This window comes from Rufibacter sp. JT3400010 (assembly GCF_054956755.1).
In genome coordinates this window covers 1-57,671 of the sequence record NZ_JBUDXA010000027.1, presented here as the reverse complement: position 1 = coordinate 57,671, position 57,671 = coordinate 1, and the positions used below count along the sequence as shown (strand labels likewise).

Here is a 57,671-nt window from a genome sequence, read left to right as displayed (position 1 = left end):
CACGTGTTGGGCTATGGCCTTCCGGCCGAGGAACTGTCTGTGTTAGGCACTTTGCGTCTGGTCCCGCATTTTTCAGAATTACCTGCGGGCGTCCTAACCGCTTCCTGGCCGCAGGATGTCACGCTGGGCGAAGAGATGCACGTGCAAGGCAGATTTCAGGGCAGTGCAGCGCAGAATGTAAAAGTCTATTTGCAGGCAGCGGGTTCGCCCCGAGACTCCGTGGAAATCAAAGAAGGCACACAGGCGTTTTCTCTCAAATTCACCCCTAAAACGGCGGGGCAGTTCGCGTACTCCCTGCGCTGGAAAGATGCGAACGATTCTGTGCACCAGGAAGAACTTCCGGTCACCGTCAAAGCGCCGCGCCCCTTGAACGTGTTGCTGCTATCCTCGGCGCCTTCGTTTGAAAGCAAATTCCTGAAGAACGTTCTGGCGGAACAGGGACATCGCGTAGCCGTCCGAAACCAGGTAAGCAAAGGCATCTTCGCCACCGAATGGGTCAATCAACCTTCCCTGAACCTGAACCGGCTCACGCCTGCTTTGCTGCAAAAATTTGATGTGGTGCTGCTAGATGACGGAACCTTGCAGACGCTGGGTGGCGCAGAAAAACAAGCGCTGCAACAAGCGGTACGGCAGCAGGGCCTCGGGATTCTGACCTCCCCTTCGCAAAAGGCACCTAAACCCACCAACTTCTTCACAGAAGGCGTTTTCAGAACGATTTCAGAAAAACAGGCCAGAAGCGCCGCTCTCCGGTGGGCAAAGCAAACGGGCACCAACGCCGTGCTTGGGTTGTCTAACGCAGTTTTGCAACCCAAGCAAGACCAACAGGCCTTGATTTGGGAACAGAGCCCGGGCCAAGCACAAGTGGTTCGTTACCGGAAAGGAATGGGACAGGTAGGTGTCAGTTTGGTGCCGGAGACGTTCCCGTTGGCGTTAGAAGGCAAAGAAACGCTGTACCAGCAGTACTGGGCCACCGTTCTAACGGCCTTGGCGAAACCCGAAGAAGAAGCCTTGGCTATTGCTCCCCACCAAAACTCAACGCCTTTTCAGGAATTACAGCCCATCACTTTTTCGGCTACCTCCTCCTCTACTGGGGAGAAAACATTGGCAGATGCCTCAGGTAAGGCTGTTGAAACGTATTCCTATACTTCTTCGCTCTTGCCCTCGCAAGAAGTTTTCACCATCTGGCCGAAAGCAAAAGGCTGGTACGCTTTGCAGGAGAAAGCCGGAGCCAAAGCTGGTTTTTACGTGCATTCAGAAACGGCCTGGTCTACCCAAAGACTTCACCAGCGGCAGCAAGCCTTGCAAAAAGCAGCTCTGGTTTCAGCGGGCACCACCGGTTCAACTACGTTCACCAAGGAAGAAGCCGTGCCTTTGTGGATCTTCGGCTTGGGTTTGTTGTTGTCTTTGGGCTTTCTATGGCTGGAAGAGAAGGTGTAAATCTCTTGTTCTTCAGTACCTCAAATAACTCAAAGCTTCCGTTTTCGTGTGCTCACTTTTGTGACACGCAAGTTGCAAACTTGCGGTATGAAAGCTCCAAGTTGAAAACTTGAAGCATATTAACTCTGGCTCGTTTTCAGAAATCGGCTTGAAAACGGCATCACTTTCCGTTTTACTTGATAATCTTGAACTCCGTGCGGCGGTTGAGCTGGTGTTCTTCTTCTGAGCAGGGCACGCCGTCTTTGCAGCGGTTGAGCAATTTGGTTTCGCCGTAGCCCTTGTCTACTACCCGTTTGGCGTCAATGCCCTGTGAGAGAATGTACTTCACGGCGCTGGCGGCCCGCAACTGGGACAGCATGAGGTTATACTTGTGGCTTTCGCGGCTGTCTGTGTGGGAACTCAGCTCAATCTTAATGGTGGGGTTGTCGCGCAGCATGCCTACTACTTTGTCAAGTTCGGCAATGGCCTCTGGCCGAAGATTGTGCTTGTCTAGGTCATAGTAGAGGTTCTCCAGCACAATGGGTTGGTTGGGCGTGTCGCGGTCCAGTACCATTTCAATCTGCACGGTGTCGGTGACTTTGCGGCAGTCCGGCATCACGTGGAACGTGCGGGTGAGGTAGCCTTTCTTACTGCCCCTAATGGTGTAGGTCTGGTTCGCGTTCACGGCAAACAGAAAACGGCCGTCTTGATCAGTCTCCAATTGAAAGGAACTGGTGGCCTCGCCGTTCACCATAACCTCTAGTTTCACATCGCCCACGGGCACTTGGCGGGCGCGGCCGTTACGGTTGGGTATGCGGGCATAGGTAACACCAGCCAGCTTACAGGGAATCTCGGTGGGTTTGAACCGATAAATATTGTCTGAACCTTTGTCGCCTTCGCGGTTAGAGGACAGGTAGCCGCTTTTGCCGTCTTTTTCGTAAATCAGCCCGAAATCATCGCGCGGCGAGTTGAACGGATAATACAGGTTTTCCACGTTGCGCCAGGTAGCCCGGCTGCCTTCGGCGGAGAAGATGTCCAGTCCGCCCATGCCTATGTGCCCGTCAGAAGAGAAGTAGAGTGTGCCGTCTGCGTGCACCACCGGAAACACCTCTTTGCCGCTGGTATTGACGGTAGGCCCCGCATTGACGGGCATAGACCAACTGCCGTCTTTCTGGCGCTCGCTGAAGTAAATATCAGACTGCCCGTGGCCGCCCGGCATGTCAGACACAAAGTACAAGACCTGCCCGTCGGGCGAAAGGGCCGGATGCCCCACTGAATACTTCTCGCCCTGATTGAACGGAAACGGCTTCACGTCCTGCCATCTTCCTTTGGCAAAGGTGGCGCTGTAAATCTCCAGGCGGTTAATGAATTCATCTTTTTTAGAGTAGCGCTGCCAGTTGTTTTCGGTCATCAATTCTTCGGGTAAAACCCGATTTTTCACCTGCTTGGTACGGGTAAAGAAGACCTCGGTGAAATCTGGCGAGAAAGTGGCAATGGCGTTATGGAACTGCGTGTTAATGGATTTCTCCAGCGGTTTTATTTCGCCCCAGGCGCTGGGTCCTTTGCGTTGCGCGTAATACAATTGCAGGTACGGTGCGCCCGTCCAGCCGTAGACTTTCTGCTCTCCTCCGTTCTGGCTACGTCCTCGGTCAGAGGAAAACACCAGCCCGTCCTGGTAGAAAACAGGACTGAAATCGGCGAAGGAGGAATTGAGCAGGCTGTCGGCTACCACGTCTATTCCCAAAGGACGGGCCATCCAGCTCATGGCCAGATCACAGGCGTTGGCCAAGGTAAGAGCTTCCTGCTTCCGGCTGGGTTCTTTCTCGGCAAACAGTAAGTAGTGCTTTTTGGCAATGGTGTACTCGCCGTTCTGGCGGCAGGCGTTGGCATAATACAACAGATTGATAGTTGCCGACCCCGGAAAGCTCAGCGCCTGCTTGTACCAGAACTCTGCCGCACTGGGCTGATTGATGAGCCGGTAGCAATGGGCAATGCGCTCAGTGAGGTGCAGCGTGGGTTGTTCTTTTTCCAGCTGCTTCTGGTATTCTTCCAGCGCCAGGGCGTAATCAAAATTAGTGTAGTGCTTATCTGCTTTGGATTGGTTCGCCTGGCCCTGGGCCACCGAAGGAGTCACCCAATGGGTAATGCAAAGCAGTAATACGAGGTAAAAAATCTTCACAATTCCAGTTCTTGCACCAATTGGTAAATAGCGTAGCCCGCTTTCAGCTTGTTTTCAGGAAAACAGCCCTTATGCAGGCGTATACATCATATCAAAAAATCAAAAGTACCTCGGCGTGAGCATACGGCCATATTTCTTTTGCAGGAAATTATACCCTAAGGAAATTTCATGGCTGGAATAGCTGCGCAGCTGGTTCAACGAGAAATCATACGAGTACCCAATCCGCATGAGCGGCGAAGGGTGGAGTTCCAGCAAAATAGCCAGCGCATTGCCCAGACGGGTAGCCGTGGCGAACTCGCGGTTATTGAAGATGTTCAGCGTGGTCCTGAAGGAAGTGCCCAGCCAGATTTGCTCGTGAAACAGCAAAAACGTGTTCAAATCCAGCGCAGCCGGACCGTTGAAATCTTCTTTGAGCAAGATGCTGGGCCTGAACTTCACCTTCCGGCTTAAATCAAAGACCCCGCCCGAGGTCAGGAACAAATGCGGTTTGGGGTCGGTGGGCAAGCCATCCCGAAAGAAAACCACGTTCCCCACTGACAAGCCCGTGTAAAACCGATTGCTGTAGAGGTAAGCTCCCACCCGCGCGCTGGGTTTCACCGCCCGTTCAATCCCCAGGGGAATAGCCACATCGTCGCGCTCACTTGGGTCTAGTTTGGTGCCGTCCAGGGTTTGCTGGGTAGCGCCTAGAGAAATACCCACCGCCAACTTAGTGCGGGGGTTCAAGCTAATCCGCACTGCGGAATTGAAAGAGATGTCGGTAAACCGTTGCGCGCCCAAGCGGTCATTGGTGATGAGAAACCCGGCGGCCAGTTTGCGGTTCAGGTTTCCGTCAAAGCTCAAGGTCTGGCTCACGGGCGCTCCTTCCAGGCCGGTCCACTGGCTCCTGTGCGAACCGCTGAGGCTGGAAAACCCTTTACTTCCGGCGTACGCCGGATTCAGCAGCAAGCCGTTGAACATGTACTGCGTGAACTGCGGATCTTGCTGCCCAAATCCTACCTTCGGAAGGCCCAGCAACGCCAACAGCACCAACACAGATTTCATCGCGTTCTTCATTCTCCTCATCTCTGTTTAGCGCATGATGGTGACGTAACCCTTTTTCGTTTCTTCCTGGCCTTCGCAGAGACGCACCCGCAGCACGTAATAGTAGGTTCCTTCGGCTAGGCCGCCGCCGTTCCAGTTGTTGCGGTATTTTTTCATGCGGTACACCTCACTACCCCAGCGGTTCAGAATCACTACTTCGTTGTCTGGGTATTCCAGCAGATTGGCCACTACCCACGCATCGTTTTTCCCGTCATTGTTAGGCGAGAAGACGTTGGGCACGTGCAGTTCCGGAGCCAAATATTTAGGCACTATGTCCAGCATAGCCGAGGTGGTGGCACAGGTTCCGTTGTTGGCCTCCACTAACAGTTTAGCAGAACCCGGCAGCGCATTCTCCGGTGCCTGCACCGTTACTTTCTCAGAGCCCTGCCCCGAGGTAATAGTCCAACCCGGTGTATCTGAAACGATGCTCCATTTATAAGAAACGCCACTCATAGCCGGTACCGAGAACTGATTGCCCACGCACGCCGAACTCTCGTCTTTGATAACCGGAGCAACCCCTAAGCCGGGCGCTACCGTCACCGATAAGTTGGCCTCGGCGCTGTTGCCGCAACCGTTCACGGCTTTCACGCTGACTACCCCGGCACCCGCTTGGGTAGAAACTACAATTCTTTCTGTTCCTTGCCCGCTGATGATTTTCCAGCCGGCAGGCACACTCCATTCGTAAGCCGCGCTTTCGGTTTGGGAAACCGTGTACACCCGCTGCTCCCCAGTAGCACAAAACGCAATGGGGCCTGTAATCACGCCGGGTTTCATGTTGCCGCCCACGCTTGGCACCACCGTCAGGCTTTTCTCCAGGCTTGCCCCGCAGTTGTTGAAGGCCTTCACGGAGACCAGACCACCCGTGGCAGACGGAATCACGGTGATGGTATTGGTATTCTGACCAGCCACCAGCGACCAACCCGCCGGCACAGACCAGACGTATTGGGTTGCCCCAGGGCTGTTGATGCTGTAGGTAGCGCTGCCTGTGTTGGCACACACCAAAGTACTTCCCAAAATATCACCCGTAATCACCGGAACTCCGGTGGTGGGCACCACGGCCACAGCGCGGCTTTCACTTTGTCCGCAACCATTCTTCGCCATCACGCTTACTTGCCCGCTCTGGCTTCCGGCGGTTACCGTCAATTTGGTAGTGCCCTGCCCATCTTCAATAACCCAACCAACCGGAATGGTCCATTCATATTCCACAGCTCCGTTTACGGCTTCAATTTCGAAAACCAGCCCTTTTTGACCCGCACAAGGCGTAAGCGCAGCCGCCATTACCTGAATAGGATTCGGGCGGAGAGGCGCTACGGCTTGCACCTGCACTTGAAGCGAACTAGTGCTTGACGTAATACCACAACCGTTCACGCCCTGCACACTTATCTGGCCGTCTGAGGTTCCTGGCACTACGGTAATCATGTGGGTTCCTTGCCCGGCTACAATGTTCCAGCCAGCGGGAATTGTCCAGGTATAGGTGTTTACCTGGGCATCATTGGGCACCTGATAGGTAAGGCGCGAAGTAGTACACGTAGCCGACTGCCCGGTAATTGGTCCCAGCGCGAACGGTGCCTTGCTGGAGACACTTACCGCCAAATTAGCCGTGGCACTGCCGCCGCACGCATCTGAAATAGCCACCGAAATACTGCCTGCGCCTGCACCGGCTTTTACCTGAATAGACGTGGTGTTCTGCCCATTTATTATCTGCCAGCCAGCCGGAACCGACCAGGTGTACTGGGTAGCTCCCAGAACTGCCTCTACAGAATACGTAATGGGTTCATCGTTTACGCAAGCGGCTTTCGCGCCTGTGATTATCGCCTGAAAACCGGAAAGTGGCCTGGAAACGGAAATGTTGGTAGAGTCGGCGCGGGTTCCGCAGTAGTTGGTCGCGGTTACTTTCAAATATCCGCCCGTGGCACCGGGTCTTACGCTGATAGAACCCGTGCCCTGCCCGGAAAGAATTTCCCAACCCGCCGGCACCGACCAGGTATAACTGTTCACGCCTTCGGCTTCTACCACCGAGTAGGTTTTCGGCGCAGCCGAGGCACAGAAGGCTTTCTCTCCCGAGATGGCTCCAACTGCAGGCGGAAGGGAAGTAGACACTTTTACAATAAGAGCCGAAGCAGGACTGGTTCCACAAGCATTGCCAGCCGTTACCTGTATTTGTCCGGCTGAAGGCCCTACGCGCACGACCAGCGAAGTGGTGCCTTGGCCCCGGATTATGGTCCAGCCAGTAGGAACCGTCCAGTTGTAAGTAGCCGCTCCCTCCACTTGGTTCACGGTATAGGTTACCTCGCCTGCCGTGGCGCAAAGGCCAGTTTGCCCTGAGATAAGGCCGGGCGTAACAGGAAGAGCCGGAGAAGCCGTGACCGCCAATGAACGGGTTACGCTCTGCCCACAGCCGTTTCTGGCCCACACCTGAATAACGCCGTTGCCCGTTCCGGCTTTCACTTGGATTTCCCGTGTGCCCTGTCCGCTCATGATTTCCCAACCGGCGGGCACTTGCCATTGGAAAGATGCCGCCGCATTGGTAGAGGTGATGCTGTAGGTTAATTGGCTTGCGTTGGAGCAACCCGCTACGTCGCCCTGGATGGTAGCCGCTAAAACTGGCACCCCGGTGGCCGGGGTTACGGCCAGGCTGGTGGAAGCACTTTGCCCGCAATTATTGCTGGCAGTTACAATCACTTGCCCGGCGGTAGTTCCTGCTTTTACCACAATAGTAGCCGTGCCCTGTCCCGAAATCAGACTCCAACCCTCGGGCAAAGCCCAGGTATAGGTGAGACCCGCGACTGGGTCAGGCACCGAATACGTTTGCTCTCCGTTGCTGCAAGGAACGGCCTCTCCGGTAATAGCTGCCGGAGCCACCGGAGCCGTGGCAACTGGCACTACCTCCAGCGTTCTCACCAGGCTGTTTCCGCAGCCGTTGCTGCCCATCACTGAAATGCTTCCGGAAGTGGTTCCGGCTTTTACCTTGATGAAGGACGTGCCTTGCCCCGAGACAATAATCCAGCCTTGCGGCACTGCCCAGGTATAACCAGATACGTTTGCGTCTGCCGTTACTGCATACACGTGTTCGCCGCCGCTGTTGCAAGGGTTCGTATTTCCTATGATAGCACTAGGAAGCTCGGGGGCCCCGGCACTGACGTTTACTTTCAGGACAATCGGCGCACTGTCTCCGCAGCCATTAGACGCCATTACTTTTACCTCGCCGCTGGCACCTACTTTCACCTTGATGCTACGGGAACCTTGCCCTGAAACAATCTGCCAACCCGCAGGGACGCTCCAGGTATAAGTGCCCACGTTTTCAATCTCATCTACGGAATAGGTGTGCTCAGCAGTAGACCTACACACGGCTACATCACCGGAGATATTTCCTACTTTGGGAGCCTCGGTAGAAATGGAAACGGGTAAGGCGGTCACCGGGCTATCCCCGCAGCCATTCTGTGCTTTGACAGTTACCTGCCCTTTGCTGGCTCCGGCTCTTACCACTATTCTGGCGGTACCCTGGCCGCTGATAATGCTCCAATCTACCGGAACGGTCCAGGTGTAACTAGTGGCATTCTGAACGGCGGCTACCTGGTAAATAACATTGTTGGTGTTGGCGCAGACTTGGGATTGGCCCGAGATGGGTTCCGGCTTTGCGGGAGCGGCGGGGGAGACAGTTACCTGCACGTTGCTGCTGGCGCTTTTGCCGCAGGCATTCTCAGCGGTTACTTTTATTTCTCCACCCAGGGTTCCCGGAAGCACCGTCACAGCCGACGTGCCCTGCCCGCGTACCACCGTCCAACCGTTGGGAAGTACCCAGGCGTAAGAGATAGCACTGGCAATGGGGGCAATGGCGTAGGTGATTTCTTTCTGCCCAATACACACTTCCAGAGGACCCGTGATGGCGGAAGGGGTGGGAGGCGCAAACGAAACCGTGCTCACTTCCAGCACCGATTCCGGCCCGTCGCCGCAGGCGTTCACGGCCCGCACCGAGATGGTCCCCTGCGCTTCGGCACCACCGGTAGAAACGGTAATCTCATTGGTATCCTGCCCCGAGGTAATGACCCAGCCGGCGGGCAGGCTCCAACTGTACTTGCGGGTGCCCGGCAGCCGCTCTATCTGGTAGACGTTGCCGGGGGTATTGACGCACACAGAGGTTTTTCCGGTTATCTCACCGGGTTTAGATGGCGTGGCGCAGATGGATTTCTCAGACGTGTTGTTTTTGATGTTGGGGTCGGTACCGTCGCCGGTAACGGTAACCACGGTGGTGGAGAACTCGGTTTTGAGAATGCTCGCCTGCACTACCATGGTGGCCGTGGTACCGCTGGGAAGCTTTTTGATAATCCATTCTCTTCTGATGGGGTCAAAATCTGAGCCCATGGAAGTAGTAGCCCCCAGGAACTGAATACCGGAAGGCGTTTCAAAATTGAGGACTACGTTGGTTTCTTCGCTAGGGCCCCAGTTTTGAAGGGTAATGGTGTACGTGACTAAAAGCCCCACGCGGTACGGACCATCCGTCACCACGTGTTTTACCTCCAGGTCAGAGATATGGTCAGATCCTAATTCGGTCACCGTGGTTCCAGCCAGCGAAACACTTCCTGCTTTGGTGAGCAGTTTCCCTTCTACGGCAGCGGCTTTGCCCGCGGCAATATTGCCCGTTGCCACTACGGTTCCTTTGAAAGAACTCTGGGCACCTACGGTTACGTTACCCGCTACTTGCCAGAATACATTTTTCGCCCTGGCTCCCTGCTGAAGCTCTACATTCACCGATGGATCTATGGTCAGGCTTCCTTCCACCTGAAACACAAAAATCCCGTTCGGGAATTTATTGCCCAGCAACTCCAATGACTTCTGAAGATGCACATCGCCTGTTACCCGGTACACACCCGGCAACAGTTTACCGCCCGACAAAGCCGCCCCCGACAACGTGGTAGTAGGCTGCTGGCGCTTCAATTCCGCTGCTACTCGGTCAATTTCTTCTAACGCCTCTCTTGATGCTAAGCCAGACGGAAGCACCTGCCGCTTTACTTTGCTGTTGCCCTTGTTCTCATAACCTGCACCGCCCGCCACCGAAACTTGCTGCAAGGTCTTAAAAGCTGGAGCTATTTGTGCAAAAGCTCCGGCTTGAAATAAAAGAAAGAACAAGAGTAGTAGTAATCTTATTTTCATGCACCCTCCTACAAGTTCTATATAAATACTTTTTGGGGCATTAATCCAATTACTGTTACCCAATATGGTTTATAAGCAAAAGTATACATATATTAGTACTTATTTGACTTTATTCAATTTTATGCATCTATTTTATAAGATAATCCTTGGAGAATCAGAAAGCACAAAGGCTCAATCCTTCCTCTCACAAGATAGCTATAATACAAATCATGTATGATTGGACAAATTTATCAAATAAAAAGTAATATCATACTGCTAAGTGCATAACTATTCCTAAATATCGAGCAAATAATATATTCAGAATCAAGTTGTAACAAAGGAGTTTACCTCTGAGGGAGGCAAGCCCTGCTTGAGGCAATAGGAGGCTAAAAGCGGGGCGGAGAGACGCTAGTTAAAAAGGTAAAAAGAGGATTGAGCCAGTCTTTTGGAGAATCAAATTCTAGCGCAAGTGCATTTTAAGTGAGTTTTCCTGAAAAGAGCCCTAAAAACGAAATCCCAGTTCTGGTCTCTTAGACCAGAACTGGGATTTCGTTTTTAATTGAACTGCACCATTGCCTAATAAGCGGCGGAATGCAGCAAGCAGCGCACACGCGTCGGGAATGCGAGCTAGGAAAACTACCTTTAACTTCCTTTTTACAGGCTGTTTTCAGGAAAACAGCCGAAAAGCGCTACGAACTTTGGTGAAACGCTTTTTCCATGCCTTACCAACCAATGCCGTAATCTTCGCCGTGGTTGCTGGAACCGCCCCAGAAACTGCCATGCTTCCAATCAAAATAAATGGCATTGATGGGGCCGCTGGTGCGATCATCGAAACTCATGATGTAGCCCATTTTCTTCAACTGCTCCCGAACGGCCTCCGGCGTGCTGTCATGCAAGAGAATTTGGCCGGGCTTGGGCTGACGGTCATCGGTTTTGGTGCCGCCCAAGGAAAGCCAGAGCTGGTTCGTGTTGAAGTTGGCCGCCTCGGCGGCCTGCTGTACGTTCATCCCGAAATCGGCTACGTTCAGGAAGAACTGCAACAGGTTCTGCTCCTGTGTATCGCCGCCTTGTACCGCGAAGGACAGGAAGGGCTTTCCGTCTTTCAAGGCCATGGAAGGTGTTAAGGTCACTCGGGGTCTTTTACCGGGCTCTACCACGTTAAACGGATTCAGATTCGCATCCAGCACAAAGCTCTGCATGCGTTGGCTCATGCCTACGCCGGTGTTTCCGGCAATGCACGCGGGGTTCCAGCCGCCGCTGGGCGTAATTGACACCACCCAACCCTCTTTATCGGCGGCTTCCATGGTGGTGGTCCCCAACCACAGCCTTTGCTGATAATCTACCATAGAAGAACCGTTCCGGATGTCATGGGTAGGCGCGAAGTTGCGTTTGGTGGTGTCCAGCTCGTAGCCTCTTTCCTTGAGCAGTTTCAGATACGGGTTTTTAGCCCCTTTTGCCTCAAACGGGTAAGGATCGCCTGGTCCAATAGCGGGATTATTCTTGTCAAACTGAATCAGGGAGGCGCGTTGCTTTGCATATTCCTTGCTCAGCAATCCTTTCATGGGTTCCTGCGGCGCGAAGTAATTGTCGCCATAGTAGAAATCACGGTCGGCGAAGGTGAGGTTCATGGTTTGGTACAGAGTATGGATGTACCTCGCACTGTTGTAGCCCATGCTTTTCAAGTCGAAATTCTCCAGCACGTTGAGTGCCTGCAGCAGCACCGGACCTTGGGTCCATTGCGGCAATTTGTAGACCTCTATGCCCCGGTAATTGGTGGTGAGCGGCTCTTCTTCCAGCGGCTTCCACTTTGCTAAATCCTGCATGGTGATGAGTCCGCCTTGCTCCTGACACCCCCGCACAAATTCCTTGGCAATGTCGCCGGTGTAAAAACGGTCATAGGCCGCCATGATGGCTTCTTTCCGGCTCTTGCCTTTTTTGAGGGCTGCTTTTTCAGATTCCACCAGTTTCGTGAGTGTGGCCAGCAAGTCTTTCTGCACGAAGATTTCACCCGCTTCGGGAGCCTCCCTTTTCTCGCCGGGGTGTGTCAGGAAAACTTTCTTGCTGTAGGGCCATTGCTTGAGCCGCGCTTTTTCCCGCTCAAAGCTGTTGGCGGTCTGCGCTTCAATGGGGTACCCGGCGGCCATTTCCATAGCTGGGGCCAGTACTTGCTCCAGACTCAGGGTGCCGTAATTGGCTAGCATGTGCAGCAGTCCGCCCGGCGTGCCTGGTGTGGTGGCAGCTAGGGGGCCATATTCCGGCGGGAAATTGTAGCCTTTACCTTTGAAGAAGGCTGCAGTAGCCCCGGTGGGTGCCACGCCCATGGCATTGATGGCAATTACTTTCTTGGTTTTAGGGTTATAAATCAAGGCCTGGGTTTCGCCTCCCCAACTTAACACATCCCACATGGTACAGGTTGCCGCCAACATGGCACAGGCTGCATCTACCGCGTTTCCGCCTTTCTGGAACGTCATGGCTCCGGCGGTGGCGGCCAGTGGTTTGCCCGTAATCGCCATCCAGTTCTTACCGTGCAAGACCGGCTTTTGGGTTTGCTGGGCGGTGACAGACAAGAGCGTGGAAAGACAGAGGAACAGCGTGAAAAAGTGTTTCATATTGATGGTATTAGATTAGCTCAAATTAGGCAAAACAGCCTAAAAACGTTCAGATTGCGAAAATGAATGTTCATTGAAAGACCTTTCCGCCTCAGAAATTCAGGCCCAAAATCAATCGCGAATTATACCAGAGACAAGTTGATGGCTTTCTTGAAAGCGTTGACAATGGCCTCATTGCTTCTCTTCAGAATGGTTTCGTTCACGAAGAACTTGACTACACCCTGACTATCGGGCATTCGCATTTGAATGCGCTCTTTCTCTTTTAGGTAAGCCGTCAGTTTCTCAAAGTTCATGGAGCCGGTAAACTGAAGATTGAAGACGTTGCTGCCGTTCGGGATTTGGCTGACTTTCACCATGCCCGATTCGTTTAGCTGGCTGAACAACTGGTCTGCTTTCGCCCTGCTTTTCTGTAAAAGGCCCTCAATCTGGGCAATCTTGTCTAAAGCCATGGCGGCATACGGCCAGTTCTGATAGATATTACCGCCGTAAATTTTAATCAAGTGCGGCATTTGGTCAATGACAGCGGCATCTCCGGCCAGCATGGCTCCGCCTTTACTTCCCAGGTATTTGTAGAGCGAAATGTACACGGTGTCAAAATTAGCCGCATACTCTTTGATAGGCACCCCGGAATAAGCCGAGGCCAGATGCAGTCGGGCACCATCCAGGTGGAGCTTTATCTGGTTCTCTTTGCAGTAAGCCGCTATCTTCTTGATTTCTTCCAGGGAGAAAATTTGTCCGTCTGCTCTTCTCACGGGGTTCTCAATGGAAACCGCGCCTAAACCGCTTTGAAACACCTCGCCCTTCTGGTGGTAGGCAATGGACTCTTTCAATTCCTCCAGACTGAACTCGGCTTTGCCGGGCGCCAGCGGAATCAGTCTTTTACTGTGCACCGTTTGGGCGGCATCGGCTTCATCGCGGTAGAGGTGGCTCACTTCCTGCACAAAGATTTTGCTCTTCCCCTGGCTCAGCACCCGCAGCGCCAGGTTGTTGGCCATGGTGCCCGAAGGCATGAAGATAGCTTTCTGTTTTCCGGTCAGTTTGGCAAATTCAGCCTCTAAACGGGTCACCGCCCCTCCTTTGGCGTACGTGTCCTGCGTATCCGGGTACTTCTCGGCAATGATTTGGAGTTCCCGAGCATATTCCAGCGGAGAAGTCATCGCGCCATCGGTCACAAAATTGATGCTTTCTTCTTTGCCCGCGTAACTGGCAAACGCCGGGGTGGACAAGCCCGCAGGCAACAGTAGGGGAAGCGCCGCCAACCCCGAATTCTTTAGAAACTCCCGCCTTCCCTTTATCTTCTTAGCCATACGCAAATCTTCCAAAATGTCAATTCATCCCTAATATAAAGGAGTTGGTTTGATTTCTTGCTTTGTACCCGTACAGGAAAGAAGCAACGGAAGTAAATTCAGGTAAGAAGCTTTCGGCAAGTGCCAGCGGCCATTTGAAAAGCAGAACTCCTTGCTATCTTAGCAGAAGCCATTTTGGTCAGTTCTGGCTTTCTTTTCAACCACCCTGCGCATGAAGTTCAACCTTTACAGAATCATCGGCTTAGCCGTAGTGACGTTTTGCTGCCTACCTACCATCAAAGCGCAAACCATCCAAACCTACATCAGCCAGAATGACAAAAAGCTGCTAGAAGAGTACGTGCAGTTCCTATCCATTCCCAACGTTTCCACAGACACCCTCAACATCCGGAAGAATGCCGCTTTTATTCAGGAGATGATGGAGCGCCGCGGTATCAAAGCCGAACTGCTGACCGGCACCACGCCCAAGGTCACCCCGGCAGTGTATGGCGAAATCAAAACACCCGGCGCCACCAAGACCATCGGGTTTTATGCCCACTATGACGGACAGCCGGTAAACCCCAAACAATGGTACCAGGGCACCGACCCATTCAAACCCGTGCTCATTACGGCTCCTTTAGAAAGTGGCGGCAAGATGATGGGACCTTACAAAAGCGGAGACACGGTCAACCCCGCTTGGCGCCTCTTAGGCCGTGGCTCCGCCGATGACAAAGCCGGGGTGATGGCCATTCTGAATGCCTATGAGGCCTTGGTAAAAACCGGACAGCATTTGGGAGCCAACATCAAATTTCTGTTTGAGGGCGAAGAAGAAGTAGGCTCCATTCACCTGAACGAGATCTTCCAGCAGCACAAAACCAAACTACAGGCCGATTGCTGGATTATCATTGATGCCCCACGGCACGCCTCGGGCAAAAAAACGATTGTATATGGTGTACGCGGCGATGTGAACATGGCGCTTACCGTGTATGGCCCCAAACGCCCGCTGCACAGCGGCAACTACGGCAACTGGGCGCCCAATCCTGCTTTAAAGTTGACGCAGCTACTCGCTTCCATGAAAGACGAGAACGGCAAGGTACTGGTAAAAGGCTTTTACGATGACGTGACGCCGCTCACCGCCACTGAGAAAAAAGCGCTAGCTCAAATCCCCGATCAGGATGCGGTACTGAAGAAAGAACTAGGCGTGCATACCCCGGAGAGCCCTGACCGTTCCCTAGCCGAGGCCATCATGATTCCCACCCTCAACATCAACGGCCTGCACAGCGCCAACGTGGGTCCCATGACCAGCAACATCATTCCCACTAAGGCAGAAGCTGTTTTGGACCTTCGTTTAGTAAAAGGCAATGATTACAGAAAACAGGCAGAAAAAGTAATTGCCCATATCAAGAGCAAAGGCTTTCATGTGCTTACCAAAGAGCCCACCGAGGCAGACCGCAGCAACCACCCCAACTTAATCAAGATAGAGATGGAGCACGGCTACAATGCCCAACGCACACCCATGGATTTACCCATCGCCAAAAGCATCCAGTCGGCGGTACAATCTACTACCAAAGAGCCGTTGGTGTTAATTCCTTCCATGGGCGGCAGCTTGCCTTTGTACCTTTTCGAGGAGATTCTGGGCACCAAGGTCATCACCGTACCCATTGTGAACTATGACAACAACCAGCATGCCGAAAACGAGAACGTCAAGATTCAGTACCTCTGGGAAGGCATTGAAACCATTGCGGCCATTATGCAAGCGCGGCTCTAATTAACGTGGAACCTCTGACTACCAGAATCAATCTTCCTGTTTTACCTGCGTTTTCTGGAAAATACCCTTAAATTGGTAACTCGTCTATTTCCCTTCATTCGTTCATGAAACACCTTTTCAGAAACACTACTTTATACCTATTCATACTCGTTCTTTTCTCCTGTTCTTCCAGCGAAAAGATCAGCTCCTCCAAAGAGGTAGACAAATGGAAAGAACAGGCTGCCCGGGTCACCATCATAAGGGATGATTTTGGCGTACCGCACGTCTACGGAAAGACTGATGCTGATGCCGTTTTCGGGCTTTTGTATGCGCAGTGCGAAGATGATTTCAACCGGGTAGAACGGAACTACCTGTGGGCCACGGGAAGGTTAGCGGAGGTGGAGGGCAAGGAGATGCTCTACAGCGATCTTAGGGCGAAACTCTACATGACGCAGAAAGAAGCCATCCAGAACTATGAGAAAAGTCCCGAGTGGCTTAAGTCGCTTTGCCAAGCCTTCGCCGATGGCATCAACTATTACCTGCACACGCACCCCGAGGTAAAACCCAAACTTCTCACACACTTTGAGCCTTGGATGCCCATGTACTTCACCGAAGGCTCCATTGGCGGCGACATAGAAAGCATCCCGCTCAACAAGATTCAGGCGTTCTACGAGGACAACAAAGCGCAGGGATTAACCGGCTACCATTACCAGCCATCGGCGCAGCCCAACATATTGGCGGAACCCAAAGGCTCCAACGGCTTCACCATCTCGGGCAAACACACCGCCTCGGGCAATGCCATGCTGCTGATTAATCCGCACACGTCTTTCTTCTTTAGGGGCGAAGTACACGCCGTGAGCGAAGAAGGCCTGAACGCGTACGGCGCCGTGACTTGGGGGCAGTTCTTCATTTATCAAGGCTTCAACGAGAAGACCGGCTGGATGCACACCTCGGCATACGTAGACGTGATTGATGAATTTGAGGAAACCATCAGCAAGAAGAACGGCAAACTGGTCTACCAATATGGCAACGAACAGCGGCCGGTGACTACTTCTGAGGTTACCCTGGCTTACAAAGAAGGAAACGAAGTCAAGCAAAAGACCTTCACAACCTACAAAACGCACCACGGCCCCATCACGCACCAGAACGGAAACAAGTGGGTAGCCACCGCTATGATGTGGAAACCGGTAGAGGCGCTGACCCAATCCTATACCCGCACCAAGAAAAGCAACCTGAAGGAGTTCAACGAGATGATGCAGCTGCGGACTAACTCGTCAAATGGAACCGTCTACGCCGATGCCGAGGGCAACATCGCCTACTACCATGGCAACTTCTTCCCCAAACGGGACACCTCTTTTGACTACTCCAAACCCGTAGACGGCAGCAACCCCAAAACCGATTGGCAAGGTCTACACCCGTTGGAAGAAACCATTCGGGTGATCAACCCGCCCAACGGCTGGATTCAGAACTGCAACTCCACACCCTTCACCAGTGCCGGTGAATACAGCCCTAAAAAAGAAGATTACCCCGTGTACATGGCACCCTCTCCGGAGAATTTCCGGGGCATTCACGCGGTGCGCCTGCTCAAGAAAGCGGAGAACCTGACCTTAGACAAGCTCATCAGCCTGGCGTATGACCCGTACCTGCCCAGCTTTGAAGTGCTCATCCCCGGCTTGGTGAAAGCCTATGACAACCAGAAACCGAACGACCCTAAGTTGAAGGAAGCCATGGACGTGATGCGCCGCTGGAATTATGCGGTGTCTAAAGAATCAGTAGCCATGTCTTTGGCGCATTTCTACGCGACTATTTCTACGAGGAACGGCAGCGCGCCCAAAAACCTGAACCTCATTGAGCGCTTCGAGTATTACGCGAACCAATCACCGGAGAAAGAACGCCTGGACCTTTTCCGCCAGACCATCGCACAACTGGAAAAAGACTTCGGCACGTGGAACACGCCCTGGGGCGAGATTAATCGTTTCCAGCGCCTCACCGGCGATATTCAGCAGCCGTTCAATGATGCCAAACCGAGCCTTCCTATTGGTATGGCTTCTGGTAACTGGGGTGCACTGGCATCGTTTGGCGCGAACTCTTACAACACCAAGCGCCTGTACGGCACCTCGGGCAACAGCTTTGTGGCCGTGGTGGAATTTGGTCCTAAAGTAAAGGCGAAAACCATGCTGGCTGGCGGACAAAGCGGCGACCCTACTTCTCCACATTTCGCTGACCAGGCCCAACGCTACGCCGATGTACAGTTCAAAGACGCCGCTTACTACCGCGAAGACGTGGAGAAACGCGCCAAAGCCACGTACCATCCGGGAGAGAAAAGACCATAAATCACCTTTCTTTCCAACCTACACCACCAACTACAAACGAAACGAATGAACAAACTTGCCCAGCGTCTGCTCTGCGGTCTTCTGCCAGCCACTTTCGTCCTTGGCACCTTGCCTGCCTTGGCGCAATCCACAGAAAAGCCAAAGCCTATCTCCGTTGACAAGCGCTACGAAAACGAGATAAAAGCCCTAGCCAAGAACCCGACGGTGAAAGCGGCTTTCAAGACCATCCTGGACCTGGAGCCGCAAACGCACCAAGACCTGATTACGCTCACCGAGATTCCGGCCCCGCCGTTCAAAGAAGAAGTGCGCGGCAGAAAATACGCCGAAATGCTGCGCGCTGCCGGGGCTGACTCTGTGTGGATAGATGAAGTAGGCAACGTACTGGCGCGCCGAAAAGGCAAAAACGGCTCCAAAACCGTAGTCATGGAAGCGCACCTGGACACGGTTTTTCCCGAGGGCACCGATGTGAAGGTCAGACAAAAAGGAGACACTTTATTAGCTCCCGGCGTCGCCGATGATACCCGAGGCCTGGCCATGGTACTGTCCGTTTTGAAGACCTTAGAGAAAACCGGCCTGGAAACGGAAGCCGATGTGTTGTTCATTGGAACGGTAGGCGAAGAAGGCTTGGGCGACCTGCGGGGCGTAAAGCACCTGTTTTCAGAAAAAGGCCCCAAAATCGATTCGTACATCGCCGTAGATGGCACCGGTATTGGAACCGTAACCAACCGAGGCTTGGGCTCACACCGCTACCGCATCACATTCAAAGGCCCCGGCGGGCACTCTTCCGGCGCGTTTGGGCTGGCCAATCCGCACAATGCCTTGGGCCGGGCCATTCACTACTTCGCCCTAGAGGCCGATAAATTCACCAAAGAAGGCATCAAAACCACTTACAACGTGGGCGTGATTGGCGGCGGCACCTCGGTGAACTCCATTCCTTTTGAGTCCTGGATGGAGGTAGACATGCGCTCGGAGAGTCCGGAGCGGGTAGAAGGCATTGACAAGCTCTTACAAGCGGCCGTGCAGCGGGCATTGCAGGAAGAAAACCAGATGAAGCGAATAGGTGCCAACCTAACCGTTGAAGTGAAACTAATTGGGGACCGTCCGGCCGGTGGCGTTGATCCTGGCGTAGCCTTGGTGCAGCGCAGTGTGGCCGCTACCCGATTTCTGGGCACTGAGCCTACGTTGCGAGTGGGTTCTACCAATTCCAACATCCCGTTTTCCAAGAATATACCGGCCGTGACCATCGGCAGTGGCGGTACCGGCGGCGGGGCGCACGCGCTGGAGGAATGGTTTGTGGCCAAAAACACGCATTTAGGCACCCAACGCGCCTTGCTCTTGCTGTTGTCAGAAACTGGCATTGCCAAAGGTAAAAAGACGGCGGCTCAGTAAGACAGTTGCATCGCTGAAGTTTCCCGTGAAAACGAGTTGCGCTTAGGACCTGTTTCTTGAAAAGCAGCTTAAAAACGCTTTATACCAGAAGATCCACACACTCTCTTTTGTCATCTTGGAAAGATCTTGTGAGCGAACTAGAAAGCCCTGTCTTTACGCTTTTACCGTTCGCCCACAAGATCCTTTCAGGATGACACAAAACATAGAATAGCTTACCTTTTCTATTGCCTTCCTCTACCTTCTAAATTTCACCTATGATCAGCAAATTCTACCGTTCCCTTACCCTACTGCTGCTACTCACGGTGGCGGTGTGCCAGGCACAGAAGGTCCCCTCGCCTAAAGAGCACTTCGGCTTCAACATTGGCGATGATTACCAGTTAGCGAACTTCACGCAAACCGAAGCCTATTTCAAGAAACTGGCCGCCTCTGACCGCACCAAACTGGTGGACATCGGACTCACTGAGGAAGGCCGCCACCAGTTCATGCTGATTGTGTCCTCGCCGGAGAACATCCGGAATCTGAGCCGTTTTAAGGAAATCTCCCAAAAACTAGCCCGGGCGGAAAACCTGACAGAGGAACAAGCCCGCGCTCTGGCCGCCGAAGGCAAAGCCGTGGTCTGGATTGACGGCGGCTTGCACGCCACCGAAACCGTGGGCATTCACCAACTCATAGAAACCGCCTGGAACCTGGTAAACCGCCAGGATGCCGAGACGAAGCGCCTGCTGGACCAGACCATCGTGCTCATGACGCACGCCAACCCCGACGGGCAGGAACTGGTGAGCAACTGGTACATGCGCGCTCGCAAAGAAAAAGACCGTTCTCTGAGCAATCTGCCCCGCCTGTACCAGAAATACGTGGGCCACGACAATAACCGGGATTTTTTTATGAACAACATGAAAGAGTCGCAGAACATCAGCCGCCAGTTGTTTGTGGAGTGGATTCCGCAGATTATGTACAACCACCACCAGCGGGGCCCTGCGGGTTCGGTGCTGGCAGGTCCGCCGTACCGCGACCCGTTCAACTACGTGTACGACCCATTGCTGGTGACTAGCATTGATGCCGTAGGCGCCGCCATGAACAACCGCCTCAACGCCGAAGACAAGCCCGGCTACACCCAGCGCGCCGGTTCTTCCTTTTCTACCTGGTGGAACGGCGGTTTGCGCACTACACCCTACTTTCACAACATGGTAGGCCTGCTCACAGAGATCATCGGGAACCCGACCCCGGAAGAAGTACCCCTGGTGCCGCAGCGTCTGTTGCCCAACGGCGCTACGCCTAACCCGGTCACGCCGCAGAAGTGGCACTTCAGGCAGTCCATTGACTATTCCGTCTCGCTCAACTACGCCGTTCTTGACTATGCGGCCCGCCACCGCGATGAGTTGCTGTACAACATCTACCGCATGGGCAAGAACTCCATTGAACGCGGCAGCAAAGACTATTGGGCCCTTTCGCCCAAGCACGTAGAAGCCATTACAGCCGCTAACGCAAAAGAACGCAAATCTGATGATGCTGATAACTCCAACAACGAGACAGCTTCTGGAGGCGGAGGCAGTATTCCGGCCAAACATTTTGAAACAGTATTTAAAGATCCTGCCCTACGTGACCCTAGAGGTTACATCATCTCGGCAGCTCAACCTGATTTCCCAACGGCAGTCACCTTTGTCAATGCATTGATTAAATCAGGCATTCAGGTGCACAGGGCTACCGAAGCATTCACCGTGGCTGGCAAAAACTATCCGGCTGGCTCTTACGTGGTGAAGACTGATCAGGCGTTCCGGCCGCATGTGCTGGACATGTTTGAACCGCAGGAACACCCCAACGATTTCCAGTACCCGGGCGGACCGCCCATCAGGCCGTATGACGCCGCTGGTTGGACCCTGGCGTTCCAGATGGGCGTGCAGTTTGACCGCATTCTGGACAGCTTCAAAGGACCGTTCCAACCTGTACCGTACGGCGAACTACAGGCTCCCAAAGGCAACCTGCAAGCATCAGCAGCTGATGCGGGTTATGTACTGGATGCCCGCTCAAATCATTCGTTCATCGCAGTAAATGACTTGCTCCAGGCCGGGGCCGAGGTGTACCGCATGCCTGCCGCTGGTTCTGATCAAGGCAATTTCTTCGTTCCGGCTACGGACAAATCCAAAGCCCTCGTGCAAAAAGCCGCCGCTGATTACGGCCTTACCATCAAAGGAGTAGGGCAACGTCCGGCCGGTGCCACTACCAAGGTTTCTCCCATGCGCATCGCCCTTTGGGATACCTACGGCGGTTCTATGCCCTCGGGCTGGACGCGCTGGATCATGGAACAATACCATTTCCCTATTCAGTTGGTCTATGCAAAGGACATTGACGCCGGTGATTTGAACAAGAAGTATGATGTGATCTTGTTTGTAACGCGGGCCATTCCACCAGTTGGCTCGCAGGGAAACAATGAACGAGGCGACGAAGGAAGAGGTCCCAAGCCGGAAGACATTCCTGCCGAGTACCGTTCACAATTGGGTTCTATCACCGCAGACAAGTCTATCCCAGCCCTCAAGAAGTTCATGGAAGCCGGTGGCACCGTGGTCACCATTGGTACCAGCACCAATCTGGCCTACCACCTGGGGCTACCTGTTAGCAATGCGTTGGTAGAGATGAATGCCTCTGGGCAGGCAAGACCGCTCGCAGCCACCAAATACTACATTCCGGGCAGCATTTTACGCGTGAAGTACGCCACCAACCAACCCGCCACCTGGGGCATGCCCACCCAAGGCGATGTGTATTTTGACAATAGCCCCGTGTTCAAGCTCACCCCAGATGCTGTGGCTAACGGGGTAGTGAAACCGTTGGCTTGGTTCTCCACTGATAAGCCGCTCCGCAGTGGTTGGGCGTGGGGACAGGCATATCTGAAAGATGGGGTGGCCGCTTTCTCAGCACCCGTTGGAGCAGGTACCTTCTACGCCTTCGGCCCGGAGATCACCTTCAGAGGACAGGCGCACGGCACCTTTAAGCTACTCTTTAATCAGTTGTATTCTACCGGTTCTGGAGCGGCGCAAACTATGCGGTAGGAAAGGGACTTTAGCAATAGCTCTGTGCCTTAGGTAAATTTTATGCTTCAAGCAAAAAAGGATTGTTCTATTTAAAAATGCTTCAGTTTGTAAAATAGCCCATTATTGGCTGCAGGTTGCATACAATAGTGGGCTATTTTGTTCTACCCAGAATAGCGGAATCTTACCTGGATTTCACCAGCGACACATCATCTACATAGCAGAATGCATTGGCTAAACCGTTCGCCAGAAAACCGATCTCTATCTTTCCGCCCTTCACAGGAACATCGCTTATTTTGATTGTTTTCCAGGCTGTATTTTCCTTTTCAATGTTATACCGAAGCGTTTTACCGTTGCTTTCGGCGTACATCTCTAGCTTGGCAAAGTCTCCGTTGTTCTTCACTTTGGCGGTTAGCGTATAGCGTCCGTCTTCCAGCTTAACATAGGGCGAGGACGCAATCACCTGAAACGTTTTCCGCCTGAAATCAACTTTGTCACTGATATGAAGGCTCTTCTCTCCAATGACTTCCTTGCGCTCACTTTCGGTGTTCATGTGGTTTAACACGGGAGAATCAGTAGCTCCTACTTCAATCTTGTTTCCTTCCATCACGGTGGTTGTCCAGCCGGTCAGCTGCTCCTGGATGGGCTTTACTGTGCTAGGAATGGCTTTGCGGTCAGCCTCAAAGCTGCCGTTCTTCACATAATTATTATCCTTAGCCACGTTCCAGGTTCCTGTTTTCGCGTTCAGGTTCCAGGAACCAACCGAGTTGAAATAGGGCGTTTTCTCTTCAAAGGAAAGAGGAACCCATTGGTTGTACCCCAGCCCATTGCCTGCGAAATCGGCCCACCGGTCACCGCAATACACCACTGTTTCTTTTTTGCTGCCTTTTACGGTAACAAAGAACCCGGTCTGCGTCACATGGGAGAAGTCATCGGCTACTCCGTCCATCACTAACATCTTGTTGGCAGGCAGGTACGGCCCTCGTATGTCATCGGCAACCAGGTAATAGGCATAGGACGAGTCCCATCCGTACAAATCAGAGGCGGCCATGTAATACCGGCCCTTGTATTTGAACATGCAGTTGCCTTCGCGGCCCGCGCCCTGGAAAATCATAGTGCAGTCCAGCAGGTTTACTTTTCCGTCTTTCACCCCTATTTCTGAGACGTAGATCTTGTTTCGTCCTCTTCCATAAGAATAGACCAAATATGATTTACCCGTATCCTCATCAGTAAAAACCGTCTGGTCACCCGTATTAGTGGTTCCAATGATTGGTTCCATGTTAATTTCCTGGTGATATTTGAATGGGCCGACAGGAGAATCGGAAACGGTAATCAACACTTTGCTGCCATATTGAACGAACATGGCATATTGCTTCAGTTCCTGGAGATAGGCCACTCCTAAACGACCTACCCACGTCTTTCTCCAGGGATCAGCTATGTTGGCCTTGGTTAGCACATCACCTTCAGACGCCCAGTTTACCAGATCAGTAGAACTATAGCAGGTGACACTTTCATAGGTGCTGGTAGGCAGCGTGATGGAGGGGTTAGCACGGTAAAGATCAGCCTCTGCATAATGAACGCCATACCAATAGTATTTCTCTACTCCCGTAACCGGATCTGGGAACCGGAAAATACCACCACCCTGGCTGTAGATAGGCTTTCCGTCTTTTGTGTTCCAGAACACATCATTCTTGATATTGCCTGACTGGGCCTGTGCCACATACACAGTGCACAGACTCATCAAACAAGCCAGGAGCAGCATGGTAAAACGGACGAAGTATCTGATTTGCGTTTGCATACCTATTATTATCTGGTTCTTGCAAACAAAGAGCTTCTAACCCGACAGGATAGACAACTACTACAAATAAAAAAGTAACCGAATGGTGTGCTCTAGATTATGCGCCTTAAGACAAGCAAGCGGCTATCCAGATGGCACGCACCACTAAGGGTTAAACCAGCAACGGTTTAACGCCTTACTTGAAGCTATATTTTCAGAATTCGCGCCTTATCGGCTTTCAGAATGGAAACCTTTGAAGGTTTTGGCGATGTCCTCATCGGTAGCAGATTTGTCGCTCTGCCCACCTGCATCCAACTCCAACGCCACCAATCCTCTCAGGCTCAGGGCTGCCGCAAGATCATCGGTGTCCTTCGGGAACTCCGGTCGGCGCCGGGCACTCTTGAGGGCGTACCTGCGAGCATAGGTGTCTCCCTTGGTTTGCAGCTCGTTCCTTTTCTCCATGATGTAGTTGAGCCGCTCTACCAGGTCTTTCGTGGAGCGCCCTATCACCTCCGTTGCCTCCAGCGTACCGATGGTCATTACCAAAGTGCCGCCTATGGCCGTCACTTTCTTGGTTGTGTTGGGGACCTCAATCACTACTGGGGTGATTCCCGTTCCGGCCCCAAGGGTGGCGGTGGTAACGGAGCGGGCCTTCTTGCCTTTCTGAGCTCGCCGGTATTTATGTTTCAGATCTTTCTCGGCAGCGGCCAGTTGATCCATCATTTCCCAAGTCCTTGCCAGGGTGGCGCGATAGCCTTGGTAGAGCTTCTGGTCCTGCTCTGCCTCGTTAACCGCATTCAGAACCGTGAAGGTCACCGTACGCTCCTGCTGCTTATTTGATTTATCAATGGCGAAGAAGGTAAGGTCAAAGGTAACGGAGTCCAGCGGATCCTTCACGAAGTCATACCCTGGCTTCCAGATGAACTCGTACTGCGAAGGGGTGTTTTTGACGAGCGCACTGGTGGGAACGTTAGCGCTTTGGGAAATAAAGCTGAAGGAAGCGATATCGCTTTCCCCGTTGGGATCACTCACCTGGAATTTAAGGTTAACAGTGGCATCTTCCTTGAGACGGAACAGTTTCTGGGAAGGAACCAGCAGCACATTTGGCGGCAAATCCTGCTGAGTGACCTCCACCCTGAACTGCCCTTTGGTGCGCGCCTTATACGGTTGATCTTCCACGTAAAACTCCACCACTAGAGGTTTCTCCCGCAATCTATTGAATTGGGTTACAGACGGTCTCCAGGAAAACTCGCCCTGCGCCGACAGTTTCGCACCCTCCGGCATTCCTGCCGCAATGGGCACGATTGTGGTTGGATCATTGTCCTCGTCTTTTATGGCCGAAGATTCAATGGTGTACGAGTTTACGGTGTTGTACTGCACGTATAAAGGCTTCAACTCGCCTACTACCGGTGGCCGGTTCACGTGTTCCACCTTGAAGTCTACTACTTGGCTTACCCGCTCGTCTTTCTCATTTTTAGCCTCGAACAGGAGTTGCACCGTGCTTTCTTTCGTCAACCTATCTACAAAATCATAGCTAGGCGTCCAGGAGAAACGTCCCAAAGAATCGAATTCCAGCCCTTCTATCCGGTTCTGGGCAACCGAGTAGGTTACTCTCCCCCCGGTACCTCCCGTAGCCGTTACCTCGAACTGCAGCTTTTCGCCTTCTTTTAACACGTTCCAGCCAGGCCTGCCAGGAAATATAAGCTTAAGGGGAGCAGCCTGTACAACCGGTGCAGGCGCCTCGGCAGTTACTTGCTGAGCATATAGTACATTGAAGAAAGACACAACGGCAGTACAGACCGAAAAGAGGAGACAGGCTTTTCTCATTGCGGGAACAAATGGGGTTCGGGCTTGAATTTACTTAAACACTGCGGAATTTTCAGGAACAAGCCCCGAAAACAACGCATCGATTATTTTCTACGTCGCTCTTCCTCAAATATTGCACCACACTGCCTGAAAGCCAAATTTAGCACGGCAAAGACAAAAAGCTGTACTCCTCTGGTTTAAGAGTCCCATAACGCATGCGACAGGAAAACTATTCAGGAAAGTGCGAAAGCTGAACCAAGGCCTCTTCTCTTTTATACCTAGACACAAATGATAAACCCTCTCTAACTCGCAAGCAGGGTTTTGGCAGTTCATGAAGCAAGTTGAAAATTTACATGATCTTTGAGAGAACGAAGTTGGTGTTCTTTATGAAAGTCACCCCGTCTTTCTCTTCCAGTTCAAAGCTTTCCTTCTCTTCATTTTCCTTGGCTAGCTTTTTGGCCTTTTCTCTCTCATTATACTCCTTCAGGATAGCCATTGCGTTCTTTAGTTTAGCGTTTCTAAACTCATCGTAGTATTCCAGATAAGCCAACACCTGTAGAAAGTTCATAGCCCGTATGAATATACCCGCCGGATGGATAAGTTTCCAGTAGAAATGGAACACCCCATTTTCAACTTCTAATACGGCACCTTTGTCTAAATACCTTTCATAGAGCAAACTGGTGTAACTAGTGGCGCTATCTGGGTCTGCACCCTCTCTTAAGAAGATTATAGATTCGCTGTTCTTGAATTGCTTGTTATAGGCCTTGATGCGGAGAGGAAGATTGTGATGTTTGTTCATATATTTAATTTAATCTATTATCAATATTAAAACTATTCTATACCCATTCTGATTTTTTGGCATTTTTATAGGAATTTAAAGTAGTTTATTATCCTTCTGATAGAATCGAATATTTTAGATTCAGCTTAAACTTGTTGTTATCCGTAGGGAAAGGAGATTATATTTGTTAATTACATATACGTTTAAGATCTCTCATTAATGGCAACGGTTTACTACGAGAACCCTGTAGTTACAATCACTTACGAGGAGGAGCTCCAGCTAGGCACGGCCGTGTGGAACGGCTTTCTAAACAGTCAGGAGTTTCGGGATGCAATCACTAACTGTATCCAGTTGATAGAAGAACGTAAGTTACTACGGTGGCTCGGCGACAACCGAAAGATGAAAGCCATTCGGCCGGTAGACCAGGAGTGGTTTGTAGAGAACATTCTGCCCCGGCTCCAGCAATCTGCCTTACGGCGCAATGCTGTACTGGTATCAGAAGATTTTTTTAACCGCACGGCGGTAGAACAGATCTACAAAAGGGCAGAAGGCCAAGGCGAAATGACTACGAAGGAGTTCACCAATAAGATTATGGCTTTGGCCTGGCTGAAAGAGCCTCTCACTACTCCTGCTTAAACGCTGCCTTTTACCTCTGCTGATTACTTTTTTGCCGAGAATGCAAAGTGGCTTTGGAGCGGTGTAGAGTTACGCTGCAATTATACCAATTTTACCTTAACAGAACGAGGTTGATTGATGTAGTCAGGCAATAGGCGTTTTATGAGCCAAATTTCGTAAAACTGCCTATTTTCAGAAGTCTAGCCCAGCGCTATGATTTCATTTATCTACCGTCTAACACTACCCAGGTTTAAAGGCTGCTTTTAGAAGCCATCATTTGGCACCATACGCCACCTTCACCAAGATAGGGAAATGGTCAGATGGGAATTTACCATGGTACGTATCCGTCAGAATTCCCCACTTCTTCACCTCAAAGGCATTGGTTACAAAAATATGGTCAATAATCTCCTTCCGGTCAAACTGCTGCTGAAAACCGTTAAAGGAAGTTTTGTTGGCATAAGGGTGTTTCACTTGCCGGAAGGTGTCTTTCATCATTCCTGAATTGGCGATGGTCTGGTACCACTCACTGGCTTGGTCTCCGTTGAAATCGCCCGTTAAAACCACCGGCTCTTTTCCGGCAATTTCCTGAATCTTACGCAAAATCAGCTTGCTGCTTTCTTTCCTAGCCTGCATCCCTTGATGATCAAAATGGGCATTGAATACATACAGTTTCTTCTTAGTGGCAAGGTCCTGTAAATACACCCACGAAACCATACGGTGACAACAGGTGGCGTCCCAACCTAAAGAAGGTTTATCAGGCGTCTGGGACAACCAGAAATCCCCTTTGTTCAACAATCTGAATTTGTCTTTCCTGAAAAAGATGGCAGAGTGCTCGCCTTTCTCTTTGCCGTCATCCCGGCCGGCGCCGTAGCGATCATACTCCGGAAGTGCCTTGCTCAGGTCATCCAACTGGTTCTTCAACCCTTCCTGGGTACCCAGCACATCGAACTCATGAAAGCGGATGAGAGCGGCTACCACAGGTGCCCGGTTTACCCACAGATTTCCCGTATCTCCCGGGCTGTCATACCGCAGGTTGTACGACCCGATTGTTAACCCCTGCGCTTGGGCGGCGATAGGTACACTTACTATCAACCAGAGAAAAAGGAGGCTTCTTTTCAATCTCATAAAGCTTATAGGTATCTAAGTTTTACAATTTACCCATTTCAAGATGGCCCCTGCCTAACGTAGGCTATTAAGTTCACCTGATTCGGGGATGGGCTAAAGGTAATGTTTACCAACTCAGTTTCTAACTAATCTCTGAGGTATAAAGCAGAATACGTTGTGCCGGCATAACTCCGGACAATTGGTGCGCCTGAGAAGAATAATATATTAGTATTTTAATATAGAGTTAAAGCAAAGGCCCGCTCTTCTGGAACGGTCCTTTCTTTTCTTAAACCTCCGTTTATTAAAGTGAATACCTTTGAAGTAACAAGTGCTTTAAGTTTTAAACTATGTAGCATTAGACTTTACCGCTGGTTATTCAGGGATATTTATTTCAAATATCTTGAAAGCCAATACTTCCAATTTGTTTAGCATCTAAAATCTCCTTTATTACTCGTTCTTTCCAAACTATCCCTAGTTGCGCCTTAAACTCATTATCTGCACCAATTCTTCCGGAATAAATTCCTACGAAATTAGAAATCTTCCCAATTATTTCTTGTCCTGTGATTTGGCCATTAGAGAAGCCATGTATACCTGTGCGTTGCATAATAACCGGCGAGCCAGACATGCCTGAACGTGTTGCAGTGTCTACCAACATTTTAGGCAAACTATCAATTTCAAGGGATGGCTCAGAGGCAATAGTCCCCCGTTTCCAAATCGGAAGCTCTAAATCTCCAGCTATGTTGAAAGGATACCCTAGTATAAACACGTCATCAGCTACAATTGGTGGATAGTCAGTATCAAAGGGGAAATTGTTTATAGGGAAGATTTTTACGTGGTCTGGTATTTCAGCTTTCTTTACAAGAGGTATAGCTACCACGTCAACTAGATATCCTTTTTCTGGATGAACAAACCATAGAGGCTGCTTGAAATCTTCATCACCGTACAAATCAGCAGTTACCATTTCAGTTGGTGCTAAAGCATTAGGCTGTTGCAACGGAGATGTTTTAACCCTAAACCTAATTTTGATGGGAAATGCTGCTGATAGAGTTATCCTTTCGGTTTGCTGAGGATTAGCTCGGGTAATATTATGTCCATTAGTAATAAGAAAAATTTCATCTCCATATTCGTAAAGGAATCCTGTTCCTGTTGACATAACATTATCTGAGCCATAAGGAATCATCCTCAAATAATGAGTTGCCAATGATGGACTATCTATTCTAATTGCTGGTTGCATTTATTATCCCACTTAGTAATGAAACTATCAAATAATGACTTTCACCAACCAGATGCAAGAAAATGCATTCCAGAATGTATCTGTTTTCACAAATTGCTTTAAAATGAAAACTCTTTAACTTTGAATTAACAACACAAACAGAATATTGAAAATGTCACCTTTTTGGTCACCTGCAAAACGAAAAAACCCTTGTAAGTTATTAGCTTACAAGGGTTTATCTTACTATTGGGTAGCGGGAACAGGACTCGAACCTGTGACCTTTGGGTTATGAGCCCAACGAGCTACCAACTGCTCCATCCCGCACTGTTTGTAATACAAATGTAGGGGCTTTTTCTATTCGCTCCAAATACTTTGTGAAAGTTTTTCTAAAAACGGCCCGTAATCCCGAAGTGAATCTTGCCTCTGGAGAGGCTAAAACCCTCCTGAGAAGTCCTACCCACGGAGTAAACTAGCTGAAACACACCGGCTCCCGTGGAAAAGCTGATGCCGCCGCCAACACCGCTGGCCCACTGAATATTTTTTTCACTTTTTAGGTCTCGACGCAGGTATCCCTGGTCATATAAGAGCAAAACGTAGGAATCTTGGCCGGTATACAGCCGGTACTCCAGCGTACTGATGGCGTAAGAAGAAGCATAAAAGGCATAATCGTCAAAGCCCCGGAGCGAGGCCAAGCCGCCTAAACGGAAGAGTTCATTCAGGTACAGCCGCTGGTTCACCAAGGCCTCGGCACGCAGACGCGTGAGCACTACTCCGTTTTTAGAAATAGGCCAATACCGTTCCACCCGTCCGGCTAAAGAAAGCTGGCTGGTTTTTAGCTGCAGGGTGTCATAGTAACTGGCTTCTACCCGGGCATTGCGCTGCACCCGTTTGTTCCCCACCGCGCCCTGGAAAAAAGCCTGGGTTCCCCGACGCGGGAAGGACAGGTCATCTAAGTTGCCCCAGGCATAGGACAAACCATACGATGTGAAGTTGGCGTCAATGGCCGAGGAATCGGAAGTGCGCTGCCGCAGGGCTTCCGGTGAGAGTAGTTGCGAACTCACCACCTCGGCAAAGAAGGTGACGCGGCTGGTGGTGGACAGCGGATAGGCAATCTCCAGGCGGGGACGCAGGTTCAGGAAAGACGTGTCTTGCTTGTAGAGATGGAACAAACCGGCCACCTCAAAAGGAGAGTTGAAAAAGTGCGGATGGCGGTATTCCACGTCCAGGAGCTGCGAATTGCGTTCTACTTTGCGCCAATGCAGGCCAATCTGCTTCCCGCTGCCCCGCAGGTTACGCACCTGCAGGTTCACTTCGCCAGTAATCAAGAGTTTGTTACTGGAAGCGTTTGGGTCGGGCAGAAACCCGATGATGCCGTCAAACTGGTTCGCTTTTTTCTCGTCCAGAAAGAAATACACGCGGGCCTGGTTCTTGGCGAACAGCACCTGCGGCTCACCGGTGATGCGCACAAACGGCAACTGCCGAAGCGCGCGCATGGCGGCTTCTATGCGTTGCAAAGAATACGGTTGGCCCGGGGAGAGTTGGGTGTAGCGGTACAAGGTGCGTAACTGCATGCGGCTACTGCCAATGATCTGCACCGAGTCAATCATCATCAAAGGCCCTCGGGCTACCCGCAGCACCCCGCTGATGGAATCATTGTAGAGGCGTAGCGAATCTATCTGCACAGCAGCATAGGGAAACCCGCTGTTCTCGGTCTCGCGCAGAAGCGCCTGCTGCAGTTGGGCAAACTCTGCCGGACGGAAAGGCTGTTTGCTGTACAGCTTCTCCCGGAAGCCTACTTTCTCCAGCAGTCCTTCGCCTACGTTGCCGTTTTTGAGCGCAGCCCAGCTATACGGCCGCCCCACGTACACGTGCACCCACAAAGAATCTTTGCGTTGCTGCACACTGTCAATAGAGGCGGTCAGGTAACCTTCTTCCTGCACGCGGGCGAGCCAGCCACGGAGTTCCTGCTGCAAGCTCAGCGAATCGCGGGAGGTGAGTTTAGGCTGGAGCCGCTGCCAGATCTTCACGGCCTCGGGGTCAGGGGAGAGCACCTTTACCACGCGTTTGTCCTGCGCCTGGCCCACACCGCTCCAAAGCAGCAAGCCCAGGAGTAGCCCTAGAAATGCGTATCTTTGCGGGATATTCTTTTGGTACAGACGGGAACTAGACCTCCTCTTCATTGTTTCTAAAGGTACGGCTTCTGCCACAAAGGTACGGCCGCTTCTATTTACTCTTAACGCTTTCCATAGCCCAATCCTATTTTGGCCGGAATTTATCTTCACATCCCTTTCTGCAAACAAGCCTGTCACTACTGCGATTTCCATTTCAGTACGTCTATGGGTTTGAAGGAGCAGGTGCTGCATGCCATGCACCGGGAACTAGCCCTGCAGCAGAATTACCTCAAAGGCGAAACCATTGATACCATCTACTTTGGGGGTGGTACGCCGTCTGTTTTATCCGTAGCCGAGCTGAACGGTCTTTTAGAGGCGATTTACGCAAAACACACCGTAAACCCCACCGCTGAGATTACGCTGGAAGCGAACCCAGATGACCTCACCCCGGAGAAGCTACAAGCCTTGCGGCAAACGTCCATCAACCGCCTGAGCGTAGGCGTTCAGTCGTTCCATGATCCGCATCTGCAGCTCATGAACCGTCCGCATACCGCGGCGGAGGCGGCAGATTGCATTAAACAGGCGCAGGATTTGGGCTTTGACAACATCTCCCTGGACTTGATTTACGGGATTCCGGCCGAGGATGAAGCTTTGTGGGAACAGGACTTAGCCAAGGCATTCGCATTGCAGGTGCAGCACCTTTCCTGCTACGCTTTAACTATTGAGCCGAACACGGTTTTGGGGCATCGGCTTAAGAAAGGGAAATTCACACCTGCTGAGGAAGAGCGCGTGGCCCAGCAATTTGAGTTGCTCATGACCCAAGCCGCCGACCATGGTTTCCTGCACTACGAGATCTCCAACTTCTGTCAACCTGGTTTTGAAAGCAAGCACAACAGCAGCTACTGGAAACAAGTGCCGTATTTGGGCATTGGGCCGAGTGCGCACTCGTTCAACGGTGTGAGTCGGCAGTTCAACGTAGCAAACAACCCTAAATATGTACAGGCGCTAGAAAATGGGCAACTGCCTTGCACCGTAGAAGAACTCTCCGTAGAAGACCGCGTGAATGAATATGTAATGACCACCCTGCGCACCAGTTGGGGCTGTGACACGGCGTATATTCAGGAGAAATGGGGAGTTGATCTAGTGGCCCTCCACGCACCATATCTGCAGAAAATTGAGGCGCAAGGCTTGCTGCGGAAGGAACAAGGCGTACTAATCTTAACCGAGGCCGGCAAGCTGCTGGCCGATGAGATAGCCTTGGATCTGTTTCTACTGGAAGAGGAAGCGTAAACTTTCATTTCTGGCTTGGTTTAGAAAAAGCAGGCCAGAAATAATGATTTATTCTATGCAGAACTGGCTTCTGGTAAACCCTTGTGAGTTATCACCGTTGAACTAAACGCACTTGTTGGGTGAAAACAAGCCAATACCTCTTCTAACTTTTCTAAGCCTTTCCCTTCCATGAAAAAGTTTACTCTTTCCTTCAGATTGTTGACTCTGCTTCTCTGCAGTTTTTTGGCAGTATCCTGTGGCGATGACGATGACGGTATTGCTCCTCTGTCAAACCAATTAGAATACGAAAACACTAGGTATGACCTGGATCAGGCCTTTTCAGTTGATTATGGCTCCTTCGGTTTTATTAGAGGCAACGAGACCCACTACGCACAAGAACTTGTGGTATTGGATACCATAGGAGGCACGACTGCGTCCAGAATAGCCTTAGACCTGTTGCTGCTTTCAGCAGGCACTTCCGCCTTCCAGACAGGTACGTTTGACTTCGCTGATCTAAGCGCTGAAACCAGCGCATCTGTAGTGGAAAGCAAATACCGAAACAAAAACATTATCCTGGAGGCTGTTTTCTTCAAGGACATGAACAATGATAGAAGTTTCGACGAAAACACGGAGATCTTTGCGATTACGGGCGGCACTGTCAAAATAACTGGTACGGCCCCTACCTACATCTTGGATTGTGATCTGATACTGGAAGGAGGCAAAACCGTAAAAGCGCAGTACGCCGGAGACTTTGAAGACATCACAGATGAAATCATTGATGAGGACGCCAAAACGAACCTGCGGAAAGCTCCAAGCAATATTCCTTTTACCTTAAGAGCTCCAAAACCTTTCAAATCTAAATAAGGTGGCCCCAGCATTGCGCTGGCTGTTATTTCTTCTACCTTTACTTCACATCCTCTGTTTTAAGGTACTTTCTAAGAAAGTACCTTAAAACAGAGGATGTTTTTTTCTCTACCACATTGTCTTTGAAATAGTTGGCTGGGCTGTTTGAAAGGGCGGTTTCTATCCTTACATTCATTGCTATAATCTTAACCCGCTCTCATGCCCAATTCTACTCTCGCGTACAGGCTCCTACTCCTGCTTTTCTGTAGCTTCTTAACGGCTTCCTGCTCAGATGATGACGAGGTGCCTCCGTTGTCTAACCAATTGGAATACGACAGCAGCAAACATGATCTGGGCATGGGCCTGACCTATGACCTTGGACCATTCGGGTTTGGAAGTGGGCCTACTCATTACATTCAAGGTATTTTGCTCACCGATGCCGCCACTTTAAACCAGGACCCTACGTTCACCCTGAACTTATACCTTTTCTCGTCCGGAACAGTGACACCTGTTACAGGAACCTTTGAGTTCGCCGATGTAGCCAGTATCACTTCTGTAGACCGACTGATTGAGAAATACAAGTGGAAGAACTTTTTCCTCAACTCGGGGTTGCTGCTGGATGTAAACAAAGACAAAAACCTGGACAGAGATAAGGAATATTTCGAGATCAGAAACGGCACCATCACGCTGTCTGGCACGGCCCCCAATTACACCATTGACTGTGATGTTACCCTGGAAACCGGTAAACAACTGAAAGCCCAGTATACCGGCACGTTTATTCCCATTCCCACCACAACAGAGGGCGAAGACATGACGGCCAATCGCAGAAAGGCTCCTGCAATGTCACCCTTCGCGTTACGGGCGCCCAACTCCTTCAGGGTAAACTAACTGTTTTCGGCCCATGGCCGATGTTCTTGCTTAAGTACTTCTTTCGCTCCTCTGTATTAGCGGCCCTTTTGCGAAAAGCGCCCTTAAGCAGAGGAGAAGTTTTTTATGACCTGTGCCCTTGAGCCTTTTATACCAGCTAGTATTTGCGTTCCTCCTTACATTTCATGGTATTTTCTGCCGGAAGCACCTACTTGTGTCCGTACCGTTGCTGGCGTGAGCCTCCGGCTCGCACCAGCGGTTAAAGGTAGAAGCAAAGTACTATTGGGTAGTACTTACTGAATGGAAGCTTGTTTATGCGATTTGGTATTAATCTAAAAACATTTTCCTGCCTGGGAGGTACTTGTGATATTTGCCGTACACAATGAAGAAATTTATGTACATTCTGTTCTCGCTCATAGCCACGGTAGCCGTAGGCGGCATGCTCTTTATGGCGTTCGCGCCGCAATTTGGCGCGGCGGCCCACGGGCAAAGTCTGGAACGCATTCAGAAATCAAAGAACTACCGCGACGGAAAGTTTCAGAACCTCTCGCCCACGCCCATGATGGACGAGTCTCCCTTTCTGGATAAAGTAAAAATCTTTGCGAAGTTCATAGGCGGAACAGAAGGAGCCACACCTGCCGAGGAGTTACCCATGGCGCCTTTGCAGAAAGAAGATTTTGCGACCACTCCCGCCGCTGGAGTCAACGTTACCTGGTTTGGGCACTCGGCGGTTTTGCTTGAAATAAACGGGAAGCGCATTTTTGCAGATCCTATGCTGGGGCAGCGGGCCTCGCCGGTTTCCTTCATAGGCAGCAAACGGTTCAATGAGAAGCTGCCAATTGAAATAGAAGACCTCCCGCCGCTGGATGCGGTACTGCTGTCGCATGACCACTATGACCACCTGGACCACGGCTCCATCCTGAAGCTGAAAGCCAAAGCCAGACACTTCTTTGTGCCATTGGGTGTGGCCGCGCATTTGGTACGGTGGGGCGTGGAGGCCAGCAAGATTACCGAACTGGACTGGTGGGAAACCGCTGAGTACGAAGGGCTGTTTCTGGCCGCTACTCCGGCGCGCCATTTCTCGGGCCGAGGCCTGCGGGACCGGGACAAAACGCTCTGGTGCTCCTGGGTGCTGAAGAGCAACGGGCAATCCATCTTCTTCGGGGGCGACTCGGGCTATGACACCCACTTTAAACAAATTGGCGAGAAATACGGTCCCTTTGACCTGACTATGCTGGAATGCGGCCAGTACAACGAGGCCTGGAAATACATTCACATGATGCCCGAGCAAACCGCCCAGGCTCACCTGGATCTGAAAGGGAAAGTGCTGATGTCTACCCACTGGGGCGCTTTCTCCCTGGCCTTGCACCATTGGAAAGACCCCATTCAGCGCCTTTCCAAAGCCGCACAGCAGCACCGCATTCAATTAGCCACGCCGCTCATAGGCCAACGGTGGAGCTTGCAGGCCGAACTTCCTCAGAAGCAATGGTGGCAAGACGTGGAGTAGAAAGCCCACACAGACAACATCCAGAAATATTCGGTCGTAAATATTAGCAGGAATTTCATTGTAAGAGAAGCGTGCGTTTAAAGGTCATGTTATGAAAAACAGGCCTCAAACGCATCTTAGTAGAAACTAACTTTTCTAACTATGGAAACGCTAACCAACCCTCATCGCTTTGCGCCTGCTCCGGGTGGGCAGGGCAGGCAATCCTCGTTCTTCGGTGCTATTTTCGCCAGCCTGCTGGTTTTGTTCCTGGCCGGAATTCTGTATTTTACCCATGTCACCGATTTCTCCTCTCCGCAGGCAACATCTGTCCCGCAGCTAGAGAATACCCCTACGGTGCAGGACACAAAAGTTGATGCTCCCATCACTGGTCCTGCCGTGGGCACCACCGCCAACCTGGCCAGTCATGCTATGTTCGCTCCGCTTCTGGGGCAACAGACAGACACCGCACCCTTGATTTTCAGGTAGCGTTTGGCAGAAGCAAGAACGCGCTTACCTAACCAGCATTTTTGTTTCCCCGGCAGGGGGAAGGGTGGAAAGGCAGGTTTTCTTCCGAGAGGCGCTTTGAAACAAACACGGTTCTCAGCATCTTTGCCAGCACCTGTTTCCACCCTTCAACTCTCCTGGTTTCATGCAAACAAGCCTTCTTACCCGCTTCTCTTCTTTTCTTCTGGTACTGCTTTTAACTGGCTGCGCGGCCCAGAAAAACATTTCCGTTGCGCCCCAGGCGAAACAAGTGGCGTATATGGGCCGCGTAGGAAAACCATCGCCGGAGGCGGCGGAATTATACTGGTCGGGCACCTCGGTGAAGCTGAATTTTGAGGGTACTTCAGTCAAAGCGCGCCTGAAAGACAGTAGCGGCAACAGCTACTACAACGTCATTCTGGATGGCGACAGCATCTCTGTTATTCAGCCAGACAAGGAAGCCAAACTTTATACGCTTGCTTCTCAGCTAGCGCCGGGCAAACACACCGTAGAACTGTTCAAACGTACCGAATGGGACAAAGGCACCACCACGTTTTACGGCTTCGAACTGGAAAACGGAGGCAAAACGTTACCTGCTGCTGCGCCGAAAACCAGGAAGATAGAATTCTACGGCAACTCTATTACGGCCGGGTACGCCGTGGAAGATTACTCGGGCAAAGATAACCCGGCGGGCATGAACACGAACAACTACGTGAGCTATGCCGCCCTTACCTCGCGCTTCTTTGACGCCGACTATACCTGTGTCTGCAAAAGCGGCATTGGCATTACCGTGAGCTGGGAGCCGCTCATCATGCCCGAAATCTACGACCGCCTGAACCCTTCAGATTCTACCAGCAAATGGGACTTCTCCCAAAAACAGCCTGACTTAGTTGTGATTAACCTCTTCCAGAACGATTCCTGGATTGTGGAACAGCCCAACAACGCACAATTCAAGCGGCGCTTCGGGAGCACCAAACCCAGTGAGGAATTCCTGATTACGGCCTACCAGAACTTCGTGAAAAGCATTCGGGGCAAATACCCCAATGCCCACATTATTGCCATGCTGGGCAACATGGACATTACCCGCGCGGGCTCCCCGTGGCCGAGTTACGTGGAGAAAGCCGTGGCAGGGCTGCAAGACCAGAAAGTCTACACCTTGTTCGCACCTTTCAAAGACACGCCTGGTCACCCGCGGGTAGAAGAGCAGCAGGCCATGGCCAATCAGCTCATCAAATTCATTCAGGAGAAATTGAATTGGTAGACTTTTAAATAAAACATCAATCTAAACTGCTCTATGCGTCGGCTCCTGTTCATTCAATTGTTCATCCTTCTTGCCTCTACGGTATTTGCCCAGAATGCTCCAGAAAAGCCCAACATTGGGGTAATAGGGAGCGCTAAGCTTACGGTAAAGCCAGATCTGGGCGTTTTAATCATTGGGGTCAAAAATATCAACCTGAGTTTTAGTGAGGCAATTACCGGACTAAATGCGAAGACCAGAGATATCTCCAATCAAATAGCCTCTATTGGTTTCAAGCCTGAAGAAATCAAGACCACTGACTTCAAGACCGAAGTAAATACGGTTTACAAAAAGGGAGAAAATATGGACAGCGGCTATGTAGCTACCCAGAGCATTAAGGTTGAGTTCAAGAATGACAAGGAAACGATCACTAAGATTCTGAACACGTTTTCTAAGAGCCAAACTGACTTTACGCTAAGTTTTGATTTTAGGCTTTCAGACGAGCTTAGAGCAAAAGTGCAGGATGAGCTAATAGATCTTGCGGTGAAAGATTCAAAACGCAAGGCGCAGTTAATAGCAAAATCTTCGGGCGTACGCTTAGGTAAAATCAAGGACATCAATTACGGGAACAGCTACTACGGCAATATGCAGGAATTAGAGGATAAAGCTACCGTAGGCGCAGCTGCTGCAGGATCATATGTGGAACCCTTAATGGGGTTTACTCCCAATGACCTAGAATTCATTGACAGTGTTTTTATATCATGGTTATTAAAGTAAACGCATCTGCTACGTCTTGTCCAAGGCGCATTTTGCTCTAATTTTTACGCTACTACCCAGAAATATGCAAGAAACCCTGCACCAGAACAAAACCTTCGATCAGCTCAATTATACCGGCAAAGGCGTGGCAGGACGGGAGTTTGAGGAATGCACGTTTACCAACTGCGATTTCTCCAGCACCAATCTTTCCAACAACAGCTTCGCTGATTGCCGCTTTGTGGACTGCAACCTGAGCATGGTGCAACTGAGCCATTCCAAGCTCCATGATGTCACTTTTGTCAACTGCAAACTTGTAGGCGTAGACTTCAGCCAGTGCCATGATTTTCTGTTCGCGGTCACCTTCAAAGGTTGCTCGCTGGATTATACCTATTTTGGCAAAAAGAACCTGAAAAAGACCGTCTTTGACCATTGCAGCATCAAGGAAGCCAACTTCACCGACTCTGATTTAACCCAGGCAGCTTTCCTGGAGTGTGACCTGGCCCGAACCGTTTTTCAGCGCAGCAACCTGGAGAAAGCAGATTTCAGAACATCTTATAATTATACCTTAGACCCAGAGCTTAACCGTATTAAGAAGGCCAAATTCTCTGTGCAGGGCGCGCTGGGTTTACTGGCGAAGTATGATATTGACGTGAAATAACCCCTGTTCCACGGAGAAATCCACTTACCGTCTTTTTCCCTAAATACGCAAAAGCGGTGTTGTAACTACTAGAAATAACCCTAAAGTGAAATGCCGGAGGAAAAGCTTTTCAATTCTGGTGTTTTTGCGCTATATTCATCTGTATAGGCCTAAAACGAAGGACTGAGTTCCCCCTGCTCATGAATTTACGAGAACACTACACCCAGTTATGGGAACACGCCGCAGGAGAAATGGCAGAGGGCCGGTACGAACTTGACCCACTCCTTGACTCTCCCACTGACACCCGCCGGGGCCTCACTTTGCTGGCCCGCCCGTCCTCCAAAGTAAAACAAGAGATTCAGGAATTGCTGCATGATTTGGCGAAACTAGAACCAGCGCAGTACTACTACCCGGCGTCTGACATCCATTTGACCGTCCTATCCCTTATCTCCTGTTATCCGGGTTTCACGGCAGACCTCATTGAGCCACAATCGTACATTGACCTGCTGCAAGGCGCCTTACAAGACATACCTTCCTTTGAGATTGCCTATGCCGGGTTAACCGCTTCGCCCTCCTGCGTACTCATACAAGGTTTTCCCAGAAACGACACGCTGGAACAGGTGCGCGACAACGTTCGGAAGGCTTTTGGTGGCGCAACGTTACAGCAGTCCATTGACCAACGCTATACCATCTCTACCGCCCATAGCACCGTGGTACGGTTCAGGAAGCCGCTCATTAATCCGCAGAAGTTCCTGCAGCAATTGGAAGAATGCCGTAAAAGGGTATTTGGCACCTCTAAAATCAATACCCTAGAACTGGTGTGTCATGACTGGTACCAACGCAAAGCCACCACTCAAACCTTGGCTACTTTTGAGTTGCAATAACCACGTATCCCTTTTTTAAGTTATTTTCGGGAAAACAGGTTAAAACGCCGCCTATGCTTTCCGCCGCCACTATTACCTTCCGCAACCGCACCTACCACTTCAACCCGCTGCAACCACTGGATATATCTTTGCCGCTAACCCCTGGCCCGGATCAGGTCAATTGCTTTTGGGCCGAACCCGTGCAGGTAGAAACCATTACCTTTGGCGACTTTGTAGGAAACGTGGCCCAGGGCGGCTCCACCAACTACCAGCGTGTCCACCTCACGCCCCACGGCAACGGCACCCACACGGAGTGTTACGGGCACATCTCGCCAGACCCCGTCGCTACCTTAGACAAGTGCCTGCACCGCTTCCTGTTTGTGGCGCAAGTCGTCTCGGCCACGCCCCAGCCTCAGCCCAACGGGGACCTGATAGTACTAGCGAAAGATGTACTAACCCAAATAGACGTCAATAACTTACCGGAAGCATTGGTCTTGCGCACGCTTCCCAACCTGGAAAGCAAACGCACCGCACAGTACTCCGGCACTAATCCCACCTACCTGGAACCAACTTTAGCCGAGTTCCTGGCCCAGCACGGCGTAGAGCACCTCCTATTGGATTTACCATCAGTAGACCGCGAAGAAGACGGCGGCACCTTGCTGGCCCACCATGCCTTCTGGCAATACCCTCATAACACTCGCACCCACGCCACCATAACCGAGCTGGTTTTTGTACCAGATACGGTGCCCGATGGCTGGTATCTATTGAATTTACAGGTAACGAGCTTGGTGTTGGATGCAAGCCCCAGCAAACCGGTGTTGTATGCGTTGGCGCTTGGCGCGGATGAAGGGAATGTTTCTTTTGTGGAGGCACCGCATTGAGCTGAGTAGCTTTTCCGTAGCTTTCTTGGGCATGCAATTTGCCTAGCACTGGTTATATTTTGTGCATGTAGTTTGCCTGTTGCTGGCGTGGCGGGTGGTTGACGCGGCGCCCTTATGCTTTGTTGTTGCATGGTCTCCCTCCGTGCGCGCTCGGGGAAGACTGGAAAGGGGAAAGTGGCAACAGTGGTGATAATGTTGGAACAGGGATAATAGACCACTATGGCGCGGAAGTTACTTCCGTGACTTTCGTACAATCAAGTGGAGAGTAGCAGATGTGGTGGTGATAGAACCTGTAGAGACCAGGCACTGCCTTGTCTCTCACGCATTCCTATCTCCTGTAAAGGCGTATTTCCCGCCTCGTAGGTGTAGGTTCCGGTTCCCAAAAAAACATGGTTCAAGTTTTCAACTTGGACCTACCATGACCGGAAGTTTGCAACTTCCATGAGGCGAGAGCCTCAAACCTCCTTTTGCTGAATCAACTTCTACTTCTTGAAGGACAGGTTCCGGTACACCCTACAATACCGCCCACGCAAAAGACCTCGCAGCGTCTTTAGACTTGCGAGCATCTGTGCCAATACCGTTTTCTCCAAATCTAGAGCCAACTCCCGTCCTAAGTTTAGGAGGAATGCCCGAAGGGCGGAGTAGCCCTAAAACAAAGAAGGCTGCCTTGTGGGCAGCCTTCTTTGTTTTTTCTTGTTCGGCAGAAGCCGAAGGAATGCTTAGGCCGTTACTTCTTCAGAAGGAGTAGTAGCTACGGCAGCCGTTTCTGCTGGAAGAACAGATACGAAAGAACGGTTCTTCACGCCTTTTTTGAAAGACACGATACCATCTGTCAAAGCAAACAGGGTATGGTCTTTACCAATACCTACGTTGGCACCTGGATGGTGTGCTGTACCGCGCTGACGCACGATGATGTTACCAGCGTTGATGGTTTGACCACCAAAAATTTTCACGCCTAAGCGTTTGGAATGCGATTCGCGGCCGTTGTTAGAACTACCGACACCTTTTTTGTGAGCCATTTCTAGTCTATTTTAATCCCGGAAAGAAACCCCAGGAATAGGTTCTACAATAATTTACTTTTACCTCAATAATATTAACCAATGGTGTTGATCAACACTTTGGTGAACTGTTGGCGGTGACCGTTTTTCTTCTTGTAGCCTTTTCTTCTTTTCTTCTTGAAGACGATCACTTTGTCACCTTTGGCATGTCCCTGGATGGTTCCAGTTACTTTTACTCCGTCTACAAAGGGAGCACCTACGGTTAAAGTTCCGTTGTCATCAGTTAAAAGAACATTGGCGAACTCTACGGCGTCACCCTCATTGCCGGAAAGCTTGTTAGTGTAGAAGAACTTACCGCTCTCTACTTTCGTCTGGATACCAGCGATTTCTACAATTGCGTACATCAGCTTACGATATTTTTAAAAAATTGAACCGCAAAGGTAGAAATACGCCCGTTAATATCCAAATGCCCTCTTGCATTTTTGATTGTTCTGCAGTTGGTTAGTTCCTTGGTTTTGAATGGGTTGTGAGTTATCCCCCAATATGTGGATAACTAGAGTGGATAAACCAAATCTATATTGATAATCAACAAGTTACAAGTGGATAAACACACAATAAGATAGGACCACCTAAAAAAGGCGGCAAAAAATGTGTAATATAGGTCGGTTTAGGTGGCACCGCCTGCAGTAGAAATGTAGTTGAAAGTAGAAATTACCCAGAGCAAAGTCAAGCGAAATCATGGAATTGTTTCCGCAACTCGCTTCACCTACCAACGAGGAGCATGTAGACGCCACTCAAAAGGCAATACTCTGGTTACCAAGAGCAAACCAAAGCTTTGTTACGTTCCTTTTTGATCAGATTTCCAGAAAACAGCCTAAAAACCTGTGAAGTCCTAAGACCTCACAGATCCAAAAAGCACTGGCGCGAGACTCCAGTCTCGTGACACCGGATGAAGCGAGTCTCCAGACTCATCGGGAACCATCCGCAGAACTGCACATAGTTCTTTCCAACACCCTTGAGCCTCCCGCATCCAACCTAAGCTTGATTGCTCTTAAATTCCTCCACTAGGTTTGTTGCGGCAAATCAAATTCACCATAACCTACCCACCCAAACCCTTCCTTACAAACCAGTAACTTCTCTCGGTTTCAACCTTTTCCTACCCCGTCGGTTTTGCTGGTGCGAGCTATGCGTAAGATGCTTCCAAGCTGGTTACCAGGAAATAACCACGGCACTTCTGAGGCCAGTTGCTATCCTGAAAGAAACCATGCTTTTGGCTATAGCCTAAACGCTATATTTAAGGTTTCTAATTTTGATAATATTTTATTTCGCTGATAATCAACAACTTAAAATGTGGATAACCGCTGTATAAGAAATGGATAAATTAGACTTCATCAACAGGGCAAACGACGTATTTGTCCCTATATTTGAAATCTCAAGCCGGAGCAAACCCTTCTAAACGTTGAAGTTCAGTAGTTGCCACCAGCCGAGAACCGCGCTTAGGTGGCGCAACTTTTACCTTAGCTTAGAGCAAAAACCGTTATGTCTATGGAGCCTTTATTACAAGAAAACCCGAACCGCTTTGTCCTGTTCCCCATCCAAAACGATGCCGTGTGGCAGATGTACAAGAAAGCAGAGGCTAGTTTCTGGACGGCCGAAGAGATTGACCTGTCGCCGGACCTGAAAGACTGGGAGAAGCTGAATGACGGCGAGCGCCACTTCATCAGCCACGTCCTGGCCTTCTTTGCCGCCTCAGACGGAATTGTGAACGAGAACCTGGCCATTAACTTCATGCAGGAAGTGCAGTTGCCAGAGGCGCGTTGTTTCTACGGGTTCCAAATCATGATGGAGAACATCCACTCAGAGACCTACTCGCTGCTCATTGACACCTATATTAAAGACCCGCAAGAAAAAGACCGCCTGTTCAACGCGTTGGAGACGGTAGACTGCGTGAAGAAAAAAGGCGAGTGGGCCTTGAAATGGATCAACTCTGAAAACTTCACCGAGCGTTTGATTGCGTTTGCGGCCGTAGAAGGCATTTTCTTCTCTGGTTCTTTCTGCTCTCTGTTCTGGCTCAAGAAACGCGGCCTCATGCCGGGCCTCACCTTCTCCAATGAATTGATCTCCCGTGACGAAGGACTGCACTGCGACTTTGCTTGCCTGCTGTATGGCATGCTGCAGAACAAGTTACCCGAGGAGCGCGTACAAACCATCATCCGCGACGCAGTGAGCATTGAACAGGAATTTGTGACCGATGCCCTGCCCGTAGACCTCATAGGGATGAACGCAAAACTGATGAGCCAATACATCGAGTTCGTGGCCGACCGCCTGCTGGTAGCCTTGGGTTGCAGCAAAATCTACAATGCCACCAATCCATTTGACTTCATGGAGATGATCTCCCTGCAAGGCAAAACCAACTTCTTTGAGAAACGTGTGGGCGAGTACCAGAAATCGGGCGTGATGAGCGACCGTGACGCCAACGTATTCTCTCTGGACGAAGATTTTTAATACCACACCCAAACAGCCCTAAAGCGCTTTGGGGCTGTTTTCCTAAAAGCAGGCCCAAAACCAACAATCGGTTGGGGAACAAGCCTTTCAAAATTCATAACCAAAGCATACCCGGGCGCTTAGGCGCAGGGGAGAGAAATATCTGGATGGTACGCCATCTATCACCTATTAGTGTAAGCGTATGTTAGTTGTAAAAAGAGACGGCCGCAGGGAGTCGGTCAAGTTTGATAAAATCACGGCCCGCATAGAGAAACTGTGCTATGGTCTGAACATGTCATTTGTAAGCCCCATTGAGGTAGCCAAAAAGGTAATTGACGGTATTTACGATGGCGTGACCACCGTAGAGCTGGACAACCTGGCGGCGGAAACCTCGGCTTCCATGACAACCAAGCACCCCGACTACGCCATTCTGGCGGCGCGCATTGCTATCTCCAGCTTGCACAAGGTGACCCAGAAGTCGTTCTTCAACACCATGCGCCAGCTCTACACCTATGAAGATCCTAAAACAGGTGAGAACGCGTCTTTGATTGCGAAGGATGTCTTTGAGATCATCAAGAAAAACGCGGCCCTGCTGGACTCCAGCATCATCTATGACCGTGACTACAACTATGACTACTTCGGATACAAAACCCTGGAGCGTTCGTACTTGTTGCGTCTGCACGGCAAAGTAGTAGAGCGTCCGCAGCACATGCTTATGCGTGTGGCTGTAGGTATCCATAAGAACGACATTGACTCAGCCATTGAGACCTACAACCTCATGTCTGAGAAGTGGTTCACGCACGCAACGCCAACTCTTTTCAACGCCGGTACGCCAAAGCCACAGTTGTCCTCGTGCTTCCTGCTCACCATGAAAGAGGACAGTATTCCGGGTATCTATGACACCTTGAAGAACTGTGCTTTGATCTCGCAGAGCGCGGGTGGTATTGGTCTGGCGGCGCACAACATCAGAGCCACGGGTTCTTACATCAAAGGCACCAACGGTACGTCTAATGGCCTTGTGCCGATGTTGAAAGTGTTCAATGACACGGCCCGTTACGTAGACCAGGGCGGCGGAAAACGCAAAGGCGCCTTCGCGATTTACCTGGAGCCGTGGCACGCAGATATCTTCGAATTCCTGGACCTGCGCAAGAACCACGGGAAAGAGGAAATGCGTACCCGCGACTTGTTCCTGGCCCTCTGGACCCCAGATTTGTTCATGAAGCGCGTAGAAGCCAACGGCGACTGGAGCCTGATGTGCCCGAACGAGTGCCCTGGCTTGTCTGACACCTGGGGCAAAGACTTTGAGCGTTTGTATGAGAAATACGAGCGCGAAGGCAAAGCCCGCAAAACGATCAAAGCGCAGGAACTGTGGTTCGCTATTCTGGAAGCCCAGACCGAAACCGGTACGCCGTACATGCTGTTCAAGGACCACGCCAACGGCAAGTCTAACCAACAGAACCTGGGTACCATCAAGAGCTCCAACCTCTGCACCGAGATCATTGAGTACACCGATGCTGATGAGATTGCCGTGTGTAACCTGGCGTCTCTGGCCCTGCCGCGCTACATCAAAGAAGAGAATGGGGTTAAGAAATTTGACCACGACAAACTCTACGAGGTTACCTATACCGTTACCAAGAACCTGAACAAGGTTATTGACATCAACTATTATCCGGTACCCGAAGCCAAGAAATCCAACATGCGCCACCGGCCAATTGGCCTGGGTGTGCAGGGTCTGGCCGATGCGTTCCTGCAACTGCGCATGCCGTTTGAGAGCGAAGAGGCGGCCCGCCTGAACAAGGAGATTTTTGAGACCATTTACTTTGCAGCCATGACGGCTTCTAAAGATCTGGCGAAGAAACTGGGACCGTATGAAACATTTGAAGGTTCGCCTATCAGCCGGGGTATCTTCCAGTTTGACATGTGGGGCGTAAAACCAGACAGCGGCCGTTGGGACTGGGAAGCGCTAAGACAGGAAGTGGTAGAGCACGGCGTACGCAACTCTTTGTTAGTAGCGCCTATGCCAACCGCTTCTACTTCGCAGATTCTGGGGAACAACGAGGGCTTTGAGCCTTACACCTCTAACATCTACGTGCGTCGCGTGCTGAGCGGGGAGTTCATGGTGGTGAACAAGCACTTGCTGAACGACCTGATTGCGCTAGGCCTGTGGAATGACCAGATGAAGAATGCCATCATTGCGGCCAACGGCTCGGTGCAGGGTATTTCCAACATTCCGCAGCATATCAAAGACCTGTACAAGACGGTATGGGAAATCAGCCAGCGGACGGTGATTGACATGTCTGCCGACCGCGGTGCCTACATCTGCCAGAGCCAAAGCCTGAACCTGCACGTGTCTAACGTGAACTTCGGGAAACTGACCTCTATGCACTTCCACAGCTGGAAACGCGGCCTCAAAACCGGTATGTACTACCTGCGCACCAAAGCCGCCGCCGATGCCATCAAGTTCACGGTAGAGAAACAAGCCGCCGAAACTCTGGCGCCCATGTACACCGCCGTTGAGCAGAACCTAAGCGACATGGCCTGTAGCCTGGACAACCCAGACGCTTGCGAGGCTTGCGGTTCATAAATTAAGCTAACAAAAGGCCACCTCATAAGGGTGGCCTTTTTGCTAAAATCTATTAGATATGATTAGGAAATTTATAGAGATAAAAGGAGTAGGCAAATTCTCTAACTATCAATGCAAGGGAGATGTTGAACTAAAACCTTCAACTATTATCTATGCTGAAAACGGTCACGGGAAGACAACTTTAACAAGTATAATAAGGTCTCTTTCTACAAACTCTGCAGATAATATCTTAAAAAGAAGAACGGTTGGTGCGACTAAACAATCAATTAGGATACAATCTGACAAATGCACTCATTCTTTTTCAAATGGAAGCTGGCAAGCCTCACAAGAACTTCCAACTATTGAAATATTTGATGTATTTTTTGTTAATGATAATATATTTTCTGGAGTAGAACCTTCAACCTCTCATGCTAAAAACTTATACAAATTCGTAATCGGCTCGGAAGGTGTAAAATTAGCTCAAGAGATAAAGAAAATAAAGGAAGAGATAGACCTACAGAATAAAGACCTTAAAACTCTTGGTTACTCAATTGAAAAGCAAATTGGAAGCTTTCCTTTAAAGGACTTTTTAAAACTACCTATTGAGAAAGATATAGAAGACAAAAGGTTAGATACTGAGCAGAAAATTTCGAATTCAAAAGAGATAGTCAAAATCAGTAATACAGCTAAACCTAAGTCTATTAATCTGGTAACTCTTCCCTTTGACATAGAAAAGCTAGAAAATGACCTGAAAAGATCTCTTATTTCAATCTCAGAAGGATTTATTAAATATGTTGACAGTCATAAGTCTATCCTAGCAGAAAAAGGGATTACAAACTCTGGAGAATGGCTAACTACAGGAGTAAAGGCCCTAGACTTGTCAGAAAATAGCTGTAAAGACCAAGAGTGCCCATTTTGCCAAAGTCCTTTGACAGAAGACACTCCTATTCTTGAAGCATATAGGCAGTATTTTAATAGTGAATATCAAACTTTTCATAAAGACATACAAAATCACGCACTTAGCTTAAGCAAAGTAAATATTTCAAATTTAGTACTTAAGCTAGAAAGAGAGTCAAGCGCAAATAAAGAGTTAATAAGTTTCTGGAATCAATACATACCTATCAACAAAGACGCCTTTTCTATAAAATTTGACAACAAATTGTTCGATAAACGATTTGACGAGATTAGGAACGTAGTCAATAAGAAAACACAGAATGTTCTTATTGGAACTAGCATACAGGAACTGTCTAATTTTAGTGAGGAAATCGATCAAGTCAACAATGGTATAATTAAGTACAATGAAAGTATAGCTATACTGTGCTCTAGGATTGAAGAGTTTAAATCTGAGCTTTCTAACAGCAATCTCTCTGAGCTTGAATCTCAGTTAATTAAGATTATTATACAGGGAAAGCGCCATGGTGAACTTGCAGAAGCCTGCAGCGATTATCTAGTTTTAGCAGATAGTATTTCGGCTAACAACAAAAGAAAGATTTACAAACAAAATTATCAAATGAATCAGGAAGGTTTTTTGAAAAATATGGAGAAAAAATAAATGAACATATCAAACGGTTAATGCCAGGTTCACCGTTCAAACTGACGGAAATTGCAAGCAATTATGTCGGTTCAAGTAAAGAGCCACTAATTCAATATGTCTTAACTTTGAACGGAACTCCTATAAGCTTTAATGACAGTTCTGAGACTCCAATTTTTAAGTATTCTTTAAGCGAGGGGGATAAGACTGCTTTAGCTTTTGCTTTTTTCCTTGCAAAATTGGAAATGGACGATATTTCTAATAAGGTTATAGTCTTTGATGACCCTATTTCCAGCCTTGATAAGCAAAGAAGACAGAGAACCATCACTGCTATTACTAATTTGATTGGAAAAGCTAAGCAAGTTATCACGTTAAGCCACAACGAGAATTTTATTTATAACCTTTACGAGCATGCGAACTCCGGCAATCCCAAAGTTCTACGCATTGTATACGGCGGCATTATAGAAGAATTTAATTCAATTGAGGAAGAGATGCAAAGTGAGTACTTTAGATCTCTAAAAGCTTTTGATGAGTTTATCAACAATCCAAAAGAGGACAAAATAAAAACAGTAAGGGGTGAGATTAGAATAGTATTAGAGAACAACATCAAGTTTAGATTCCATAATTATCTAAACAATATTCACGTAAAAGCTGATGGTTCCACAGTTGGTCCTTATACAGGTAAATCTGGGCTCGGTACTATGATTGATATTTTGGAAGCTAGTAACTGTGCATTTAGAGACGATAAAGTAAATGTTATACAGGAATTGCGTGAATTGAATTTAGTATCTATGAATGACCATCACGGGACTATCGACAGAGATCACAGAACAGATACGATGAGCGTTCAAGAACTTTCAGGATATATTAGTGATACTCTGCACATGATCTATGCTAAACTTTAATTTACACCCTTTCTTTGCTTGTGCCAATGTTGGTGTTATCACCAACATTCAAAACTGCGGTTCCAACATCTAACGGCACTTCCGCTTTTTGTCTATAATCAGAAAAACAGCACTAAAACGCACATCTGTTAAACTGCCTGACTGAAACGAAATCTGCTTGTTGGTGAGAACACCAACAAGGGCTGGAAGCACCGCAAAGTTTAGCATCGTAATAAAATAAAAAACCTGCCCGGGTGCGCTTAAATCAGAGGCGTGGCAGGTATTGTTCTTGCAAAAGAATCATTTTCGCACCTTAAGCACAAATTTGAGAGTAGAAAGTTTTCATTATTGATTTAATTCCCAAAAGCTTTCCTTTTCCGCCTTCTTTCCTAAAAACAGGCTCCAAACGAGTGAACATCCGTATAACTACGGTAGTACCAATTTCATCTTTCATGTACAAGTATACATTTATGCTGCTGGCGCTAGCGGGCAGTCTGTTGTTTTCCTGCCAATCTGCTACAGAAACTTCCACGCCAGCCACAGAAGCAAACGCGCCAACCACCCAGGCAGGGCAGGAGCTGAACCTGCGGTCTGAGCTTTTACGGCGGCAATCAGAGCTTTGCCAGGCAGACACCTGCGCGAAGGTAGAAATCCAGTATTTCGTAGCCGAGGGCGATCCGGGTGCCTTGCGTGATTCTGTGAACCAGTACATTCGGGAGTACCTGCTCCGGCAGCAGTTCACCAATAACCCAGACGCCGACCTCAGTCAACCCGGCAACCCTGCGGAGTTGACCGCGAAGGAGTTTCTGCACCAATATGCGTTGAGTAGAAAAGAATTCCCGGAGGCGGCTACCAACATTGGGTGGCAACTGACTATTTCTTCTAAAGTACTGTACCAAACCCCGGCCCTGGTTTCTTTGGAGATGAACGCGGTGGGCTACAGCGGCGGGGCGCACGGGTATGACGTAACCACGCTGCAAAGCTTTGACAGCACCGGCCACGCGCTTCGGGTTACAGAGCTGGTCACAGATACCGTTGCCTTGAAAAAGCTGGTGGAACAGGAGTTCAGGAAAGTGCGGGAACTGGGGGCGGAATCTTTTGAGACTCAGGGCTTTTATACGCAGGCAGGCAAGCTCCCTTTTCCGCAGAACGCGGCGCTTACAGAGAAAGGGTTGCGGTTGTACTACAATGCCTATGAGGTGAACGCCTACGCCTACGCCTTCGGGCCCACCGAATTGCTGTTGCCCTATTCTCAGCTACAACGCCTGCTCAAGCCTGTCTATGCTCCCAAGCCTTAACCACCTAATACGGCTTTTCTGTTAAGATCAGACCTCGGTTTAAGTTGAAGCAACGGTAAGACTTCTTCGGGTTTAGTGCTCCTTTCTGGAAAACCAGCTTAAAACGCAGCGGGCACTTCGCTTTGTGCAATTAATAGCCTAAAAACAGAAAAGGAAGCGCTAGGTGCTTCCTTTCTCAGTCTGTACGGTACGTGGTTCAACTGCTTTCTCAATCAATAGGGTGCAAGACCCAGGCCAGCGCTTCTTCCCGGCTTTTAAATTCCATCAGCAACATGTCACCTAAGTCTCCGGCGCGTTTCATGAGCTGTTCTACGGCCATTTGATTGAAAATATCCTCAGAAGCCACCGTGGCGTTCCGCCGGATGGTACTGTCTTTAAGCGCAGGAAGGGCGAACTCCTGAAACCACGCCTGGTCTGCCTGCCTAATGGCTTTCATCTTCCGGTTATCGGCGAGCCAGCGCAGGGGCTTGTGTTCTTGCATGAGTTGTACGCACGCAGTAATGGCCTCCCTAAACTCTTCGCTGTTCAGGAACCCGGTAGCCTCGGCAATCACCAATTGGGGCTGGTCGTCATAGGTAAGCGTGAAAACGGAGCTTTTGAAGTAGGTAATGACCATATCTAGTAAAGTTGTGCCAAATCAATTGAGGTTATGTACGAGAATGGGGGAGATAAAGGAAAAACGGAAGTGGGTAAACTTGGTAAGCCTGTTCGCTGCTGAGTCTTCAGGTTTACACCAATCTCACCTCCAACGTAGAGATAAGGCTGGTTAGTTGTTCAGAAAGCTTTTCTATGTCTTTGAGACCGTCATGGGCTTCCTCTATCTTGCCAGAGCGGTAGAGGCTTATCAGATGTGTGGCAGTGGTCAGCAGTTCGGTATACAGCCTGGACATGGTGCTGAACTCGGGCAGATGGCTATAGCGCACTGCGCCAATGGTCCTGAACCATTGGCTCACGGGTCCGCCCGAGGAGAAGAACTCCATGTCTGGCGTGCCGCCGTACACCGCAGAGCGTACTTTAGACTTGAAAAGAATCAGCTTTATCCTGAATTGCTGAAGATCACTTTGGGCAGCGTTCATGTAAAGCGTGTATAGTCAGTAGAACCCATGCGTTTCTTAGCGGGTGTGTTGTTTTTGCAGGCTTTCGCGCAGCCTTACATGCTCAGTGATCTCATACCCGAAAACTAAGATACCACTTGTTTCTTTGTTCTCGTCAAAGATAGGCTGGTAATTGAGCGTGAGATACACATCTTCTACGGCTCCCGTGTCTTGCCGCTTGCGCTGGAACAGAATCTCATCTGCCGCAAACGCCTGCCCGGTCGTATACACTTGGTCCAGCAACCCCACAAAGCCCTGTTCTGCCGCTTCTGGTATAGCCTCTGCCACCGTTTTGCCTTGTAGCGCGCGGTCTGGGAAGAGCGCTTGGTAACGTGGGTTAATCAAGTGAAACCGATGCTCTGGGCCTCTCATAGTACAGAAGATAGCTGGTGCGTTCATGATCATGTTCTCCAAGGTCTGCCGCTCAGACTGGGCCTTTAGCAGGGCTATGTGCACCTGGTCAGACAGCAGCGACATTTGCTCGTTGCTCTCCAGCAATTCTTGTACCATCTGTTTGGTAGAGTGAATGTCTGTGGCGCTGCCTACCCATAGGGAAACCTTGTCTGGGGTTAGCAGCACAGGCGAGCACTTCTTCACAAACCAGCGGTAGTTGCCCTCATGGTCGCGCATTCTGATCTCGGCCTGGAACTCTTCCTGCTTCTGGAAATACTCCTGCGCCCGGGCCAGAAAGCTTTCCTGGTCCTCTGGGTGAATGGCGTCCAGAAACCCCGTGGGCGAAGCCATGATTTGCTCGGCCGGTAGGCCAGTATATTTCACGAAGCGTTCATTCACGTACGTTACTTGGCCTTCTTGATTAAGAGTGTAAATCAACTGCGGCACCGTGTCTGTCATGATCCGGAACTTGTTCTCGCTTTCTTGGTGCGCCTGCTTAGCAAGTTCCCGCTCTGTCACGTCTGTGGTCTTCTGAATGATGTATTCAACATTACCTGCGCTGTCCAGAATGGGCGTATGCGATGCTTCCCAAAAACTCTCATAGAAACCACCGCCATCTGCTTCTGGCAGGGCAATGTGATACCGCACCAGGTCCATGTGGTCTATCTGCTTTGTCTGCAGCACCCTGTCAATGGATAGACGAACCGGGTTTTCCTCAAAAGAGTAATCTTTGTCTGGGTAGGCTTCCAACAAGAAGTGCAGGCCCTGCACATCTTCCATTTTCCGTCTGGTAATACGCAGATAGGCATCTGTAGCGGCTACGATCTTGAAATCTGGGGAAATAACCACCAGGTTGTCTGGCACATGCTGGAATATTTTTGAAAAATCCATTTCAAAAGAAAGTTACTGTAGAGTACATAAAAGAGCTTAAACCGCTCCTGTAGGGTGAATGTTTTCAATGCAAACCAGACGAAGACAAACCTCTATCTAGCCTGCAACAGCCATTCTTCCTCACCTGCCTTAGAATCCCTGAAATTTCTGGAACTCCGTACGCCTTTACAAACGCGGCAAGTTGCAACTAAAATATGATATAACGGAGACAAACTGCTTTGTACCTGTTTCGCAAGGCTAGGCAAATACCTCACCCTTGCGGCGTGTTATCATCAGCAAGCAGAAAGATGCCGCGTTTGAACTATTGGTGAGAACACCAAGAAGAGTGAAAGCAATGATGTTCTCGCTCGCCTCCCGTACGCTTGTGGGTTACTTGCGGTGTCTCGCCGTTTTGAGGACGTTTATCTAAAATGAGCAGAGAAACGGCCAGAGGCCGCAGGTAGCTCACATGCGTACGGGAGGAGCGAGGGAACGTAAGTGGCTGTCAGGCAGCTTACTTATCGTCTTGCATCACCACGCTGATGCTGCCGCTGCGTTCTAAACAAGCCGTTGACACTTTGCTGACATCTTCGGGGCTTCCGTTGGTCCGGAGCGTTTCCAGGACATCGTTCTCCGTTATGTTATGCGCTCGCATGACCTCTCTCAGGAATTTTCCGTCTTTGACCAGGGTCACCGTTCTGCCTTTGATCATGTTGCTGACAGAACCTCCGGCTTTATACGCAAGCGCCGCCATAAGCCGGTGCAGTAAGATGAGCACCAGACCAGCGGCAAGCGTAGGGTAGAAGGGAGAGTTGCCGGTAATGGCCCGGCTCATGATAGAACCATACATAACGCCCAGCACAATGTCAAAGGCGCTGTGTCTGCCAAAAATGCGCTTGTTGGCAATACGCACATATACCAACGCAATGAAGAAGACTATTACTGCCCGCAAGGACATTTGCCACCAGTTCAGATCTTTCTCACCAATGCCCAGTATGAAGTCAAGAGTTTCCATGGCATAAACAAACGGAACCAACCAAAGAGGGTTTCTATTCTTCTACTAAGCAGGCAAAATCTTTCCGTTGTCAGCTTTCTATTTGCTTGCGGCAGTTCCCGTTTAGGAGCCCAAATCTTAAAATGACCTGAAAACACCTTTTGCAAGAATATCTTTTTCTGAATATAAGATTTGGTCAGTCAGGCTTTAGTCCTTCTGAAATATAGCAACCCTGAACCAGACCTTACAGGTAAGCCGGTTACTCAGCAGGGTTGTATTATATGAAAGAATAAGCAGAAGAAAAGTTATAGCGACACGTTGCTTTTAGATGAGATAGATTTGTCCAGAGGCGCCATTAGCCAGAACAAAGCTTTCTTTTCCTCATCAAAATCACGGAGCACCAACTGATCAATATGCCCTGCGCGCTGCAGCAACTGCTCTACAGCCATTTTGTTAAATAAGTCTTCAGACACTAAGGTTGCCATTCTCAGCAAACAGCTCTGCAACATACGGGGCATGATGTTCTCCAGAAACCATTGCTGGTCTGCTTGCCGAATGGCTTTCATCTTACGGTTGTCGGCGAACCAACGGGTAATTCCTTTCTTCTCTATTAGTTCAATACACGCTAAAGATGCTTCCTGAAATTCATGGCTACTTAAAAACCCGTTCCAAACCGCATACGCCACCAACCGCTCTGGGTCAAAGCTCAAGGTAAGACCAGGAGCCTGATAGTAAATTTGTTTCATATAATCTCAAATAGCACAGCCTTACACAACTGAAAGATCCCCCTTAACGGCTGGCCTCTCTCCCTCAAAATTGCTGCTTACAAAACAGGACTTCCGCAAGAGGGTACATCTGCTCTTAAGGTTCTATTGTTTTGTAATCAGCTTTAAAACTTAATGTACTTACTTACTCCCAAGGCTTCATGTTCACAGGACAACTCCCGTGAAAACAGCACAACACTGCTTGCTTCTGTTAACATATTTGCCGTATTCCAGCAGAATCCCGTACAAATACATAGCGGAAGGAATACCTACTTATACGTAGAAAAACGGAAAAGTACTGTTGATTTCTTCTATGAACCCTATTGTTTTCACGGCAAATAACAAGCCCTCATGGCTGTACAGAATGACCAATAACCTGTCATACTTCTGTCGTTTTTATACTGCCAAAATAGCATTATACTTCCTTTTACAGTTGCCATTCTGTCTTGCCAAGGGTTCAAAAACACCTCTACAAGCATTGGTACGCACTTTGCAATATGCCTTCTAGAAAATCAAGACCGGAGGAGGAGAAGCAACATGAAACTGATCAAAGATAAGAAGTTTTTACAGAACATAGCTCACTACATAGATGTCACCAACACCATTGGCGGCGGGGTGGTCCAGCCGCAGGTGAACATGGTGAAACGTAAAAAAGGAGCGGTTCTTCAGGTGTTGCTGCCAGGTGTATCTCCTGAGCAATGCCAGGTGTTACTGGATAAAAACCAACTCACCATTATGGCTTTGCACCAGAGTGAGCAACACCCGGCCATGCAGATTCCGCTGTTTTACCAGAATTTCCTGTTGCCACCCTACGTAGATTTCAATGGTCTGAAAGTGGTGCACGAAGGCAATGAGTTGCGGGTACACATCCCGTACCTGCCCCAAGGCCCACGTTTCCTGGAGATTGAGCAACAGTAACCTACATAAAAGAAGCCAGGGAACAGCCTATTAAATTGTTTCTTGGCTTCTTTCCAGAAAACCGGCTGTAAACGGCCCCTGTGTTCTGAGGCAAGTTTTAGTTATGGCAGAAACCAACTGCCCTATGTTTCACCAATTAAAGAAGGTACAATTATGAACACTCAACGTTTAGGAAGCGGCTTTGAGGACATGATGCCGCAGACGTTCAGCAGCATGCTGGACCGATTCTTTAATGATTCTGTGAACAGCCGCGAGCGGTTGAATAGGTTCAGCCCTTTGGTAGACACCTGCGAAACCGAAAATGGCTTTGAGCTGGAGATGGCGCTACCGGGCATGAAGAAAGAAGACATTCAACTGGATTACCAGCAGGGACGTTTAACTATCTCTGGTGAGCGGCAATTTAAAAATGAGCAGAAAGACAAACGCTATCACCTTATTGAAAGCCAGTATGGTTCTTTCAGTCGCTCTTTCCAGTTCCCAGACACCGTAAAACCTGAAAGTATTGAAGCGGTGTTTGAGAATGGCATTCTGCATGTGCGCGTTCCTAAAGACGAGCAGAAAACTGCCCGCCGCCGCATAGAAGTACGGGAAGGCAACACGCAGTCCATCAGGCTAGATGAAAACACGAAAAGCCCAGAGCAGGAAATGAAAACCAACACTTCCTCCTCTAAGAAGAAGCAGGCTACTTTAGCCCATGAGAATGGTCAGCACTAAGCAAGTGGCCTGAAAACATTTAAACAGAAAGGCACCACAAATGTGGTGCCTTTCTGTTTTTATCTACTTCTGAAAGATTCTTATGAATGAGGATGGAGTGTTTCTATCCTTGTCTACCGCTGCTCAAGGCTGAGTTTCCGGTACCGGAATTATCAGGAATACTGCCTGGGTTAATGGAACTATGAGTTGTCTGGCCGGGAGTAGCGGGTTGGTTAGGTCCGCCGCCCGAAATGCGGGTTGTGGTTCCCTCTGGGGCAGCACCTGCTTTGTTGGCTCGTACGTAGTACACGGTGACAAACAAAGCTATAATCAATAAAATACATAAGGCAATGAACATGGTCTCTTCAGGTTAAGTGAAACATAAGGCTCTTCTCTTTTACTTCATTTTTTGCCTGCCGTTGCGCTTTCTGGCGTATAATCTTCTCTGCCAACCGCATTTATCTTTTTTTCTTTAGCTTTATCATAGAGAGGCCACTTTTTCGTTTACTTAATGCTATGATAAAAAAATTATATTTACTGGTTTTCTTTTGCTGGGCCGCGGCAGAATGCAGCTGGGCCCAACTAGGCACTACATCGGGGCAACCTTACTTTATAGAACTGCATACCGGCCAGCGCGTGTACGCCAGCCGACTTCAATTCAAGAGCCCCGTTTTCAAACAGAACTTCTTCCTGTTAGATGACTCCCTGAAATATGCCCCTGAGACGGTAAAGTTCTTCCAAAACCAGGAAGGCTTCTTTGCCCGCGTAGATGCCGGTAGGCGCTTCAGTAATTTTGCCCAACGGGAACAAGCCGGGCGCGTGTCTACCTACTTTGTGTACCGCACAGATTACAACTCGTATGCCCCGGGCATTGGAATAGGAATGGGCGGTTACGGTGGTTATGGCATGGGGGGCTACGGAATGGGAGGCTTCGGGTATCCTTCGCAGCGGCGCGTGTACTACTTCTCTAAGGAGAATGAGCCCTTGCAGCCCCTTACGTACAAAAACCTGCGGGTAGCCTTGTCTGATAACCCCGGTAGCGTAGAAGCGCTACAAGACTACAAGCGGGGGCAGAACATCCAAACTGGTATGTATGTGGCTGGGGCCGGCTTAATGGTGGCTGGTATCACGCAACAGTTCCGCAGCGGGAATGGTGGATCAAGCGTGTCTCCGCTGCTGTTGGTGGGTGCAGGCATCTCTTTGATTCCGCAGCTTCTACGGTTGGTTAAAAAAGACCGGCTGGCCGAGGCCATTGACATCTACAACTACACG

43 protein-coding genes and 1 tRNA gene (1 of these 44 running past the window's edge) are annotated in these 57,671 nt (G+C 49.9%); 24 read left to right on the top strand and 20 right to left on the bottom strand.

Annotated features, from left to right (window positions below; translation table 11 throughout):
* A protein-coding gene (locus tag ACY0JR_RS19025; protein ID WP_462635750.1) for a hypothetical protein crosses the window boundary here: on the top strand, positions 1-1,437 show its 3' portion. Its footprint begins 354 nt before the window's first position; the window shows 1,437 of its 1,791 coding nt (coding positions 355-1,791); its start codon lies off the left edge, out of view; the stop codon is at positions 1,435-1,437.
* A 172-nt stretch (positions 1,438-1,609) separates the two neighbouring features.
* Here the strand turns inward: ACY0JR_RS19025 and ACY0JR_RS19020 are convergent, their stop codons facing one another.
* From ACY0JR_RS19020 to ACY0JR_RS19000, 5 genes are all read right to left on the bottom strand, one after another.
* Positions 1,610-3,595 carry an OmpA family protein gene (locus ACY0JR_RS19020; protein WP_462635749.1) on the bottom strand — a complete coding sequence of 662 codons (1,986 nt, stop codon included), beginning with the start codon at positions 3,593-3,595 and terminating at the stop codon, positions 1,610-1,612.
* Positions 3,596-3,694: 99 nt separating this feature from the next.
* Positions 3,695-4,648 carry a PorP/SprF family type IX secretion system membrane protein gene (locus ACY0JR_RS19015; protein WP_462635748.1) on the bottom strand — a complete coding sequence of 318 codons (954 nt, stop codon included), beginning with the start codon at positions 4,646-4,648 and terminating at the stop codon, positions 3,695-3,697.
* 15 nt (positions 4,649-4,663) lie between these two features.
* The gene (locus ACY0JR_RS19010) at positions 4,664-9,742 is read right to left on the bottom strand and encodes an ice-binding family protein (protein WP_462635747.1); all 5,079 of its coding nucleotides are present in this window, start codon (positions 9,740-9,742) and stop codon (positions 4,664-4,666) included.
* 785 nt (positions 9,743-10,527) lie between these two features.
* Positions 10,528-12,414 carry a gamma-glutamyltransferase family protein gene (locus ACY0JR_RS19005; protein WP_462635746.1) on the bottom strand — a complete coding sequence of 629 codons (1,887 nt, stop codon included), beginning with the start codon at positions 12,412-12,414 and terminating at the stop codon, positions 10,528-10,530.
* Between the two features lie 122 nt (positions 12,415-12,536).
* Entirely contained in the window at positions 12,537-13,721 is a 1,185-nt protein-coding gene (locus tag ACY0JR_RS19000; protein WP_462635745.1) for a threonine aldolase family protein, read from the bottom strand.
* A 211-nt stretch (positions 13,722-13,932) separates the two neighbouring features.
* Between ACY0JR_RS19000 and ACY0JR_RS18995 the strand changes: the two genes are divergently transcribed.
* From ACY0JR_RS18995 to ACY0JR_RS18980, 4 genes are all read left to right on the top strand, one after another.
* Positions 13,933-15,465 (top strand): M20/M25/M40 family metallo-hydrolase, encoded by a 1,533-nt coding sequence (locus tag ACY0JR_RS18995; RefSeq protein ID WP_462635744.1) that lies wholly within the window; start codon positions 13,933-13,935, stop codon positions 15,463-15,465.
* 104 nt (positions 15,466-15,569) lie between these two features.
* Positions 15,570-17,777 carry an acylase gene (locus ACY0JR_RS18990; protein ID WP_462635743.1) on the top strand — a complete coding sequence of 736 codons (2,208 nt, stop codon included), beginning with the start codon at positions 15,570-15,572 and terminating at the stop codon, positions 17,775-17,777.
* Positions 17,778-17,822: 45 nt separating this feature from the next.
* Positions 17,823-19,166 (top strand): M20/M25/M40 family metallo-hydrolase, encoded by a 1,344-nt coding sequence (locus ACY0JR_RS18985; RefSeq protein WP_462635742.1) that lies wholly within the window; start codon positions 17,823-17,825, stop codon positions 19,164-19,166.
* 254 nt (positions 19,167-19,420) lie between these two features.
* Entirely contained in the window at positions 19,421-22,210 is a 2,790-nt protein-coding gene (locus tag ACY0JR_RS18980) for a M14 family metallopeptidase (RefSeq protein ID WP_462635741.1), read from the top strand.
* Between the two features lie 163 nt (positions 22,211-22,373).
* Here ACY0JR_RS18980 and ACY0JR_RS18975 read toward each other — a convergent pair whose 3' ends face one another.
* The 3 genes from ACY0JR_RS18975 to ACY0JR_RS18965 form a co-directional block, all read right to left on the bottom strand.
* Positions 22,374-23,987 (bottom strand): family 43 glycosylhydrolase, encoded by a 1,614-nt coding sequence (locus ACY0JR_RS18975; RefSeq protein ID WP_462635740.1) that lies wholly within the window; start codon positions 23,985-23,987, stop codon positions 22,374-22,376.
* A gap of 207 nt (positions 23,988-24,194) precedes the next feature.
* Complete coding sequence (locus ACY0JR_RS18970; protein WP_462635739.1) at positions 24,195-25,640, bottom strand: hypothetical protein; 1,446 nt, start codon at positions 25,638-25,640, stop codon at positions 24,195-24,197.
* Positions 25,641-26,121: 481 nt separating this feature from the next.
* Positions 26,122-26,571, bottom strand: a complete 450-nt coding sequence (locus ACY0JR_RS18965; protein WP_462635738.1) for a hypothetical protein — start codon at positions 26,569-26,571, stop codon at positions 26,122-26,124.
* Between the two features lie 198 nt (positions 26,572-26,769).
* On the opposite strand from ACY0JR_RS18965, the gene ACY0JR_RS18960 reads away from it, so the two are divergent.
* Entirely contained in the window at positions 26,770-27,186 is a 417-nt protein-coding gene (locus ACY0JR_RS18960) for a hypothetical protein (protein ID WP_462635737.1), read from the top strand.
* A gap of 252 nt (positions 27,187-27,438) precedes the next feature.
* Here the strand turns inward: ACY0JR_RS18960 and ACY0JR_RS18955 are convergent, their stop codons facing one another.
* From ACY0JR_RS18955 to ACY0JR_RS18940, 4 genes are all read right to left on the bottom strand, one after another.
* Positions 27,439-28,290 carry an endonuclease/exonuclease/phosphatase family protein gene (locus ACY0JR_RS18955; protein ID WP_462635736.1) on the bottom strand — a complete coding sequence of 284 codons (852 nt, stop codon included), beginning with the start codon at positions 28,288-28,290 and terminating at the stop codon, positions 27,439-27,441.
* 370 nt (positions 28,291-28,660) lie between these two features.
* Positions 28,661-29,503 carry a trypsin-like peptidase domain-containing protein gene (locus ACY0JR_RS18950; RefSeq protein WP_462635735.1) on the bottom strand — a complete coding sequence of 281 codons (843 nt, stop codon included), beginning with the start codon at positions 29,501-29,503 and terminating at the stop codon, positions 28,661-28,663.
* Positions 29,504-29,729: 226 nt separating this feature from the next.
* Positions 29,730-29,806 (bottom strand) — tRNA-Met (locus ACY0JR_RS18945).
* 62 nt (positions 29,807-29,868) lie between these two features.
* Positions 29,869-31,662 (bottom strand): BamA/OMP85 family outer membrane protein, encoded by a 1,794-nt coding sequence (locus ACY0JR_RS18940; protein WP_462635734.1) that lies wholly within the window; start codon positions 31,660-31,662, stop codon positions 29,869-29,871.
* An 81-nt stretch (positions 31,663-31,743) separates the two neighbouring features.
* Here ACY0JR_RS18940 and hemW point away from each other — a divergent pair, with 81 nt between their 5' ends.
* From hemW to ACY0JR_RS18890, 10 genes are all read left to right on the top strand, one after another.
* Positions 31,744-32,883: a radical SAM family heme chaperone HemW gene (hemW, locus tag ACY0JR_RS18935; protein WP_462635733.1), complete on the top strand. Its 1,140-nt coding sequence runs from the start codon at positions 31,744-31,746 to the stop codon at positions 32,881-32,883.
* A gap of 168 nt (positions 32,884-33,051) precedes the next feature.
* On the top strand, positions 33,052-33,726 hold the full coding sequence (locus ACY0JR_RS18930; protein ID WP_462635732.1) for a hypothetical protein: 675 nt from the start codon (positions 33,052-33,054) through the stop codon (positions 33,724-33,726).
* A 198-nt stretch (positions 33,727-33,924) separates the two neighbouring features.
* Positions 33,925-34,593 carry a hypothetical protein gene (locus ACY0JR_RS18925; protein ID WP_462635731.1) on the top strand — a complete coding sequence of 223 codons (669 nt, stop codon included), beginning with the start codon at positions 33,925-33,927 and terminating at the stop codon, positions 34,591-34,593.
* Positions 34,594-34,954: 361 nt separating this feature from the next.
* Positions 34,955-36,079, top strand: a complete 1,125-nt coding sequence (locus tag ACY0JR_RS18920; protein WP_462635730.1) for an MBL fold metallo-hydrolase — start codon at positions 34,955-34,957, stop codon at positions 36,077-36,079.
* 141 nt (positions 36,080-36,220) lie between these two features.
* Positions 36,221-36,544: a hypothetical protein gene (locus tag ACY0JR_RS18915; protein ID WP_462635729.1), complete on the top strand. Its 324-nt coding sequence runs from the start codon at positions 36,221-36,223 to the stop codon at positions 36,542-36,544.
* A gap of 163 nt (positions 36,545-36,707) precedes the next feature.
* The gene (locus tag ACY0JR_RS18910; RefSeq protein ID WP_462635728.1) at positions 36,708-37,802 is read left to right on the top strand and encodes an SGNH/GDSL hydrolase family protein; all 1,095 of its coding nucleotides are present in this window, start codon (positions 36,708-36,710) and stop codon (positions 37,800-37,802) included.
* A gap of 57 nt (positions 37,803-37,859) precedes the next feature.
* A complete protein-coding gene (locus ACY0JR_RS18905; protein WP_462635727.1) occupies positions 37,860-38,555 on the top strand; it encodes an SIMPL domain-containing protein in 696 nt (231 codons plus the stop codon).
* 64 nt (positions 38,556-38,619) lie between these two features.
* Positions 38,620-39,192: a pentapeptide repeat-containing protein gene (locus ACY0JR_RS18900; protein WP_462635726.1), complete on the top strand. Its 573-nt coding sequence runs from the start codon at positions 38,620-38,622 to the stop codon at positions 39,190-39,192.
* Positions 39,193-39,371: 179 nt separating this feature from the next.
* Positions 39,372-40,055 (top strand): 2'-5' RNA ligase family protein, encoded by a 684-nt coding sequence (locus ACY0JR_RS18895; RefSeq protein ID WP_462635725.1) that lies wholly within the window; start codon positions 39,372-39,374, stop codon positions 40,053-40,055.
* 53 nt (positions 40,056-40,108) lie between these two features.
* Complete coding sequence (locus ACY0JR_RS18890; protein ID WP_462635724.1) at positions 40,109-40,915, top strand: cyclase family protein; 807 nt, start codon at positions 40,109-40,111, stop codon at positions 40,913-40,915.
* A 719-nt stretch (positions 40,916-41,634) separates the two neighbouring features.
* On the opposite strand, the gene rpmA is transcribed toward ACY0JR_RS18890, so the two are convergent.
* Positions 41,635-41,934: a 50S ribosomal protein L27 gene (gene rpmA, locus ACY0JR_RS18885; protein ID WP_462635723.1), complete on the bottom strand. Its 300-nt coding sequence runs from the start codon at positions 41,932-41,934 to the stop codon at positions 41,635-41,637.
* 74 nt (positions 41,935-42,008) lie between these two features.
* Positions 42,009-42,317, bottom strand: a complete 309-nt coding sequence (gene rplU, locus ACY0JR_RS18880) for a 50S ribosomal protein L21 (protein ID WP_462635722.1) — start codon at positions 42,315-42,317, stop codon at positions 42,009-42,011.
* A 1,141-nt stretch (positions 42,318-43,458) separates the two neighbouring features.
* Here rplU and ACY0JR_RS18875 point away from each other — a divergent pair.
* The 5 genes from ACY0JR_RS18875 to ACY0JR_RS18855 all read left to right on the top strand — a co-directional run bounded on the left by ACY0JR_RS18875 (position 43,459) and on the right by ACY0JR_RS18855 (position 50,673).
* Positions 43,459-44,418, top strand: coding sequence for a ribonucleoside-diphosphate reductase small subunit (locus tag ACY0JR_RS18875; RefSeq protein WP_462635721.1), 960 nt, complete (start codon positions 43,459-43,461; stop codon positions 44,416-44,418).
* A 181-nt stretch (positions 44,419-44,599) separates the two neighbouring features.
* Positions 44,600-46,981: a ribonucleoside-diphosphate reductase subunit alpha gene (locus ACY0JR_RS18870; RefSeq protein WP_462635720.1), complete on the top strand. Its 2,382-nt coding sequence runs from the start codon at positions 44,600-44,602 to the stop codon at positions 46,979-46,981.
* 58 nt (positions 46,982-47,039) lie between these two features.
* Positions 47,040-48,512, top strand: a complete 1,473-nt coding sequence (locus ACY0JR_RS18865; RefSeq protein ID WP_462635719.1) for an AAA family ATPase — start codon at positions 47,040-47,042, stop codon at positions 48,510-48,512.
* A gap of 20 nt (positions 48,513-48,532) precedes the next feature.
* Positions 48,533-49,396, top strand: coding sequence for an AAA family ATPase (locus ACY0JR_RS18860; RefSeq protein ID WP_462635718.1), 864 nt, complete (start codon positions 48,533-48,535; stop codon positions 49,394-49,396).
* A gap of 431 nt (positions 49,397-49,827) precedes the next feature.
* A complete protein-coding gene (locus ACY0JR_RS18855; protein WP_462635717.1) occupies positions 49,828-50,673 on the top strand; it encodes a DUF3298 and DUF4163 domain-containing protein in 846 nt (281 codons plus the stop codon).
* Positions 50,674-50,881: 208 nt separating this feature from the next.
* Here the strand turns inward: ACY0JR_RS18855 and ACY0JR_RS18850 are convergent, their stop codons facing one another.
* The 5 genes from ACY0JR_RS18850 to ACY0JR_RS18830 all read right to left on the bottom strand — a co-directional run bounded on the left by ACY0JR_RS18850 (position 50,882) and on the right by ACY0JR_RS18830 (position 54,770).
* Positions 50,882-51,289, bottom strand: coding sequence for a SpoIIAA family protein (locus ACY0JR_RS18850; protein WP_462635716.1), 408 nt, complete (start codon positions 51,287-51,289; stop codon positions 50,882-50,884).
* A 112-nt stretch (positions 51,290-51,401) separates the two neighbouring features.
* Positions 51,402-51,749: a histidine kinase gene (locus tag ACY0JR_RS18845; RefSeq protein ID WP_462635715.1), complete on the bottom strand. Its 348-nt coding sequence runs from the start codon at positions 51,747-51,749 to the stop codon at positions 51,402-51,404.
* A 36-nt stretch (positions 51,750-51,785) separates the two neighbouring features.
* On the bottom strand, positions 51,786-53,051 hold the full coding sequence (locus ACY0JR_RS18840) for a PAS domain-containing protein (RefSeq protein ID WP_462635714.1): 1,266 nt from the start codon (positions 53,049-53,051) through the stop codon (positions 51,786-51,788).
* A 493-nt stretch (positions 53,052-53,544) separates the two neighbouring features.
* Complete coding sequence (locus tag ACY0JR_RS18835) at positions 53,545-54,045, bottom strand: DUF421 domain-containing protein (RefSeq protein WP_462635713.1); 501 nt, start codon at positions 54,043-54,045, stop codon at positions 53,545-53,547.
* Positions 54,046-54,329: 284 nt separating this feature from the next.
* Positions 54,330-54,770 carry a hypothetical protein gene (locus tag ACY0JR_RS18830; protein ID WP_462635712.1) on the bottom strand — a complete coding sequence of 147 codons (441 nt, stop codon included), beginning with the start codon at positions 54,768-54,770 and terminating at the stop codon, positions 54,330-54,332.
* 555 nt (positions 54,771-55,325) lie between these two features.
* On the opposite strand from ACY0JR_RS18830, the gene ACY0JR_RS18825 reads away from it, so the two are divergent.
* Positions 55,326-55,706: an Hsp20/alpha crystallin family protein gene (locus ACY0JR_RS18825; protein WP_462635711.1), complete on the top strand. Its 381-nt coding sequence runs from the start codon at positions 55,326-55,328 to the stop codon at positions 55,704-55,706.
* Positions 55,707-55,859: 153 nt separating this feature from the next.
* Positions 55,860-56,420, top strand: a complete 561-nt coding sequence (locus tag ACY0JR_RS18820; protein WP_462635710.1) for an Hsp20/alpha crystallin family protein — start codon at positions 55,860-55,862, stop codon at positions 56,418-56,420.
* Between the two features lie 103 nt (positions 56,421-56,523).
* Here the strand turns inward: ACY0JR_RS18820 and ACY0JR_RS18815 are convergent, their stop codons facing one another.
* Positions 56,524-56,757, bottom strand: a complete 234-nt coding sequence (locus ACY0JR_RS18815; protein ID WP_181306759.1) for a hypothetical protein — start codon at positions 56,755-56,757, stop codon at positions 56,524-56,526.
* A 158-nt stretch (positions 56,758-56,915) separates the two neighbouring features.
* On the opposite strand from ACY0JR_RS18815, the gene ACY0JR_RS18810 reads away from it, so the two are divergent.
* Positions 56,916-57,671: hypothetical protein (locus tag ACY0JR_RS18810; protein ID WP_462635709.1), on the top strand; the 756-nt coding region annotated here is incomplete at its 3' end.

What these genes read in the sequence shown, in the direction of transcription:
- ACY0JR_RS19015 (WP_462635748.1), bottom strand. Translation starts at nt 4,648, where the DNA reads ATGAAGAACGCGATGAAATCTGTGTTGGTGCTGTTGGCGTTGCTGGGC.
- ACY0JR_RS19005 (WP_462635746.1), bottom strand. Translation starts at nt 12,414, where the DNA reads ATGAAACACTTTTTCACGCTGTTCCTCTGTCTTTCCACGCTCTTGTCT.
- ACY0JR_RS19000 (WP_462635745.1), bottom strand. Translation starts at nt 13,721, where the DNA reads ATGGCTAAGAAGATAAAGGGAAGGCGGGAGTTTCTAAAGAATTCGGGG.
- ACY0JR_RS18995 (WP_462635744.1), top strand. Translation starts at nt 13,933, where the DNA reads ATGAAGTTCAACCTTTACAGAATCATCGGCTTAGCCGTAGTGACGTTT.
- ACY0JR_RS18990 (WP_462635743.1), top strand. Translation starts at nt 15,570, where the DNA reads ATGAAACACCTTTTCAGAAACACTACTTTATACCTATTCATACTCGTT.
- ACY0JR_RS18985 (WP_462635742.1), top strand. Translation starts at nt 17,823, where the DNA reads ATGAACAAACTTGCCCAGCGTCTGCTCTGCGGTCTTCTGCCAGCCACT.
- ACY0JR_RS18980 (WP_462635741.1), top strand. Translation starts at nt 19,421, where the DNA reads ATGATCAGCAAATTCTACCGTTCCCTTACCCTACTGCTGCTACTCACG.
- ACY0JR_RS18975 (WP_462635740.1), bottom strand. Translation starts at nt 23,987, where the DNA reads ATGCAAACGCAAATCAGATACTTCGTCCGTTTTACCATGCTGCTCCTG.
- ACY0JR_RS18965 (WP_462635738.1), bottom strand. Translation starts at nt 26,571, where the DNA reads ATGAACAAACATCACAATCTTCCTCTCCGCATCAAGGCCTATAACAAG.
- ACY0JR_RS18960 (WP_462635737.1), top strand. Translation starts at nt 26,770, where the DNA reads ATGGCAACGGTTTACTACGAGAACCCTGTAGTTACAATCACTTACGAG.
- ACY0JR_RS18955 (WP_462635736.1), bottom strand. Translation starts at nt 28,290, where the DNA reads ATGAGATTGAAAAGAAGCCTCCTTTTTCTCTGGTTGATAGTAAGTGTA.
- ACY0JR_RS18950 (WP_462635735.1), bottom strand. Translation starts at nt 29,503, where the DNA reads ATGCAACCAGCAATTAGAATAGATAGTCCATCATTGGCAACTCATTAT.
- ACY0JR_RS18940 (WP_462635734.1), bottom strand. Translation starts at nt 31,662, where the DNA reads ATGAAGAGGAGGTCTAGTTCCCGTCTGTACCAAAAGAATATCCCGCAA.
- ACY0JR_RS18930 (WP_462635732.1), top strand. Translation starts at nt 33,052, where the DNA reads ATGAAAAAGTTTACTCTTTCCTTCAGATTGTTGACTCTGCTTCTCTGC.
- ACY0JR_RS18925 (WP_462635731.1), top strand. Translation starts at nt 33,925, where the DNA reads ATGCCCAATTCTACTCTCGCGTACAGGCTCCTACTCCTGCTTTTCTGT.
- ACY0JR_RS18920 (WP_462635730.1), top strand. Translation starts at nt 34,955, where the DNA reads ATGAAGAAATTTATGTACATTCTGTTCTCGCTCATAGCCACGGTAGCC.
- ACY0JR_RS18915 (WP_462635729.1), top strand. Translation starts at nt 36,221, where the DNA reads ATGGAAACGCTAACCAACCCTCATCGCTTTGCGCCTGCTCCGGGTGGG.
- ACY0JR_RS18910 (WP_462635728.1), top strand. Translation starts at nt 36,708, where the DNA reads ATGCAAACAAGCCTTCTTACCCGCTTCTCTTCTTTTCTTCTGGTACTG.
- ACY0JR_RS18900 (WP_462635726.1), top strand. Translation starts at nt 38,620, where the DNA reads ATGCAAGAAACCCTGCACCAGAACAAAACCTTCGATCAGCTCAATTAT.
- ACY0JR_RS18895 (WP_462635725.1), top strand. Translation starts at nt 39,372, where the DNA reads ATGAATTTACGAGAACACTACACCCAGTTATGGGAACACGCCGCAGGA.
- ACY0JR_RS18890 (WP_462635724.1), top strand. Translation starts at nt 40,109, where the DNA reads ATGCTTTCCGCCGCCACTATTACCTTCCGCAACCGCACCTACCACTTC.
- rpmA (WP_462635723.1), bottom strand. Translation starts at nt 41,934, where the DNA reads ATGGCTCACAAAAAAGGTGTCGGTAGTTCTAACAACGGCCGCGAATCG.
- rplU (WP_462635722.1), bottom strand. Translation starts at nt 42,317, where the DNA reads ATGTACGCAATTGTAGAAATCGCTGGTATCCAGACGAAAGTAGAGAGC.
- ACY0JR_RS18875 (WP_462635721.1), top strand. Translation starts at nt 43,459, where the DNA reads ATGGAGCCTTTATTACAAGAAAACCCGAACCGCTTTGTCCTGTTCCCC.
- ACY0JR_RS18870 (WP_462635720.1), top strand. Translation starts at nt 44,600, where the DNA reads ATGTTAGTTGTAAAAAGAGACGGCCGCAGGGAGTCGGTCAAGTTTGAT.
- ACY0JR_RS18865 (WP_462635719.1), top strand. Translation starts at nt 47,040, where the DNA reads ATGATTAGGAAATTTATAGAGATAAAAGGAGTAGGCAAATTCTCTAAC.
- ACY0JR_RS18860 (WP_462635718.1), top strand. Translation starts at nt 48,533, where the DNA reads ATGCCAGGTTCACCGTTCAAACTGACGGAAATTGCAAGCAATTATGTC.
- ACY0JR_RS18855 (WP_462635717.1), top strand. Translation starts at nt 49,828, where the DNA reads ATGTACAAGTATACATTTATGCTGCTGGCGCTAGCGGGCAGTCTGTTG.
- ACY0JR_RS18850 (WP_462635716.1), bottom strand. Translation starts at nt 51,289, where the DNA reads ATGGTCATTACCTACTTCAAAAGCTCCGTTTTCACGCTTACCTATGAC.
- ACY0JR_RS18845 (WP_462635715.1), bottom strand. Translation starts at nt 51,749, where the DNA reads ATGAACGCTGCCCAAAGTGATCTTCAGCAATTCAGGATAAAGCTGATT.
- ACY0JR_RS18840 (WP_462635714.1), bottom strand. Translation starts at nt 53,051, where the DNA reads ATGGATTTTTCAAAAATATTCCAGCATGTGCCAGACAACCTGGTGGTT.
- ACY0JR_RS18835 (WP_462635713.1), bottom strand. Translation starts at nt 54,045, where the DNA reads ATGGAAACTCTTGACTTCATACTGGGCATTGGTGAGAAAGATCTGAAC.
- ACY0JR_RS18830 (WP_462635712.1), bottom strand. Translation starts at nt 54,770, where the DNA reads ATGAAACAAATTTACTATCAGGCTCCTGGTCTTACCTTGAGCTTTGAC.
- ACY0JR_RS18825 (WP_462635711.1), top strand. Translation starts at nt 55,326, where the DNA reads ATGAAACTGATCAAAGATAAGAAGTTTTTACAGAACATAGCTCACTAC.
- ACY0JR_RS18820 (WP_462635710.1), top strand. Translation starts at nt 55,860, where the DNA reads ATGAACACTCAACGTTTAGGAAGCGGCTTTGAGGACATGATGCCGCAG.
- ACY0JR_RS18815 (WP_181306759.1), bottom strand. Translation starts at nt 56,757, where the DNA reads ATGTTCATTGCCTTATGTATTTTATTGATTATAGCTTTGTTTGTCACC.